Below are 57,671 nucleotides of genomic sequence, written 5' to 3'. Positions count from 1 at the left end.
AAATTCACTTTATTCTTAAACCGATAATCGGGAGTATTTGTAGCAAAATGTTCTGCACAAAACTGTCCGCATTTCTTTATAAGCGTAAGTAGCAGTAGTCTATTAGCTTGGTTTAGTTGCACATATTTTGCTTGAAATTTTTCTGCTGCAAATGATGTTAGATTATTAACTTGGAATTCACTTGAACTCCCAGCAATAGTACGGGTATTGCTTAAAATGAGACTAGGCTTAGAACTATTGCAATTCATACTATTGAAGCAATAATTTTGAAATTATCTAATGGTTAGGTGTCTAATCCATACACACAAGAAGTCCTTAGCTATTGTTTTTCAGGTACTCAATATACTCTTCCAAGCAGAATCCCTTTGATTTGATAACTTCTGCATGTTCTTTTCCAACATATCTGAAATGCCATGGTTCATATATAACCTTTGTTATCGATTGCTTGCCTTCAGGGTACCTTAAAATAAACCCATATTTATGGGCATTGTCTGCCAACCATTTGAAGGCCTTCGTGTTTTCAAACTCAACATTCGCATAATTAAAATCTACAGCCAAACCAACCTCGTGCTCGCTTGTCCCGGGTCTGGAAACAGAAGTGCTTGCCAATTTTTCAGCTTCTTCTTTTGACATCCCTGAATTCATATACTGTTTGATCTTATTATTATACAATCTCTCTTGGCTGCTTCTGTCTCTATATGCCGACTGAGCCCATATGGTAGCTCCTCCGGTTTCACGTCTGCAATCCTCAATAAGCATTTTAAGGTCATCTATGGCTCTTGAATCAAATTCTCGAAATTCATCTAAGCTTGACAGTTCAAAGGTATAATCATCGGGAACCGGATTATCCTCATTTATCAACATTATACGCCAATCATCAATGCTTTTTTCTTTTATGTTCTCCCTTTCCTCTTCGTTGTCAACCTCTGCTTCTTTTCCCATGTCATTAGTATTCATGTCTTTGGTGCCAGTATTGTCTTCAATAACGCCCTCGGAATTCCCGCTGTAAAACGAATCCTCTATGCTTATAGCATAAGAGTTGGCAGGTTTTTGCTCATTTTTGCCTCTTCCGTTATTCTGAAAAAAAACAACACTGCATCCAACAATTAACACGAGGATTATAAACGTCCTAATGCGAGCATATCTCAATCTTCTTTTTCTTCTTGATAAACTTTCTCTTTTGTACATTTTTCCCACCCTAAACGCTTTATTAAAATGTATTAGATAATTATAGTCATCTCTAATCCATATAATACAGTATTTTATCACTTATTTGTCGTTTTGGGAAGAAAAGTTTTATTTATTTTATAAAATACTGTAGAAAACCCCCGGGCATACCCTAAAACCAGGTATACACGGGGGTTCATATGTCTTTTACGGCATTCTATTTCACTTTATAAACCGTTTCATCTGAGAAGGCAAGTCTTTGACGAGAGATAGGATCAATTACCTCTATCTTTCCAACAGCCTCATAGCTTCCGCCATCAAGATTTTTTAAGGATATGTTTAACCTGATTTTCTCACTCGGCTTTGTAATTACCGTATCCTCTATAATAACCTTTAGGTACAAAACACCTTTGTTATCTACCAAGTACTTGTAATTGTAGCCTTCCAGTGGAGGCGTATTTCCATCGGTTTTAAGCTGAATGCTGTTTACAACCGTTTCCGGATCAATAAAGCCTCCATCCTTTTTGATCTTTATGTTAAGCTCATAATCCTCGGTCCTAAGGTCATTATCCGGTTCTTCCGGTGCATTAATCGTCACATCAAACGAAGCTTCGCCTCCATTGTTCTGTCGTCCTGAGAATATCGGCTTCTCAACCCTTACGTTATTGAGTCTATATAATGTTTCTACCATATCACGGGTATACTTCACACCGGATTCACTTGCCTTCACTGTAAAGTCATAACAGCGAAGGTCCGATTTCTTGATGTTAAATTTATAGGTCACAACTTCTGTCTGATTGGGTTCAAGCTGAATTTTCTTCGGATAACCGTTTTCATCTACAGCCTTAATCCATGAATGAGCTTCTTTATAATTCTTAAAATCGCTAGTAGGAGCCAGATTCCAGAGTTTAGGATCATATTCATAAGTAACATCGTAAACCTGGGTTTTTGCTCCATTGTTTGTAAATGTAGCTTCTACTGAGAACTCGCTGCCTCCATCCCACTGATTAACAGTTGTTTCATCAAAGCTGACATCTATCTTTGACATCCATCCAAAAAGATTGTAGCAGAATTTATAGTCCTCAACGGCTTTTCCACCCCCGCGGTCCACAAACTTTGATATACCGCATCCAATATCGCTTGTGCTTATTACAATTCTACCTGCAGGCGCATCATCGTTCTCGATATTTCTCACTGCAAGGTTTGGAAGTATCTCTCCGGTGTCCGTATTCTCAATATTGAGGATTACAATGTCATCCGATTGCAGTCCCGCTAAATATCTGTTATCATCGTTAAGCCATTCTTCACCGTCACCCAGCATTGATATTTCACTGTTTTTATTGTATATACCAGGTGCAAATACACGGGATGTTTTATCAGGATTAATTCTATAAATATTATCAAACAGCGCGTGCATTTTTCCTTTGCTATCTAGCACTGGAATCTGAGGATATTTACGGTTATGTCCCGGATTTAGCGATACAAACTCAACTTCTTCCGTAAATCCGTCCCCAGACTCAATTTCAAGACCCCTGCAGTTTTCCCACCACAGTTGGCCGCCTGCATTCAGGAATGCCTTAACCTTATCCTGAACATCTTTTGAATAGGTTATTTCTCCATGGGATGTCTGGAACAAAATGTCATAGTCCTTCGCAATTTTCTCCGGTGTCAAATTCGGATCATCCAGGGAAACCTCCCAATATTTAAAGAACTTAGACTTGTTTATATTCTCGGTATAACCCACTGTACCAAGATAGGTTATATCGGCTTCAAGGTCGGTTTGAGCCTCAGCCACACTCTTGAGGTCTTTAAAATATGAAGAGAAATCGCTGTAACTGCTATTATTAATCCCCGGCACCTTGGATGAGTTAAGGTGCATTATATCTTTGTATTCACTCTTGTTAAATGCAGGTGGATGAGGATTTACCAACACCCAATCCATAGGCTTGTTTATGTTTCTGTTCAAAAGCTCCATAATAGTAAAGTCCGGATTGGAGTCATTAACCGCTATGTTATTTATCGAATCCCACGCCGGTGCCGGCAACACAAGAATCCCCACATTTACATTTCTCTTCCTAGCTGTTATTCTTGGTACCGGCAGTTTTTCACCTTCATTTGGCTTTTCAAAATTGTTTTCATATAGATTTAAGGCATTGTATATAAACGCTGCTGCTTCTCCTCTTGTTACCGGATTTTTCGGATTCAGGTTTCCGAACTGGTCGCCCTTCATCAACCCCTTTTCCAGAGCCAATTCCACAAAATACCTGAAGGAGTCGGTAACCTTATCGGCATCCTTTTCCTTATATCGGTTCAACATTGCTGACGGCTCAAGATAAGGATCCAGTACAAATACCTTGCCATCCTCATTATAGTCAAGACGCCTTGCTCCTATAATGGCCATGGCAAATTCTTCACGTCTTACCTTCTTGCTCTCCTCGTACTGTTTTGCACTGTACGGCACACGGGTATTGACATCATATCTTAGCATTTTTTCTTTAAAGAAATAATTATAATAGGCACTCATATAGGGATAAGCCCAATAATCCGGAGATACATCCGACAGGTTTCTGTACTTCTCGGGGCTGAATTTACTGTCCTTTTCCGAGATAGATACTTTCATTACATTGAACATCATATACGCAACATGCTCGCCAATTATATGGTCCTGAGGCTTAAATACATCATTACCTTTACCGAATATAACTCCTTGGCTTGCAAGCTCCATCACAGGGATATAAAACCAATCTTTGATCTTTACATCCGAAAAAGCTTTGGAATATGTTATCTTGTTAATTTCCAGACCCGCCAGGGATACAATACCCTGTCTGGATTTACACTCAATATTGAGCTTTCCGTCGTCCAGAACCTTCGTAATATATGGTCCCTTTTTCTCCCAATTAAGTCCTGACTCCTCGGTATCGATGGTATCCACCAGCGTACCGTTTATATAGAGATCGAATATCTGTCTGTTTTTCTCACGAAACTCTACAGGATGAATATAAACTTCGTACACATTGTTTTTATCCAACGATGCAACAAGATTTACATTGTATCCTCTTGCACTTGTCTTAGCAAGCTTTAGAAGGTTTCCATCGGATATATCTTCCGATTCTGCTACCGGTTCAAATACAAACCAATCAACTTTAGATATTAAAGTGCCGTTTTTATCATCGGTCAAATATAATTCATGCATTCCTGCAACAGATTGGATAACGCGTCCTTCCACCTCTCCTGTACCACTAGCCCCATCAACCGTTGCTATGGCAGTCCCTGTGGGGCTATCAAGTCTTACGCTTATTGTTCCGTTGATGCTGCTCGAAAGATGTACCTTAAACTTTGTCGGAATGCTTTCCTCACCAAAATCGATGAGCTTGTATTGATAAGCTCCTCCATCTACACCATCACGGTTTTTCGCCATTATCGGCTCATACGGGCTCTTCGTAAACCTAAACCAGTTGACATTAAAAAGGCCGTCCCTTTCACCCACGAAGCCCATATACAAAGTATGTACGCCCTCAATACTTTTGGTTAGTTCACAGTACACTTCTTCATAGTTTTCCCATCCGCCAGTGTTCTCCACAAGGCATCGTCCAACCACTTCTCCTGAGGTCGAGTCAATGCGAAGTTCAATATACCCTCCTTCGGTATCACTTGAAACTCGAGCTATAAACCCCTTTGTTCCCTTTGGAAAATATACATTCTCGTAAGCTGTATAGTCGCCATTGGCTATGTACGCCAGATTTTCTGTGCCTCCCACATCTGGGCAGTCTTCAATTACCAATCCATGGTTCTCACTGTAATCCTCCGCCTGAATAATCGAAAGGGCGTTGACTGTTCCGGTAGGATACACTGAATCAGAAGGCCCCTTGACTTCCACTTTCAGGTTGCTATGGGCTGACTGCTTCTTGAAACTTGTACCGCCATAGGTGATGTCTTCATCGCCTCCAAGGTTCACCGCCATAACTGGGGCCGAAGCTCTGGTGCAGTATGATTTCACGGTCTCCCCCGCAAATGAAGTCACCGCAAAACTGCTAACGATAAAGCCCAAGACCAGTACCAAAGCAATTATTTTTTGTGGTTTTCCCCTTTTCATTTTGATTTCTCCCCCTTGTCTTTGATTGTAATAGATGATTTGCTTTGAAATAGCTTTATTATGTTATGTACTTAATTAATGCTGCCTCTTCATTTTACCAAACAATCTCAGTTTTTTAAAGCATTATATCAATCATGACACAGCAAACACCGAAAATACCGTTGATTTAAGCAAAAAAGAAAGGACACCGCCTTTTATAAAACGGTTGTCCTTTCCTCCCAGTTCAAAAACCCAATTGGACTTTTATCCGAAAACACTGTACATATTAATAGAAGATATATACAATCTGAGCTTCTCCATCCCATTCAACCACAGCATCCATATTTTCGGATACAAATCTCAATGGAACCATTGTACGTCCTTCAATAACCATTGCAGGTGTATCAAGCATTACTAGTTCGCCGTTAACGTATGCTTCCTGAGAACCCAGTGTAAGCTGAATTTCCTTGTCCTCCTTAACAACGAGAACCTGCTTTGTTTCATTGTTATAGGATATTTCTGCACCCATTTCATCAGATATAGTTCTTATTGGAACCAGCACTCTTCCATTGATGTTTTCAGGCTTTACGTCAGGAAAAGCAACTACATTTCCGTTCATGATAACATTAATTCCATCCGATAAAATAGGAGCTTCATATGCAGGGTATTCTTCTTTAGCGATACCTGGTATAAAACCAATACTTGAGGATCCATCCAATATCTGGTTAAAGATATCAAATGAATTTTCTTCGGTTAATTTCGGCAACTCTATAGATACTTCTTTGTTTACGTTGTAAATAGAGCTTTCAGCGTCGATTGTAAAACTGATTACGCCATTTTTATCTTCTTCATCATAAAACTCGCCTATTACTTCTGCAAGATCTGCTACTTTTATCTCCACGTCAATAGATGACTTCGTTCCGACAACATAACCGTCATTATTTATATAGTATTTTACTACCAGACCGTTGTCGCCAAAGAATTTAACATCTTTTATTGACTCATATACTTGAGTTACTTTTTCTCTATATGTAGGAAGCTCGGCTGCAAAATCATCCAGACCTTTCTCTATTTCAGCCAATGCCTCTTGTTTTTCATCTTCAGGCAAATCAATTATATTTAGAGTCGCTTCCATATACTTTTTACCGAACTCCATTGTTTCTTCCTGCAATATGACATCATTTATAAAGGCATATAACAGTTTTTTAGCAGAAGCATCATCCAATTTCAATTCGTACTCTGTAACATTTTCACCCTTTTCAGTAACAGCCGAACCTTTTTTAGTTACTGCTACCATGCCGGGATCAAAGTCTTTAGCAGTTGTTTTGATAAAATCCAATATCATGTCTCGTAATTCAGCACTATCTTTTGTAATATCCTTTAGGTCAAAGGGCATATCGGCATCTTGCTCACCCAAGGCAGCACCGTAATCGATAGTAATATATTTTTTACTTCCCAGGCTGAAAAGTGTAAAAATCGGCTGAGTAATTGCAGGTGGAAGCTCAATGATCTGTATCATCTGAGGCTTTTCACCGGTTAAATCCATATCCATCCAGTAGCCATATTCAACCCCTAGCCCCTTCATATCCATGTTGCCATCCATTGCAATCTTTGCTTTTGTCTGTTCCTCATTAGCTGAATACTTTATATTGGATTCAAGATTAAATCCATCAATATATGCGGCCAACAAATCCAGCGTCTTTTTTGTGTCTTCAGAAAACCCTTTACCGTTAAAACTCAGCTGAACCTTTGAATTACCTTCATAAGATGTAATTTTTGCTGACTTCGACATAGCCTCAATCAACGAAATTTCATCACTGGCACACGCCACCACAGATACTGCCAAAAGTGCAACAACCAATAACAGTGATATCTTTCTTGTAATTCTTCCCATTCATTACTACCTCCTGTTTGTATTTTGTCCTGCTGGTATTTAATACTTGTCACTTGGACAAATATGAAAATACATAAATTATTATAGCATAAATTCCAAAAATGTGTTATTGCAAATTTATTGCTTATTGTTCATATTATTCAATTATCTATTTATTAATCCTTTTATTTCAGCTAGCATACTAATTGCATTTCCAACTTGACTGTTTGTATCCCTTACCCTATTCCTTTATATGCTCATGGTTTTTGAGGTGATCCATACAATACTCGCGATTTCCTTCACAGGTCATGCAGTACCGAAAATCCATATTGGGATTGTCCTTTTCCGTGATACCGCATACTGTACATTTGTGGATATAGGTCTTTTCACTGAAACCGCCCATATACTTCCTCTTCCTGTATATTGAGCCCCCTCTGGTCTTAGACCTAAAAAGAATATCCTTTCCAAAGAATAGGAAGAAATTCATTATAGGTATAATTACATAAAGCTTCATAATTAGAGGCGATGTGAAAAACGTATAAGCGATCGCAATCCATGAAATATAACCTAAATATTTAATTTTGATTGGAATAATAAAAAACAAATAAATTTGATAATTGGGATATAAATATGCAAATGCAAAAAAGATAGATAAATTTATATAGTTTGCTGTGGCCGGTATCGGAATAAAAAATGCTGCAATTGTTGTGCCTATCATACCAAGCAAATAATATACGTTGAATTTGAAGCTACCCCATTCATTCTCCAGACCAGTTGCCATCATATAATAAAAATACACAGCAAAAAACAACCATAAAACGTCTTCCATCGAAGTCATCGGCGGAATAAAAACATATGTTACCAGCCTCCAAATCTCGCCTTTCAAAACGCTAGACGGAATAAGATATAAATAATTTATATATCTGCTGTCAAGCAAGTTCAACATATACACAAACAAATTCAGTATAACAATATACATGGGAAGCCTTTTTATCGCAAACCTCCCAAATTTTCTTTCCAGCTTGTCCAATAAGCTCATAAATTCACTCCCTTTATTGAATCTTATAAAGAACATAATTCTTCATGCAATGATAATCATCCTAATAATTTTATCAGGAAAAGCGAATGAATCCAAGAGCTGTTTTAGTCGGAAGATGTCAGAAAAGGTTTGATATATTCCAATTCTTTTTTAGCCTTATATGAATTCAATAAATATAATGCGGTCCCCTCCTTATAGGCTGTTTCGGCCATTTCGCATGACTTATTAAGATACATATTGGCCGTTCCGTATTGCTTGAGACCTATGTATGCGTTTCCCAAATTCAAATAGATGTTCACAAGATCCTCGTTTTCAACATCGTAGTTTTCTAGGGCATAGTTAGATTCAATTATGCTTTCATGATATTTTCCCGTTTTAATATATGCTTCCGCTTTAAGGATTTTGGCTCTTTTCTGATATTTGAACACCTCTTTAATGGTACTGGCTCCATGCCTGTCAATATATCTTTGTGTGATTTCCAATGCATTGTCGATAGATTCTAGCGCCTCTAAGGGCTTTCCCGATCTTACCTGCGCTTTTGCAAGGATATACCATTGGTAGTAATTATTCCTATATCCTTCCAGACTCTTTTTTAGATCCTCAATAATATCAACATAGTAGTACGCATAAAAATCATCCGCCTCAATAAGTCCGCTTTCCATCCATTCCATATGATTCCACTGCAGCATGCAAAGGTATTCATCCCTTCTTCCATCGTTCTCCGACTCATACATTTCCTCATCAAACAAGTACATTATTAGTACGGGCTTAATTTCACTGTTAACTCCTTTTCGGTCTTCAATACCCACAATTTCAGAATACTTGATGCTGGAAATCAGCTTAGGTTGCAATTCCTCTTTTAGTGAGTATATATCAAGATTGCTTCCCAATCGGTAGCCGATATTCCAGCCTATAAGCAATTCAGGATAGTTGTCGCCGGTGATGTCCCTAATGTCAGCTAAATCAAGAGTCACAATATTTGCGGTATACTGTTGCTCCCAGAAAATTTGCCACTCTTTATTTTTGTCCTGCTTCAATATAAATACTCCAAAAACTTCGACACCGTTGTTTTTAAGATCTCTACCCCTATATAAGGCCACTAACTCTGCTTGGCCATCCCCATCAATGTCAATTTCCCTAACAGCATCAGCATTTTTAGGGTGAACGGGATATGAAAATTGAGTTCCCGGCGCCAAAAATCTCCGTGCTATTGCCTTGGGGTCTTCAACCCCACCCGCTGAGACATTAATATACTGCGGGGGCTTTATAGCACTGGCAGGAGGCGGCAGAATATCACAGCTTGTTGCTGAAATTATTATTGTAAACGCAAATAAAATCATAGTGCCTGCCAATATTAATTTAACAGTAGTATGCATCCTATCCATATTTATCCTCTCGATAACCTATAAAATCACATTTTCATATATAATAATTTTACCTCACAATGAAAAAAAAAGGATTACAAAAAGGTTAAATCTCAAGCTGCACCGGAAGGACTATGTCCACCGCTGTTCCTTTTCCGACAGTGCTTTCAATGTTCATTTCACCGTTGTGTAATTTAATAATCTCATCGCAAATGGCTAAACCCAAACCACTGCCCGAAACAACATTGTTTCCCTTAAAAAACCTTTGGGTCACCTTCAGTATATCCTCTTTTGGAATGCCGCAGCCAGTATCCTCTATTCTTACTAGAACACTGTCTCCCCTCTTTCTTCCTATGATATCAACATATCCACCTTTTTGCGTAAATTTAAACGAATTATCAATAATGTTTATAAACACCTGTTTGAGCCTATTTTCATCTGCATCAATCCATGGCAGCTCCTCATCAATGTCTATTGTTATAGTTATACCCTTTCGCTCGGCCCTAGGCTCCATCTGCCTTTTTATGTATTTCAAAAGCTTCTCTAAATTCACAGTATCTTTTTTTAATGTAATAACTCCCGCATCAAACTTTGAAAAATCCAGAAGTTCTTCCACAAGGGCCGCCAGCCTTTTACTTTCTCTTTCAATTATATCCAGCCCCTCTTTAAGCTCTTCTTTGTCGTCAATATCTTCCGAATTAATTGTAATTATCCATCCCATTATTGATGTCAGGGGAGTACGAAGCTCATGAGAAATCGACGCAATAAAATCATTCTTCATTTTCTGATGATTGGACACTTCCTGGGCCATATAATTTAAAGTGTCTCCGAGCTCTCCGATTTCGTCATCGAACCTTTTGGATACGCGTACATCAAACCTGCCCTGTGCCATAGCTTTTGCAGCAGATGTCATTTCCTTAACCGGACTTATAATAGTATTGGTCAGAGCTAACCCTGTAAGAAAGATCATAAAAACTATGCCAACTCCTAAAGTGACAAGAATGATTATATGATTCTTCAATATTTCCTTTACATCGGAAAGAGTTGTAATGACTCTTACTACTCCAATCACTTTATCGCTGTCGGAAAGAGTCATAGGCCAAGAAACCGAGAAAATCGGTTCACCCGTCAGGGATATTTTACCCCGCCAGATAGCTTGCTTGCCGCTCAATGCCATGTTGATGTCGTAATAATCAAGCTTCTCCCCCTCCATAGAAGGCTCTATGGAGTCGGCAAGCAAAATACCTTTATCATCAATAATTTGAACCTGGGCTACTGTATTCCCGGGCGTGGATTCCAACAATACTTTTGCATCCTTTGATAAGTCATAATTATTGAGATATTGATTATAATTATTGATTATTGATTGTGCAGAACGATTTAACTCAGCCTCTATACTTGAGTAATAAAACTCTATAAGGCCATAAATCAGAATAACCTCAAAAACTATCACCGATAAAAGAGTAATAACCAGATAAGTCCCAACAATTCTGCCCCTTATTCCCCTCAAATCAATCTCCCTTTCTCAATAAATACCCGCGCCCCCAAACTGTCTCTATGTATTTGGGACATGACGGATCATCCTCCATTTTCTCTCTAAGTCGTCGGATGTGGACATCAACAGTCTTGGTATCTCCCACATAGTCTTCACCCCACACCCAGTTTAGAATTTCATCCCTGGTCAAAGCCTTATTCAGGTTATTCGCAAATACCTTCAACAGGCAGAATTCTCTTGGCGTTAATTCCAGGGTCTCTCCATTCTTATACACCTTTTGGGAATTATAGTCAATTTTGAAGGGCCCGATTATAACTTCGTTTGAATTATCTATCTTGCTCGTTCTCCTGATAACTGCTTTTATCCTCGCCACTAGCTCCATAGGATTGAAAGGCTTGATCATATAGTCATCCGCGCCAAGCTCCAAGCCTCTTATCTTGTCTATATCCTCTCCCCTTGCGGTAACCATTATTATTGAAATATCAGGATGCTCCTTAGAAACTTTTTTGCATATCTCAAATCCGTCAATATCCGGAAGCATAATATCCAGTAACATGACTTCGGGTTTTTCGAGTTCCACTAACCTCAATGCCTCTTTTCCCGTTTCAACTTGGATTGCATCGAAACCTTTCCTTTTTAGGGTTCTTACCATAAAGCTCCCTATATCGTTTTCATCTTCAACAATTAATACTTTTGACCCCATAAACAAATCATTCCTTTTCAGATAAAATAATGCAATCGAGTTCTATTATCTTTAACAATTATGATATGTTTCAAATACTACGATACATTGAGTCTTTTATTAATTATTATACATTAACATAATGAAAAAGCAGAGTCCTATATTTATTTTTTAGACTAATTTACTTTATTTGCTTTATTCGCAAGCGTTAAACACATTCTGATGTGATCTATATTAAGTAAAGAATGTAGAAATAAGACAATTTTATATATTTAATAAAACTAGCCGGATAATAAATTAAATAAATAAAATAAGACAACGCAATTTGTGCTTTAAATTTGCAACTGTAAACGTTGTCCATGTATATTTACCGGAGGTAACTTATATGAAAAAAATGTAGCCCCACATGGGGACTAATTCTCTTTTTATAGGAGGATTGGTGCTTTGAAACAGCATATTCAACATCAATATGTTCAGCATTTCCAATCCGGGGTGATCACCCATACTTCTTAAAAAAATTTGCGTAAGCTTTGCTTTTAATACTGTACAATATTAACTCCCATTTTTTGTTAAATCATGTTATACCGCTTATCGTGCGAATCCTTACAGTCCTTTCCGATTCCAATAAGCCTTGCACCGTAAGCAGAATGTTTTTTATCTCTCTAATATCAGTCTGTAGCATCTGACAATTAGACTTTCATAAAGTGCGGACTTTACAATGTCTAAAACTTACATAACCAATGATTCTCTAATTTTTTCCCCCTGAATTAACTCTTCTTATAACATTTATATATATAATAGTTATACGCGCGCGATAAACTTTATTAAAACTTGCTTCAAACTGTATGAGGATAAGTGTAAAAGTAACAAGGATGCAATATTATTCTAATTTCATTAGTGCATATTTAGGATAAAATCAGCTTTGAATAATGCTTCATCAATAGCAAGGTATGATTTGTAATATGTCGGTAGTGATATTTGTTATATAGTTTTCAATATCAATACAAAATCCATTATTTAAATTGCACCGCATTTATTCGGTCAATGTTTTCAATACTATTGTTACCGCTTCTTGTATACAAGAATAGTAGCGCTTTGTTTAACTTCTATTGAAGTACTTCGAGTTTATTATATATTAAAGCTGATATGAAATGGTTACAAAAAGGTTAAAATTTTAAACTTTTTTTCCCCCTACCTTCTTATGTACTTGTAGTTAACTCTGAAAAAGCTAGAGATTACCGGTCCCAATGCGGAAAATCCGCCTACTAAAATCCAGTCATTGAGGGATAACGGTACGGTTTTAAATATTCCTTGGAATAATGGTACATACACAACCCCCAGTATCATTATGAGCGAGCACAAAACCGCCAGTAAAAGGGGTTTATTATTGAAAATCGGTATTTCAAATATATTTTTCCTTTCCGACTTGCACTCAAACACATGTATAAGCTGGGTTATAACCAAGGTTACAAAAGCTGCAGTTCTGGCAATATCAACACTGGACGTAAATTTCAGTATACTTACAAATACCGCCAGAGTGCTAAACCCTATAAGGACACCTCGAAATAGTATAAGCTGCCAAAGTCCGTTGGAGAATATGTTCTCCTTTGCTCCCCTCGGAGGCCTCATCATGATATCCTTCTCTGCCGGTTCAAGCCCCAATGCTATTGCAGGAAGTCCATCTGTAGCCAGATTGACCCATAATATCTGAATAGGTAAAAGAGGAAGCGGAAGTCCAATTAGAGTTCCCACAAACATGGTAAGTACTTCTCCAATGTTACAGGAAAGCATATATCGGATAAATTTGCGGATGTTGTTGTATATAACCCTTCCTTCCTCTACAGCCGCAACAATGGTCGCAAAATTATCGTCACGAAGAATCATTGAAGATGCCTCTTTTGTCACATCTGTACCGGTTATTCCCATGGCTACACCAATATCGGCTTCCTTGATTGCAGGAGCATCATTTACACCGTCTCCCGTCATTGCAACAATATGACCCCGTTTTTTCAGCGCCCTTACTATCCTTAGCTTGTGCTTGGGGGATACCCTAGCATATACCGACACTTCATCCACTATTTCTTCAAGTTTTCTGTCATCCATCTGTTCTAGTTGTGCTCCCGTCAGCACCCTGTCACCTTCCGCTGCTATATTCAGCTCCCTCGCGATAGCAGCAGCAGTTATTTTATGATCCCCGGTAATCATTACCGGCTTGATCCCTGCAAGCTTGCATTTTCGCACTGCATCTAGCGCCTCTTTCCTTGGTGGGTCTATCATGCCTATCAACCCCGCAAACACAAGGTCCTGTTCTACATCATTATGCCTATAGTTTTTGGAGTCAAGCCTTTTAAACGCCACCCCAAGTACTCTTAAGGCTTCATTTGCCATATCGTCATTGGCTTTGAGTACCCTTTTTGCTCCAGCTTCATTCAAATCCGCAATTCCCTTTGAGGTATATATCTTGCTGCACTTTTCAATAATAACATCCGCAGCGCCTTTCGTAAAAACAAAAGTCTCACCTTTGTCATTTTCACATATTACCGACATGCACTTTCTATCCGAATCAAAAGGCAGTTCATCAATCCTAACATAGCTTTCGTTCAGTAGCTCCTGGGTACATCCTCCTTTTGCTCCAACCACAAGAAGAGCAGCTTCCGTAGGATCTCCACTCAATTCCCATTTTTCAGGCTTGTGAATCAAGGAGGTTATTTTGCTAAATGACCTATTTTCCTTTATTCTTACCATTGATGCATTGTTGCACAGTACTCCGATTTCGAGGGCAAGTCTTAGGCTGTCGTTGTTCTTAGGATCTATTTTTCTTTTAACTGAGATAAATTCGCCTTCACTGCTAAGAGCACTTCCCTTGACCTCCACAAATCCCCCATTGGCATAGATTTTCCTAACCGTCATCTTGTTCTCCGTCAAAGTTCCTGTCTTGTCTGAGCATATAACACTGGCACAACCCAAAGTCTCCACGGCCGGAAGCTTTCTTATTAGGGCATTTCTTTTGAGCATTTTCTGAACACCTAGGGCAAGGGCAATGGTTACTATCGCCGGAAGTCCTTCCGGCACTGCTGCCACCGCAAGACTTATACCTGAAAGGAACATTGTAAAGAGTTTTTCTCCCCTTAATATTCCGGTTACCGTAACGATTGCACATATGGCGAGACATCCGTAAACTATGTATTTCCCCAGCGCATCAAGCCTTCTTTGAAGAGGTGTCTGTTCCGTCTCAATATTCTGTATCATATCTGCAATTTTACCCATCTCGGTCATCATTCCGGTAGAACAGACAACAGCCTTACCTCTTCCACTTGTTATAATTGTCCCCATATATACCGAGCTGCTTTTTTCATTGGCATTTGCATTCTTCCCGCCTCCGGTTTCAGCCTGCTTTTCCACCGGCACGGACTCACCGGTCAGCAAAGACTCATCCACACATAGCCCGTGGGCTTCTATCAGAACAGCATCTGCGGGAATCCTGTCTCCGGTCTCAAGTATCACCAGATCTCCCGGCACAATCTTCTCCGCAGGTATTTCCACCGTTTTCCCGTCTCTAATCACCTTGGCTATTGGCGCAGACAGCCCCTTAAGCGCCTCCATGGTCCTTTCAGTTCGATACTCCTGGATAAATCCCATAAGTGCATTAATAATAACAATCGACACAATGGTAACAGCCTCCAGCAACTCCCCCATAAAAGCCGAAATCAAGGTAGATGCCAGAAGAATCAATACCATAAAGTCACTGAATTGTGCAATAAGGATTTTGAAAGGAGATATCTTTTTCTTTTCCTCCAAGGTGTTGGGTCCATATGTTTTATACCTTTTTTCCGCCTCTTTTTCACTTAGACCGTATTTTACTCTGTTATCCTTATTGATGTTTTGTAGAGCCGACTCCAGAATACTCAAAACCAATCACTCCTTTTCTTGCCTTATCCTCATGTGCTTATGCCATGTACTTTTTCCTGTCATAGTCCTATTTCTATTCAGGAAAAAAAATAATTAGACCAAAAAGTGATTGGTTTGGTAATTAAGTTGGAGTGGAGATGATGTGATTTATCAGTCCATACCAAGAACCATTATGGAATTAATGTATGGGTCCGCCGTCCCTTGAAGCTGGGTTCTTTGCTCTTTTAATATCTTTATATAATCCACTATGTCCTGAGTGATTCTCTCACCCATACATATGACCGGTATACCCGGAGGGTAAGCCATAACCATTTCTCCCGCTATCTCCCCTACAGACTTGTCCAACGGAACTATCTTCTTGTGACTGTAAAAGGCATCCCGGGGTGATACTATCATTTTTGGATTTTGCGGAATAAACGGTGTTTTGAGATATTCCCTTTTCTCAGTCTTTGATGAAATATCCTTTAACGCATTTATAAGCGCAGTAAGATTCTCTTCGTTATCTCCCAGGCTTACTATTGCCAATATATTTGAAAGATCCGACATCTCAATCTGTATATTGTATTCCTTTCTCAGCTTTGCTTCCATCTCATAGCCGGTATAACCCAAGCCTGATACGCATATCCCCAGCTTCGTTTCATCAAAATCAAAGCACCCGGGTGTCCCTATAAGCTCTTTTCCAAAAGCATATAAGCCTTCAATTTTATTTATCTCATCTCTTGCCATTCTTGCAAGTCTCAAGGCTTCTTCCAACATATCGCTTCCCTTAGTCGCAAGCTGCTTTCTTGCAATATCAAGGGAGCACATCAAAAGATATGACGCACTGGAGGTATATGTCAGGTTCAAGACCTGTTTTACTCTCTCCGGACTGATCATATTTCCCCTCAGAAGCAACACAGAGCTTTGTGTCATTGAGCCCGCTGTTTTGTGGGTGCTTGCTGCACTCATATCGGCACCAACCTCCATTGCTGTCAGAGGAAAGTCGTCATGGAAGGACATATGTGCACCATGAGCCTCATCCACAAGAACGGCCATCTCGTGCCTGTGAGCTATTCTTACAAGGGATTTTAAATCTGAAGCTGCTCCATAATAAGTAGGATTAATAATGAACACAGCTTTTGCATGGGGATTCTCCTTTATTGCCTTCTTAAGGCTCTCTTCTGTAATTCCCATAGCAATACCCAATTTTTCATTTACTTCGGGCTGCACATACACCGGCATCGCACCGCTCAATATAATTCCACCTATTGTGGACTTGTGCGCATTTCTCGGAATTATTATCTTGTCCCCCGGTTCACAAGCGCTCATAATCATTGCCTGAACACCAGACGTAGTTCCATTCACCAGAAAATAGGCATGTTGAGCCCCAAACGCCTGGGCTGCCAGCATCTCCGATTCATAAATAACCCCCGTAGGGTTATTGGCAAAATCCAGATCCTCCATTCCGTTTACATCCATCTGAAGTGCTCTTTCGCCAATATACTCTCTAAGCTCCGCAAGGCCTTCTCCCTGCTTGTGTCCCGGTACATGAAACTGCACTACATTACTCTCAACATATCTCTTTACCGCATCAAAAACCGGTGTTTTAAGCTGGTCCATTCTTGGCACCGTTAATCCCCTCTTTCTTGCTTGGAAAACGCAAAAAAATATAAACAAATGAATTATAGGTGAAAGAATGAAAAAAGTCAAATATTTTGTCAAATATTTTTTAGGAAAAGAAATATTCTCTTATGTACTATTGCCCTGTAACCTTTTTGACTCCATATATCCCCTGCAATTCATCCATTATCTTTTCTTTGGAGACATCCATAGGAATTCTCACTAAAAATTTTATCAAAACTTCTTTCCCAATATCATCATTGATAAACTCTATATTTCTTATTGTTACATTATACTTGCCAAATATACCCCCTATTGTACCTATTTGTCCGGGCATATCTTCAGTCTGTATATAGAATACACTCAGCTTTCTTTTCTTCGTGATATGCTTTTCTGTTCTTTTTAATAAAATAAGGGTAATATAAATAATTACAGTGGAAATAATCGCTCCCTCATAAAAGCCGATGCCTGCTGCAATCCCAACACAGGAAACTGCCCATAAGCTTGCTGCTGTGGTAAGACCTCTAACATTTGCCCCCTCACGAATTATAGTTCCTGCTCCCAAAAAGCCTATGCCACTGATTACCTGAGCTCCAAGGCGGGCAGGATCAATATTTGCAACCCCCTTGTAGCGCTCAAAAATGTACTGGGAGGTTATCATGACAAGAGCCGACCCAACGCATACCAGAATGTGGGTTCTAAAGCCGGCAGGCCTGTTGGTACTCTCTCTTTCATACCCTATCACTCCTCCTAGGACACATGCTAAAAGCAGCCTTATAACAACAATCAAATAGAAGCTCCCGTTCTCTAAAAAAAATCTCATCATTTAGCTCACCTCATTTTTGGGGATATAAAAGCTCTCTTACAATTGCTTTGCTTGAGAAAGAAATGTTTCACAATAACAGTATATATTAAAAGTATATATCAAATGCATATATATCTTCAATATGCTACCCCTTATTTTTTAATGATAAATACGAAAATTCCCCGACGGAAATTATCTAACTCCAACAGGGAATTTATATATTATGGGTTTAACTTATATCTATTCATTAAATTATATCCTTAGTCTAATTATTGAAACATTCTATTCATTGCACTTGCAATTTTTATCTTTGAGTTCTGAAACATCTCAACAATCTTGAACTTTATCTCAATAGGAATATCCTCATCTTCATCCTGCGTTGTAATAAGATAATACTCCTCTTCACTGAGAACCTCTTTCAAATCATTCTTCACAGAATCCGGCACAGTTCCGTGAGTAGCATCCACAAAGCATAACGGCGGAAAAAGCACACACCACCAATTCTGTCCCTCTCCATTACCTATAACAACTCTTAACGCCTGATAATTTCCAGCCGGAAGACTTATATCCCCATAAACCTTAGTGGGAAAAGGATATATTCCAAGCATAACCTCCACATCATATTCTTTATTCTGCCTCTTAATTTCGTCTAACGCAATCTGCTTTATTGCTTCAGAGTTTTCTTCTATTATCTTCTTTGTAGTTTCCACATCCTTGACGTTTTTAAGCCTGTCCTTCATGAAGCTGATTACAACATCCCTAACATCCCTTTTTAGCTGCTGATCCTCTGGAGAATCACTGTTTGCCAAAACATGCAATCGAATAATATTATCCGCCAGCCCATCACTCACATTCTCCGAATAGGATATTAGCGCAACACCCGATATAATTGTTACCAAAAGGATGGCTGCTGTAAGTACTTTTGCGCATATATTTTTTTTATAGACGTTTTTAAAAGAATTAAACATGATAAAATCCCCCCGTATCCGGTAATCTCACCAGTTTTGGATTGATTTGCAATTCCAAAATGGTTCCATACCCTAATTTTTTTTACAATATAAACTTTTATTGCTTAGTATAATTGTTTACAAATTCAAAGGGAATTATACTATACATTAAATTATTTGTATCAAAATCTATAAATAGGTCGCATGAACATTATTTTGTATAAAAATACTCAAAATTTAACTTTTTTATAAAAACTACTTTACCTGTCGTAGTAGTTGTGTTACAATATTACTACGACAGGTAAAGTATGTCAGACGTAGTAATATTAGAGGAGGAATTCTGGTGATTAGCAGTGATGTAATACGGGGTTATAACGACACCATTATCCTAAGCCTCCTTATAGAGGGTGATTCTTATGGGTATGAGATTTCAAGAAACATCCGCTCAATAACAAACGAGCAATATATCATGAAAGAGACGACACTTTATTCTGCCTTCACGCGTCTCGAAAAAAACGGATATATTGAATCCTACTATGGAGAAGAAACTCAAGGAAAAAGGAGGACTTACTACCGTATAACCCCCGAGGGAATCAAATACTACAGGGAAAAGTGCGAAGAATGGGAGTTGACCAAAAAAGTGATTAATAAATTTGTAAAGGAGATGGTACACTATGGAAACAATTAAAAGTTATCTAGATAACATTTTTAGGAATTTGCCAAAATCAAAAGAAATGGAGCGACTAAAAAGCGAGATTCTTTACAACATGGAAGAAAGGTATAATGAACTAAAAGATAATGGAAAACTGGAGAATGAAGCAATCGGTATTGTTATTTCCGAATTCGGCAACATTGATGAGCTGTTGGATGAAATGGGTATTTCCCCCTCAAAGAATAATGAAAATTACCCCGTAGTGGATAACGAGGAAGCAATGGAATTTGTCTCTCTGAAGAAAAAAGCCTCCTACCTGATAGCAACAGGAGTTGGGCTGATTCTTCTGGGAGTTTCCCTCTTAATATTCCTGTCGCAGATGGCAGAACGCAATCTAATTTTTCAATCCTTGCCTGAGGATGCCAAAGGAACGCTGCCTGTTATAGCATTATTTTTATTAATAGTTCCAGCTGTAGCTCTCTTCATATATTCCGGAACCAAACTTGAAAGATTCAAATTCATTGAGGAAGGGAAATTTGAAATTTCATCGGATTTAAGAAACATTTTAAATTCAGAATTACCCTCTATTACCCAAAAGCAGAGTATCCATACCATCATTGGTGTCAGCCTTTGCATATTCTCTGTCGTTGTCCTGCTTGCCATCGTCTCCTTTGAGCCTTTCGCCGACTTTGGGGTATGTGTTATGCTTTTAATGATAGCTGTCGCAGTATCTATTTTTATAACCAGCGGAAGTGTACCCGATTCCTATAAAGAGTTGTTAAAAATAGACGATTATAAGCCAAAAACCCAAAAGCAGGATAAGGTCATAGGAGCTGTTGCGGGAATTGTCTGGCCAATTGCGGTTTGCATCTTTTTGTTCTGCGGCTTTGTTTTTAACCTCTGGCATATTTGCTGGGTTGTATTTCCGATAACCGGAATCCTTTTCGGAGGCTTTACAGCACTCTATAAAGCAATTAAGGCCGATTAAAAGTTCTAGAGTCTTTTATATCATTAAAACGGCTGCCCGCTCATCGGACAGCCGTTTCTTTATATCTTTGCATTACTTTCATGTCATTATCGGTTATAGCGTTTTTCCACCGCTGCCCTTATAAAGTCCCTGAACAAAGGATGGGGCCTATTCGGTCTTGATTTAAACTCAGGATGGAATTGAACTCCGATAAACCACGGATGATCCTTCAATTCAATAATTTCTACAAGCTTTTCACTTGGAGAAAGTCCTGCAAATACCAGTCCCTTTGATACCAAAAGCTCCCTGTATTCGTTATTGAACTCATACCTGTGTCTGTGCCTTTCATATATAAGCTCGTCCCCATATACGCTATAAGTAATGGAGTCTTTTTTTATCTTGCAGGGATACAGCCCCAATCTCATTGTGCCACCCTTTTCATCTATATCTTTTTGATCCGGCATGATGTCAATCACAGGGTAAGGGCTGTCTGTATCGAATTCCGAACTGTTGGCCATCTTAAGTCCGGCAACATTTCTTGCAAATTCCACAACCGCCATTTGCATTCCGAGACAAATACCAAAGTATGGCACTTTGTTTTCACGAGCATATTTTGCAGCGAGGATCTTTCCTTCTATACCTCTGTCTCCAAATCCTCCAGGCACCAGTATGCCATCTACGTCGCTAAGGCTGCTTTCAAAATTATCCTCATTCAGTTCCTCGGAATTTATCCACTTTATATTTATCTCAGCGTCATTTGATATTCCACCGTGATTGAGAGACTCTACAACACTAAGATATGCATCATGGAGCTCAACATATTTACCTACAAGGGCTATGGTCAGCGACTTGCTCAAGTTTTTCTGCTTATTTACCATTTGGCACCATTCGGTCATGTCCGGTTCCACGCAATTAAGACTTAAGCGCTTGCAAACAATATTAGCCAGTCCCTCCTCCTCAAGCATTAAAGGAACCTCATAGAGGGTCTCTGCGTCAAGATTCTGAATTACCCATTCTCCGGGTATATTGCAAAACAGTCCTATCTTATCCTTCATTTCTTTTGAAAGTCTTTTTTCTGTACGACAGACAATTATATCCGGCTGTATACCAAGGCTTCTTAACTCCTTTACACTGTGTTGTGTAGGCTTTGTCTTAAGTTCCCCAGACTTGCCCAGATATGGAACAAGGGTAACGTGTATGTAAACTACGTTCTCTCGACCGACGTCACTTGCGACCTGACGAATAGCTTCCAAAAAAGGCAGGCTCTCAATATCCCCTACGGTACCACCAATCTCAGTAATTACCACATCGGTGCTGCTATTTTTACCTACTAGATAAATTCTATTCTTAATCTCGTTGGTTACATGGGGTATAACCTGAACCGTACCGCCGAGAAAGTCACCTTTTCTTTCTTTGTTGATAATAGACCAGTATATCTTACCGGTGGTTATATTACTGTTTTTGTTCAAATTCTCATCTATAAATCTTTCATAATGGCCCAGATCCAGATCCGTCTCAGCTCCGTCATCGGTTACGAATACTTCTCCATGCTGATACGGACTCATAGTACCCGGATCCACATTAATATATGGGTCAAACTTCTGAATAGTAACTCGAAGACCTCTGGCTTTTAAAAGTCTCCCCAGTGAAGCGGCAGTTATTCCCTTTCCAAGCCCTGAAACAACACCGCCGGTTACAAAAATGTACTTAACAGACATGATTCCAATCCTCCATGAAAAAACAACTTCAGCCGGGAAAGCTCTTCACGGCTGATTTGATTATAGTAAATTTTTTTATTTGATTATTATAAATAAACACACGATTATATTTTATATATGACTTTTGAGAGTGTCAATAGAAATTTTTTATGCAACTGTAAAAAAGCTGCTAACCTCGTAGTCCAAAGTTCCATTAATTCACATGGTATACGAACCTGTGTCTCCCCTAAACATTTCGAGAACTTTCCGGTCATTCTAATACATATTTTTTAAATATATATTCTCCCCTAAACCAATTAGACTCTCCATTCCAAATCAAGCGAGCTTAAGTATACACTTTTTACATAAAAACTTGTCTCCCACAAGTAAATCATAATAAATCACAATAATAGAAGGTAAATCAATAAAGCAAAACTCATCACTAATTTGGAACTTTGGACTACCAAGGTTAACAGCTTATCTTCCGGACATAATAATGTGTTTCGATCCACTAATGCCAAAACTATATAATGTATTTTTTGTCAGTTATTAACCACAAAGTAACATAAATAATCTTACAATAATTATACAGTTAATGAAATAATCTGTCAATATACTTACATATCTAATCATACATTATTTTTTTAGACGTCAATCCTCGCAAAATCGCATCCGGTATCTTTGTCTATAAAGCCCTGTAGTCAATTATGATAGCCCAATATCCTATTAGTTTTTAAGCAACTCCACCGCTTTTTCATACTGTCTATCCCTGTTCTTCATAATAATCAATTCGTCCAATTTATCATTCAGAGCCTGTTGCGTCGCAAAGTCAAGGATGCCGTAAGAATACAATCCGCAGTCTTTTTGAAATTGCGCTACGGCTCTGACAGTTTTTTCGTCCATCAGCCTATCCGGGGTATCAACCTCATATCCCATTAGCATTAAAATGCTTTCCGCACTCAATACATCCTCACTTTCAGTATTTAGGCAAGGCTTTGTCACCTTTTGAAGCTTTTTTACGCCTTCAAAAACTATAGCATTATCGGCCAGGCTGTCTTCTATATAAATATCAGGCTCAAGACCGACTCCATCTATCATCCTGCCACCGGGAGTGTAGTATTCCCCGGTAGTTATTTTCAGCCACCCCATTATTTCATCATCGGAAGGGTAAATACCATGTTCCGATAGCAAGTCGTATCCATTTACAAATATTTCTCCGGTTTCCTTCTCATACTTCTGTGCAGCTTCAGGTGTCAATATGGGATAAAGGTTCTGAACCTTACCTTTCCCAAAAGTTGTTGTGCCCACCAGAACACCCGAATCTGTATCCTGTATCGCTCCTGCCAATATCTCCGAGGCGCTTGCGCTATATTCATTCACTAACACCACAAGCTTATATTTGAGCTCTTTCAAATTGGAGTAATATTCCTCATCTTTTTGTGATTCCGACTTGAAATCCAGCTTTGTAATCAGCCCTTTCTTCACAAATCTCCTGGCAATTGCTACTGCCTGGCTTACGTCTCCCCCAGGATTGTCTCTAAGATCAAGAATTATTTTTGTTATTTTACTCTTATCCATTTTCTTAAGGGCTTCATCCATAGCCTGACTCGCATTGGAATTGAAAATTTCAAGCTTTATATAACCTATATCACCTTCTATTTTATAGGTGACAGGATTTAGGACTATTTGTCTTCTAGTCACTATCAACCTTACTATTTTGCCTGTTCCGCCTCTCAAAACACCTATTACAACCTTCGTACCCTCCGGACCCTTTATAAGCCCGGATACTTCTTCTAAAGTAGCCTTCTGAGTACTTTTACCATCCACTTCAACTATCGTATCACCTTTTTGTATACCTGCTTCCTCTGCCGGAGAAGAGGAATACACCTGGTCTATCACTATTTTGCCGTCAAGTTCTGACATCACCACTCCTATTCCTGTGTAGGAACCATTAATATCGGTAAAAAAGCTTTCCGCCTCTTCCATCGTATAATAGACTGTGTAGGGATCCATGGTGTCGAACATCCCTTTCAAAGCGCCTTCCATCATTTGCTTCCTGGTTACTTCCCCTTTGTACTTATCCTCTGCCATATCTATAATCCCTTTGAAATAGTCCGCTGAGGAAATCCCCTTCTCTTGTATTATAATCTCCTCGGCACAGACAATTCCTGTACCAGATATCAAAATACAGCAGATAACTAAAGACAACAGTGCCTTTTTTAATGATTTACCTGTCACATTTATTCCCCTTTTCTTTGATGCTATTTATCAGCACTTAATAATTTACTATTCTTTCCCTATAATCCTTTTTTAAATCATTTCTCATATAATCTATAAAATTATTGATAATTACCGCTGCCCTGGCTTTTGAAATATACTCATTGGGCTTTAGATAACCCTTATCATCTCCCATCACAAGACCAATTCTTTGGGCAACATAGACTGAATTTTTTGCATACCTTGGAATATCGTCACTATCCCTAAATACCGTCACTGCTCCGCTTGAAGGAGCAAGCCCCTCAAGTCCGAGAGTCTTTATTAATATGGTAATGGCATCCGCTGTAGTAAGATAATCCTCCGGAGCAAAAGTTTTGTCCCCTCTTCCGCTTATCATGCCCCTTTTATATGCACTGTTTATACTTTCAAAATATTTGCTTTGTGTTGATACATCGGTAAAGGGAGAGAGTATCTCCTCTTTGGTATTAACAGACTTTTTGGTGGTTTTTGATTCAACAAGCAATGAGTCTTTCGGGACTTGACTGGCAGCGAGTACTATGGCATCGGCAAACTCAGCTCTCGTCATAATCTCCTGAGGGTCAAAATCCGCCGGGTTCTCCTTGAATATTTCCAAGCTGTACAGTGCCTTAATATCATTTTCAGCCCAGTGACCTCTCAAATGGTTTAGCTCCGGTACCAAAAGCCTCCTGCTCATCGGAAAGCTTTCAATCATAAGGCTGTCCCTAGTCTCAATCATTCTGTCGGTAGACACTCCCTGATGATCAAACTCCGGAAGCTTTGCCGTATACTGCAGTATGCTGTTATTGTACTGGCTCTCAACAAAGCCGCCCTCGAAGCTTATGATATCCGGTTTGTTCTCAACATAATCAATCTTCTTTGTTGTTGAGGACGAAATACTTACACTCGCAGTTCCTCCCCATCGGTCTATTAATCCGTCACTTTTTTTCTGACTTTCTATTACATAATTTATTACTTGGGTTTCAACTGTTCCCCAGAACTGGTTATATCCATAATAATCACCGGATATCTCAACGGTAACTTCTCCGCTGTTTGTTCCGGTACCGGTCCGGTATGTCTTCCTTCCCCACAAATTCCCGGCAAAATAATCCACCGCCGGCTTCGTATCCTTTATGTTGGTCTTTGTAAAATCATAATTTTCCAGAGTATAAGTGGTGGAACCGATTTTCACCACTTCGGTGCATCTGCCTCCAAACCCCGTCTCTTCAATAATCTGACCGTTTTCCTTTTCTGTAAGAGTCGTGTTATATGACAGAAATCTTGTCAGAGTCGCATTTTTTTCAAGACTCTTAAGGTTGTATGTATAATTTGATGTGATTACATTCTTCCCGGTTGTTTTATCCTGCTTCAATGTCTTTTTTATGGTCAGAGTTCCCTCAAACACCACGGGTTCACCGGTTATAAAGCACACCTCTTTATACTCAAACGAGGTCTTGCCTGCTGCTTCTCCGCTGGAGATACCTCCTTCGTATCCACTGTCTCCTTCTCTTGCAGATACCTGCACTCCACCGATTATAAACACAATTATAAGTATAGCTGTAATAAATGCCAATCCCCTTTTCATCATACTGCTTCGCCTCCGAAAGCTAAAAAATATTATTCAACAAATATAATGTAGGCATCTGCTGTCTCATTACTATCCTTCTTGATAATTCTTATGTTGTCACCCTTTCTAAGCTCGGACGGTTTCAAAATGCTATTGTTTTTCAGTATAATGCTGTTTTTCAGAAGGGTAATCTCCAAGTCTTTAATGTCTTTCCACGTATGAGATTGGACATCATAAACCTTAGCCTTTCGGAGTATAAAGCCATCGGGCTCCTTCTGACCTTCTTCGGCCGTAGAATCATCGGCATTTTCTCCCATGATTTCATAAATTTCTCCCTTTGCATTGATATTACCATAAGGTGCGGTACTAATCAATACAGCATCGGCACCGTTGGATAATATATATACCGTCCTGTTCTTATAGCTTGAATCTCCGTAGCCGGTAAAGTTCCTTTGTCCTACGACCCCTTCATCATCTATAATTTGCGTGTCGTATGTAATCCTGAAGGTCCGAGGAGTGTTGTAGTATTTCCAATTGACTCCCTCAAGCTCCGAATAGGATTCTACTGTAAAGTCCTTGTTTTCATTTATATTTGATATCCTTCCGCGATATATCGTAAAGAAGTTCGAATCCACTCTTTCGTTTATCTGGACTACGCTAGCATAGTATTTTCCGTCATCATAGCTCCTGTTTGCAACAATATACGCTTTATCCTCCAGATTTATGCTACTACCGGTAACCAGTCGGTTGTCCTTTATAATGATTGTCCCATTTCCATAGGAGATGTTTCTGTACTCTTTGCCCAGTGTGAACTCTCCTTTATTCCCGGCGCTACTTGTAATTATACTATCGCTAAATACAGGGGCCTCGGTGTCTTTGGAATTTTTTACAGATACCAATACTGCTTTTTCACTGCCGCCATATTCTTTCTCAACGGCAATATAGGCAGAACTGCCTGTGAAAAGCTCCTTCACCTGACGTACATCCACCATATTGTCATTGTAAACAAATTTATTATCCTCAGACATTTTCAATGTAGTAACGCCTTTTTGCTCGGTTCTCTCCCATTTTCCATTATTAAACACTTCCAGGTTCTGAAGCACCATCTTTTTGGAGATATCATCCACCGCCGATACCACACCTCGGTAGATGTTTGCAATGAAATGCTCATCCCCTTCTATTGTAAGCTTTTTGAGGGTTGTACTTTTGTCCGTAATGTTCAAAAGCAGTTTTACCCTGTCCCCATCCTTTAAAGCATCAAGATCCACAAGTTTTTTATCCCGTACAATCGGAATGTTTTCGTCCACATTAAGAATTTGCTGTGTGCCATCATCATAGGATACGTTTATAATGCCTGACCTTATAGATAAAATCTTTCCATATTTTACTATATAATTATCTACAGCGCTTATAATCTCTATTGCTCCATTCTGGTCAAGCTTCATGTACACCGAATCACCACCTTCGATATCTTCAAGCTTTGCTGCATTATGATTTTTATATACCGTTACGTCCATCGGATTGGAATAGTTGTATGTTTTTATTTTATTGAGGGACCCATCTATACGCAAACCGTCTTCATTATATAGAGTTATATAGCCCAAGTGAGGATTGTTGTCCTCTACAACACCACTTACCACACCCTGCTCTTTTAGCCTTAGATCTAAGGTATTTATTACAGTTATGATATCGTCCTTTATGGTAAGAATCGCATCCATCCCCGGTGCAATATCCGTCATATCTGCTGCTTTACCATCAATAAACACCTTTGCAATATTGCTGTATACAAAGGTTGTGTCAACTCCACCATCACCATTTCTGAAATCAAAGCTAATACTGTCTATATCAATGTCCGGGTACTCAATATAAAACCCTATTGCTACCTTCATTGTAGAGACTTCAGAATTTACTTCCTTTATTTTTGCAATAACATACTCCGTATCCGATGTGCCGAATATCACCCGGACATACCTCACCGTGCCGTCCGCCGCAGTTATATACTCTATTCTGTCTCCCTCTTTTAATAGAGAGCTCGTACCTACCCATCCATCCTTATAAACAACAATGTCGGTGTCAGACCTTCTGATTGCAGCCCCACCCTGTTCATTTTTATATCCGCTCCGGCTACTATCGACAGACTCGGTAATGATCTTATGAAGCTTTCCATTGCTGTTCCTTATATTGAAGGTATTAATATATACATAGGCGTTTCCTGTAAAATCGTATTCCTTGCGAATATCTTCAATGGTACCCATTCTCTTTTCATAGCCTAAAAGCGGAAGAATTCTATTATCTGCATTTTTTATTATCTGCGCGATTTGCTCTCTCGTTACAAAACCAGTAGGCCTAAAATAGCCGTTCCCTTCGCCATTCATTATGTTTTCAACAAGAACTGCTTCTATGTACGGAATCTTTAAGGGATCTGCGCCGGACCAATCTCGAAAGCTGTTGAAGATCTTCTTTTGCCCGTAAACAGGCTCAAGGCCAAATACCCTCGATATCCAATAAGCCACTTCCTGCCTTTGAGCAGGCGCTCCTCTCAAAAATGCCCCCGTTCCAAGTCCACTTTGTTCTGCATTGAACGCATCGGCAAGATCCTCATTGCTAATTAATCCTTCACTGGCTGCAAGCTGCAAATATCCATCTGACCACATACTTGGGGCATAAGTCTTTTTTTCCTCAGCATTTCTGGCTGTATCCAGAGCCTCAGCTGCCAACTGCGCATCCCTTTCCCTGCCGGCCGCCCTGTAAATAATGGCGATTGCCTCTTCCTTTGTCACGCTGTTTGTACGGCCAAATACCCTATTGCCATAGCCTTTTACAATATCTAGCGCCGCCACCTCACAAATGGCTTCCTTTGCCCATGTCCCCGAATTCCTGACATCAGTGAAATTAATATTGTCAAGAACTGACAAAGCATTTTTAAGCCCGTAATATATCTTTTCCGGCTCTTCCTCAGCGTGTAGGGGGATACTAAGGATAAAAGGCAAAACAAATGAAAGTATTACCACTAAGGAAATTCTAATTTTTAGTTTATTGAAAAACTTCATCTCCATATTCACCACTCCACCATCTTCGAATTCAAAAATAGCTATTAACCACAAAACCGATTTTTCTATTCTATATCACTTCAACTTGAAAGCTAAAAAAAATTAGCCGTACTTTATATCGGCTAATTTTAGCATATTTATTATTAATAAATTATTACAAGATAATATCCAACTTACTCATAATCCAAGGCAATAACCTTAGGCCAGTTTCCAATTTCATCTTTTTTCAACTCTATCTCCTGCTTTGAAATATGTTTACCACCTGTCGCAGAAAGGAAGGGTTCTACACCGTCTATCTCGAAGGTAAGAGCCGGTGTCTTATAATGAATGGGAATGGTTATTGACGGCTTTATAAGGTTCATCACCTCGATGGCGCCTTTATAATCAATTGTATAGACCCCACCCACCGGTATCATTAGCACATCCACATTTCCGATTTGCCTAAGCTGGTCATTGTTTAAGGTTTGCCCCAAATCTCCCAGATGGCAAACACTGATTCCATCTATTGTAAATTTGAAAATATCATTTTTCCCGCGTTTGGCCCCTTCGCATTCATCATGAAAAGACTCCACACCAGTTATATCAATCCCGTCTATATTTATTTTTCCTGCTCCCATAACGTGCTTTGCATTACCTACAACCATGCCAATATTATTATGGTCATAGTGATCATGGCTTGTAGAGACTATTTCGGCTTCAATTTCCTCAACCTTATATCCCACAGTTTCATCAAACGGGTCGGTAACCACCCTAGTCCCCTTTTCCGATGTCAAGAGAAAGCATGCGTGGCCCAGCCATTTAATCTTCATAATTGTTCCTCCTTGCAGCATATGTGTATTTTAATTCTTGCCATTTTATAAGCTGCGCAGTCTAATGGCATAGAATTTCTTTGAACATTGTACCAAAATTTATGCTCCTAATGCAAACATTGCAAAATTATTGGCAGAATGAATAAGTATACATGTCAATAAAGAGTCTGTTTTCTTTAATAACACCGCCATAAGGATGCTGAAAAGAAAAATAAAAGCTATGGAATTCACCATGAATCCCGGTATAAATAAATTACCATTTACGTACCACTTGGGAAAGTGAATCAACAGAAATAATAAGGCGGTTACTGCATTGGCATATTTTGACCCCATTGCCTCTTCAAACTTCTGCAACAAAAATCCGCGGAATACGATTTCCTCAGTAAATCCTACGAGCAAGACTCCGCCTATCCACGAATCCAGCTCGAAAAAGGGGTTAAATTGCAGTGTACCATTTGTCAGCAATCTGCTGACAGTAACATATATAATAATTACAACTCCGTACAAAGACCCGTACACAAGACCACGCAATTTATTTTTTCTAAGCTTTATATAGTCCCAGGGATCTTCCTTGAAAAGGTATTTTAGCAGAACCAAAACAGGTACTGTCCATGCTCCAAGCTTTATGAGATTACCTCCAACCAGATTGATAAGATACGGGCCCTTTTCAATAATCGGTTCGATGAATATAGAATACACAGCCCAAAAAAGATAGAATGCAATCAGGTATGGTATTAAAGCTTTGATTATGTAGCTTTTTTGCTTTGAATCAACCATAAAAACTTCTCCATTACAACGCATAGTTTTTTATAGGAATTATATCATATCACTATTGAATTAGGCAAACATAATAAAACCCGGCCAAATTATATCATTTGAACCGGGTTTTGCAGACTTGTCCATCCGTATAAAGACTTACGCAATCCCTCAATACTCTACATTTTGTCGGGTGCTGTTATGCTCAATAACTCAAGTACATTCTTAATAACAATTCTTGTACTGTCCACAAGTATCATTCTTGCATACATTAAGTCCTCACCTTCACCCTTTACCCTGCAGGCATTGTAGAAGCTATGGAAGCTCGATGCAACATCATGAACATATCTTGTAAGCCTGCTCGGTTCTAAAGTCTGGGCGGAAATTCTAATCTCCTCAGGATATTCGGAAAGCTTTTTCATTAGCTCAATTTCTTCAGGAGCTTTCAACAGTGTCAGGTCAGCAGAACTAACCTCCGGCAATTTAAAGCCTTCACTTTCCAAAAGCTTTAGCATATTACAGCTTCTTGCGTGAGCATACTGAACATAATAAACCGGATTTTCGTTGGATTTTTTTACTGCAAGGTCCAAATCAAAGTCTAAGTGATTACCCGATGCTTTCGTATTAAAGAAAAACCTAGCAGCATCCCTTCCAACTTCCTCCAAAAGGTCGGTTAAAGATATTGCTCTTCCTGTCCTCTTGGACATTCTAGCTATCTCACCGTTCCTGTAAAGGCGTACCAACTGAAATATCACAATATCAAGCTTGTCCGGATTAATTCCAAGGGACTTTACGGCACATTTCATTCTCCCGGCATGTCCATGGTGGTCTGCTCCCAACAAGTTTATTACCCTGTCAAACTTACGCTTTAAAAATTTGTTGCGGTGATAAGCTATGTCCGCTGCAAAATATGTAGGAATCCCGTTATTTCTGACAATTACCTCATCCTTCTCCGCACCTAAAGCAGAAGCCTCAAACCAGATGGCTCCTTCCTTTTCAATTGTATAGCCGTTTTCCTTAAGAATATCCAATGTTTCCTGCACTTCACCGTTGTCATACAAGGACTGCTCCGAAAACCAAACATCGAACTTAACGCCGTAGCTTTCAAGGCCATTTTTTATGCGTTCAATATTTTTAGGTAAAGCATATTCTACAAGGGCTTTGCGCCTTTCTTCACAGTCAACATGAAGGAGCTTGTCCCCATTTTCCTCAATATATGCCTTCATATGGTCAATGATATCCTCGCCATGGTAGCCGTCCTCCGGAAACTCTATGGCATCTTCACCCTGCAAAAGCTGGATATACCGAGCTTCAAGAGAAATACCGAATTTCTCAATCTGATTTCCGGCATCGTTAACATAGAATTCCCTAGTTACATCATATCCGGCTTTCTCAAGAACACTGGCAATACAATCTCCCAATGCTCCGCCTCTGGCATTGCCCATATGGAGAGGGCCGGTAGGATTGGCACTGACAAACTCAACCATAACCTTCTGTCCCCGGCCTATATCCAACCTTCCATAGTTCTCCTTCTCCTTTTGAATGACTTTTAAAACGTCATACAGCCATGTATTCGTAAGAAAAAAATTGATAAACCCGGGACCTGCCATCTCAACTCGCTCAATATATGTCTTACTAATGTCCATATTTTTAATTATTATTTCTGCCACCTGTCTGGGGGCTTTTCTTACCGTTTTTGCCGCCTGCATGGCAATATTGGTTGAAAAATCGCCATGTCCCTTCTCCTTTGGAATCTCTATAATCAGCTCTTCTACCGTAAATTCGGGAAGTTCTCCATTTTGAACCGCCTTTAATATTGAGTTTTTAACTGTTTCATCAATTTGCTTCTTTATAGTCTCCACTACATTCGTCATTTAACTGTCCTACCTCTCTAATAAACATATGAAAATCGTTTTCTCCGCTTTTATTATCATCTATTTCAAGTTTATAATCAACCTTAACTTCTCCACCCTTGTCATCAACATTTACAGTAACCGCACGGGCAGTAACCTTCATGGTAAACGTACCGTACTGCGTATCATAATAGGATACGTGTTTTTGTCCTTGTTCGAAAATAAACTGAGTATTGACCGTACCAAACCTCATCAATGTCACAATGCCGTCGGAAATTTTGAGGGTAGTAGTTGTACCCTCCATACCCGTCACTTCACTTTCCTTATATGTCACATAATAAGCATTGCCCTTTTTATAGTATTTACCTTCCGTAACAAGCTCCAGTACATTTTTATCCTTATTGTCGGAAGTCTGAATCCCTTTTACTGAAATAATAACATTTTTATTCATAGTTTACCGCCTCCATTTTCGTCGGGGAACATTTTTGTCCCTCCAGAAATATTTAAATACTTTCCTGCTTCTAATACATAAAATATTCTCAATTGTTAAGCTACTTTTTAGCAAATCTAATATCTCTCAATATCAATCTTTTCAGCAGAATGTATTTCATGATTCAAAATGGAATTGCCCAGAGATTCAAACTTATAAACACTGTCACTGGTATAATACCTGTATACAGGTGCTATTTTTTCGTCTCTCATAAGATTATTTTCATTTATCATCTCCTTTACTACCTTTGCTACTTCTAATGCTGAACTGACCAATTTAACATCATCCCCCATTACCTTTGAAATGGTATTGTGCAAAAGGGGATAGTGGGTACATCCCAAAACTAATGTATCAATATTTTTTTCCTTCAACGGCAGAAGATATTCCTCTACAATCCTTAGGGCTATATCATTATCCCACCAGCCCTCTTCAACCAGAGGTACAAACAATGGGCATGCCTTCTGATAGATTTCGACTTCGGGATCGAGCCTTAAAATAGCCTTCTCATAAACCCCGCTAGATACCGTTGCTACAGTACCGATTACCCCAATCTTCTTGTTTACTGTCTCCCTGACAGCAGTCATCGCTCCGGGTCCGACAACCTCTACTATCGGAATATCAAAACTATGCTTAACCTGATCCAGGCTACATGCGCTTGCAGTGTTACATGCAATTACAATCATCTTTATATCCTGGTTCAGCAGAAACCGGATGTCCTGAAATGTATATTTTACTACAGTTTCTTTTGACTTAGAACCATAGGGTGCTCTCCCGCTATCTCCGAAATATACTACACTTTCCTGAGGCAATAAAGTTTTTATCTCCTTTAATACAGTAAGACCACCTAAACCCGAATCAAAAACGCCTATTGGTCTGTTATCCATAGTATTTTCCCCCAACTATAATACGATTAAACCACATAGTTCTTTATCTACTCATCATATTCTCTCGAATTGTCCTTGTATCTTTCAATAGCCAGTTCAATAAGCCTTTCAATAAGCTCCGAATAGGGAATACCGGATGCTTCCCAAAGCATGGGATACATACTTATACTTGTAAACCCGGGCATGGTATTAATTTCGTTTATATATACTCTGCCGGTTTCCTTATGCACAAAGAAGTCAACCCTTGATAGTCCCGCACAGTCCAAAGCCTTAAAGGCCTTTACTGCATAATCTCTTATCTCTTCAATAGTTTCTTCCGGAAGATCCGCAGGTATCTTTATCTTGGAACTGTTATCAATGTATTTTGCCTTATAGTCATAAAACTCGTTGCCTGGAATAATTTCTCCCACCGTTGATGCTATAGGATCATCATTACCCAGCACAGCACATTCAACTTCTCTTCCGTTGATAAATTCTTCAATTAGTACTTTTCTATCATATTTTGCTGCATAAATCAATGCTTCTTTCAGCTCATTTTTATCATGTGCCTTTGTGACACCCACAGAAGAACCGGCATTGGACGGCTTTACAAATATTGGGTATCTGAACTTTTCCTCTATTCTGTCGGCCACACTGTCTATATTCGCAGCAATCTCTTTTCTTGTAAAATACAGATAGTCCGCTTGTGGTATTCCTGCTTTTTCAAAAATTATCTTTGCATAAATCTTATCCATTCCCACTGCCGAACCCAACACTCCACAACCCACATAGGGTATGCCTGCCAGTTCAAAAAATCCCTGTATGGTCCCATCTTCACCGTTGCAACCGTGCAGAACAGGAAAAACCACATCTATCTTTTTACCTTTTTCATCGTTCATTGAGGCTGTATCAAGCTCACCTGCGTGATCTACCCGACTTACTATGTTATCTATCAAGCTTATCTTATCGGTAATACTTCTTGTCCTATCCTTTAGTGAAATTTGCTCCCACTCTCCGGAAGGAATTTTATCAATAGGCCCGCTGTATGGAAGCCATTTGCCGTCTTTCGTAATTCCCATCATTGAAACATCGAATTTATCTGAATCAATGTTCTTTAGTATGGATGTTACAGATATTCTTGAAACTTCGTGCTCGGATGACTGTCCACCAAAAACAATCAGCACTCTCTTTTTGTCGCCCATATATTTTCTCCCCTTATTTTTTGGATGCAAAGTACTAGTAAATATATATTTCTCATTTTACTATTTAAGTACACCAACTTCAAGATTTACGACAAAATACTGTACGCTATTAGAATATTCTAAAAAAAGCACAATATAAATAGCAGCTAGGCCTACCATTAATGAGGCTATTTATTACTTTAGACACCGTTTATGGTCGCAAAATGAATGCAAGATGCCTAATGCGTTGCCAATAATTGCACTTTCAAACTTGAGAAAAACAAAATAAAAGAATTAACCGAAAATTCAAACTACTTTAAAACATGATTTAAGGCAAATAAAAAAATATGCAATATTCGAGATGAGTATACATAACAAGTGCCATAGTTTTATTATACCATAGCACTTATCCCATGTCTATACACTAAATAACAAGGTAAAAAAATCATTTATTGCTAATACTGCGCTAGTAAGAATAAAAGCTCGGGACATCGAGTCCCTTCACTTTTGCCTCTTCCATTTCATTCCAAAAGGCCAAATATAGGGTCTTCCTATCAAATAGAATTGAGGAAGACCCTTTAGTATGATTAATTATTATAGTTATAAAATCTATATACCCAACAACCACGTTGCAGTTGTGAAATATATAATAAGAGCTACAGCATCAACTACAGTTGTTATTAGCGGACCTGCCATAATTGCAGGGTCTAACCTGAGTTTTTTTGCCATGATAGGAAGAATCCCTCCAATAACTTTGGCTAGCACAACTGTAAAAAATAAAGTTATGCATACCGTTACGGATACCAGCAAATCGGCTTTTTCAAAAAAATATATCCTTATAAAATTCACAGCAGTTAGCGCTATTGCTACAAGGCAACTTACCCGCAGTTCTTTCCACAGAACCTTTAAAGCATCTCTAGCCCTTATTTCTCCTAAAGCCAATCCCCTTATTATAAGTGCCGATGATTGGGAACCAGCATTTCCACCAGTGTCCATGAGCATTGGAATAAAGGAAGCAAGAACTACAACCGTCTGCAACACTTCATCAAATTTCCTTATAATATTTCCTGTAAAGGTTGCAGAAATCATTAACACCAAGAGCCAAGTTATTCTATTTTTCGCCAGTATCAATACACTTGTCTTTAAGTATTCTTTCTCAGAAGGCTGCATAGCCGCCATTTTCTGAAAGTCTTCAGTATTCTCTCGGTCAATAACGTCTATAATATCATCTATTGTCACTATTCCAACCAGTCTACGCTCATTATCAACTACGGGCATTGAAAGAAAATCGTATTTTTTAAATAATGATGCAATTTCTTCCTGGTTTTCATTGGTATTCACATATATAACATCTGTTTGCATAATGTCTTTAATTACTACCGACTCTTCACTTAATATTAGCTTTCTAATTGATATTACGCCTTCGAGTATTCTATAATCATCTAAAATATAGCATGTATCAATTGTCTCCTTGTCTATCCCTGTTTCTTTGATGTGCTGTAAAGCCTGCTTTACTGTCATTTCCTTCTTCAAATCAACATACTCTATAGTCATTATGCTTCCGGCCGAATCTTCAGGATAGTTCAAGAATTGATTTATAAGTGTTCTCGTTGTTTCATCGGTATTTTTAAGAACCTTTTTTACAATGTTTGACGGCATTTCTTCTAAAAAGTCAATTGCATCGTCAAAGAACAATTCATCTAGAATATTTTTGATTTCGCTGTCGGTAATGGATTCAATAATATACTTTTGAATTTCATATGGTATATATGAAAAAACACCCGCTGCCACATCTTTTGGCAGTATTCTGAATATCACCAATAGCTTCTGTTTGTCCATTTCCTCAAAAAGCTGGGCAATATCAACCACATTCATATCCACAATTTTGCTTCTTACTTCGGCATAATTGCCTTGCTCAATAAGGTTTAGAATCATTTCTTTCATTGTGTAGCCTCCTTTAATAGAGCCACGCTATCTGATTGGTAGTTATGGCTCTAAATATATTATGATATTTTCTTTTGATACAATAGGGTAAAGATTCAGGATCCATAACTACCACCTCCTTAAAAATATCCTACTTTCTTAATGTTGATATATGAACTACCCCAACTTATCGAATAGCTATCTAAGCTACTGTTTTAAAATCAGACTTTCGAATATCGAAATATAATTTGCACTGCAAATACCAAATAGAATCAATGCTATGACTAGAAACACCAAGCCTATCCATCTATAGGAGCGGTATTTTTTAGATTTCTTCTTGCCTGTGCCATACAACTCTTCAGCTAATGCCTGCTGTTCACTGTAAGTTCTAAGTCCTCTTCTCTTCATTTCTTCAAACAACTCTGTAGTGTTTATTCTTTTTGAAGAATTGTTGTTCGTCTTCTTGTAAACCACATATGTGCCCGCAACCTTATCATGCAATGACTGTCTCTTTCTACTAGCTAACACCATAATAATGGAAATAATCGAAACAGGAGTTATCACATCCACAAGCTTAACCAGTGCCCTTAAAATCACTTTGAGAATACTACCCTTGCTATCACTGACTACTTCAATGCCGAGGATCAACTTTCCAGGCGTGGCAGATAAACTAGAAGCCACGAAAGCGATTTCATATATCAGGAACAATATCCCATATATAAGCCAGTTCTCCAAAATAAAATCATAAATTAAACCAAATGAATCTTCAGTTCCACTAACTATTGCTTCAAGAAATTCATTAAAAGATACCCCTATGCCCAATAAATTCAAAACCAATATCATTCCATAATTAAATGCAGCAAGTATAAATAAGTCAAGAAACCAAGCAAAACATCTCCTAAATGATCCACTAACACTCATCTTTTCTTCCCCCTACCTCAACTAAATATAAAATTGTTCAAACCCTTTAAATTAAAGCATCACCTTTTATTTTTTGACTTCACTATTATAACAAAAGACTAAAAGAAATGCTATACTTTGTTAATTGCATATAATATATAGTATAATATACTTGTCAGTAATGTATTGCGGTGTCTAACCCATACATGATATAAATAGAATAAGCAAATGGAGGAGAATATAATGCCTTTTTATGATTTGAAATGCTCAAAATGCGGACACGAGTTCAATGTAATGGCAAAAATGAGCGAACGATCGGAAAAACTTATTAAATGTCCCGAATGCGGCAGCAACGAGCTTGAGGCTGTGTTCAAAAACGTGAATATTGTACAATCCAGAAAATCTGAAGGCGGAGAATGTCCTAATATTCACAGATGCGGAGGATGCTGCAATCACTAATGCAGCCCCTCCGCATTGGACTCTATATAAATTTCGATTATTCAAGGTATTCTATGTATGTTTCTTCAAATTCATCACTAAAGGCCTCTTGAGATTCTGTTCCATCGGAAGTCTCATCGTAAGTTTCCTGCCATTTTTCGTCGTCCGAGATTTCTCCTGAGGTCTCTTGCGTCTCACTACCCTCTGGCGCCTCAATAAACACTTCTTCCTCATCCACTATCTGTGCATCTGTTTCGATGCCTTCATCTTCCATTTCACTGCTGGCACCGGCGGCATCCTTACTACCGGAAGAAGTATTATCCTTTTTGTCCGAAGTATTCTCATTGCTGTTTACAGTCCCTGCCGGTTCCACCTTGTTACTAATCAGCTGTGCACTTCTTGGAAACTCAGTATTAAATTTGAAATTCCCTTTATACTCAGAAGAGGACTTTCCTTCTATCAAAAATTTTACTTTACTTATCTCCTTAAGCTCTGTCAATGAGTTTACTATGGAATATATTGTCATTCGTTCTTCAGCTTTCCCACCCGGGTGATTATCTCTGAACTCCTTTGAAAAATCAACAATAGCAACATCTCCATCAATCTTTATTTGTGAGCGAAGTTTACTCCCCTCCGGTATGGTGGCCTTCATTCCTGCAACCTTCGGTCCTTTAATCAATTCGTTGACAATTATCTCGGCAAGATGATTCACGCTTTTTGTGGTTTCGCTAACCGGTATATATCTTATCTCCAGCTTTAGTTTGGAATTATCATCATTAGCAAAATAAAGACGTATTGGCGCTTTATTCGAGATCTGCTCCGCATCAGCTTCACTCAATACAATACTGCTGGCAACATACGCATCTTCGTTATCTCCTAGCCCAAATTTGTTAGTATCTGAACAACCTGAACCAAAGGATAATATTATGATGCATACAGAAATAATACATAAAAGTCTTCGCATTTAACCGGACACCTCACTATAAATTCTTTATAGGATATTTTTATGCCGGTGAGACTTCCAGTATTCTTATCCAAATAAAATCTTATCCAACTTCCTCTGCAATGGAGACTGTAGAACTTGTCCCAAGTCTTTCACATCCTGCATTTATAAACTGTACTGCCTGTTCAAAGGTTTTTATTCCTCCTGATGCCTTTATCTTCATGTCAGGTCCCACAGCTCCCCTCATAATACATATGTCTTCAAGAGCTGCTCCTCTGCCATTAAATCCAGTAGAGGTCTTCACAAAATCCGCCCCCACCTCCTCTGCAAGTTTGCACGCCTGCACTTTGTGATTGAGGTCAAGGAGGGCTGCCTCGATAATTACCTTTACAATGGCACCTTTCTCATGGGCAACAGATACAACCCCTTTGATATCATCTCTTACATAGTCATAGTCCTCCGCCAAGAGCTTACCGATATTTATTACCATGTCCAGCTCTTCTGCTCCATTTTCTATAGCTTCCACCGCCTCATATACCTTGCAGGCAGTCGTTGTTGATCCGTGGGGAAAACCAATGACAGTACTAACCTTTACATCTGATCCCTTTAATACCTCTCGGGCTAATGCCACATGGCATGGCTTAACACATACTGAAGCAACCCCGTATTTGACTGAAATCTCACACTCTCTCAAAACGTCAGCATCTGTGGCGTCCGGTTTCAAAACTGCATGATCAATCATTGAAACTACTGTTTTTATATCCAAAAGACCTTCATCCTCTCTAAGAATATTGAATTAACAAAGAATTCTACAAGTTTCATTCTTCATTATTTTGTCATACTCGTACAAATTCTCGTTATCCTGTTTATTTACCCATTTTAGCAAACAAAGTACCTATTTTAAATCTTTATCTTCTTTGCATGCCCCAAAGTTTTTTCAAATTCAGCTTTTGTACCTCTATCCTTTTCAATTATAGATTTTATAACCTTTCTATATTCTTTTAGAGTTAATTTCTCCTTTAGCCCTAATTCTAAATAGTGAGGATTTATTGTACCTTCCCTCATAAATACTTTCTCGTTTTTATTTTTATTATCCTCTACTAATTTATAAACATAATCTTTGCTAGTATCAACAAGATAAGTATTTTCTCCATTATCTATAATTGTGTTTTATCTAGAATATATTCTATTTATTGACATTATATATGCATACTATATATTTTGCAATAAACATTTTCATTACTTACAGATATTGCAATAGAAACGTGCATTAAACCGGATTTGACTAATACCTATGAAACAATAACATAGGTTTTAAGTAACATAGAAATGGTAAAAAGCCCAACTATAAAAGTAGAGCTTTAGTACTTTATTTGTATATAAGTTGCCAAAAAGGAGTCTTGTCATTCTAAATTAACATTATAATCATATTGCTTTAGTATACCTGTCTGCAAAGGAACTGGCACAATAGCTGTCCGGCTTTATTTTGGGTATAAAATTAAGTCCGCTTACCATACCTACCATTTCATTTATGAGTGCTTTTGTCTCTCCTTTGGCCCCAATATCTATATGAAATTCAAAAGTTATGCCTTTAGCGCCGGATTGGCCATCTTTTCCTAAAGCCTTATATATATGATCAATCTTTTCTTCATCAAACAAGTACGCCAATTGAAGACTTATGCATGTCTCCATATAGATTTTTTCCCGCAGGTTCTTTATAGGTCTTGCCATCAGACTTTTGTGAAGAAACCCAATAGCCCCTTTTCCAACCCTGTGAACATGAATGCATGTAACAAAAAGAGTGCTATTCCCGACCTGAGAGTCAGTCCCTATAGAAATTTTATATGAGCTATTGGTGTCTGCCTTGACAAACTTAATAATTTCATCAAAAGCCTCTTTGAAAGTAACATCACCTTTTCCAAGGCTGCGGAAAATGCTATTTTCGTTCAATTCTACAGTATTGCCTGACAGCATTTTTCTCCCTCCATCCCTATAAAGCTTCAACAGTAAGCTTTTTGATAATTAAAAGTTCGGGACATCGAGTCCCTTCGCTTTGGCCTCTTTCATTTCATTCCAAGAGGCCAAATAAAAAAACCCAGTGACAAAGTCACAGGGTCATAGACATAGTATTAACGAAGGTACCATGTTCGAGGAAATCGACATACAGGTGCCGCTTAAAAATATGCTTTTGAATACTTTTTACACCCATAGCTTTCATCATCCTTTCACACAAATACCTTAATAATTATATTATCACACATAAAACTCAAATTCAATCATCCACATTATACCATATAAGTGTCATAAGCAAACGCTGCTATTTAAGATTTATAGGCTTTTCACATATTCAATCATTTTCTTTCCTGCAAGAGCTCCCTGGCCCACAGCCGTTGCTATCTGCTTAAAACCACCGGTACAGTCTCCTGCCGCAAACAGCCCTTCAAGATTTGTCTGCTGATTCTTATCAACCACAACGGCGTTCCCTTCAACAATTATCCCAAGCTTTCTGGCAAAATCAACGCTAGAAGGGCTTTCATACGCGATAAACAAGCCATCAATATCCTCGCTGGTGCCGTCCTTAAAGAAAATCTTCTGGAGGAATTCGCCTCCATCAATCCTATATATATCCTTTGTGTTAATCTCAAATCTTTCTGCAGCCTCAATAAACTTTTCGGACACTTGGAGCTCTTTACCGTTGGTATATATTGTTATATTCTTTGTAAAAGAAAGAAGCTCCATAGCTTCATGCACCACATAATCCCCGGCACCTACAACTCCCACCTTAAGATTGTTGTAGAAAAAGCCGTCACAGGTAGTGCAATAGCTTATTCCCCTTCCTTCAAAGGCTTCCAGATTCTCAATTCTCAGCTTTTTTTGCGGTTGTCCGGTAGCTATAAGTACAGCTTTCGCAGTATAGCGATTGTCAGAGGTCAAAATTTCGAAAAACTCATTTTTTTCAATACTGATTACTTCACTGTCAATTATCTCAGCTCCCAACCTTGCTGCCTGTTTTTCGCCTTCTTTCAAAAGCTGTTCTCCGCTTACAACCTCTGAAAAGCCATAGTAATTCTCTATTTTCTCCGCTTTTATAAGAGCACTGTCGCCCTTGCCTATAACCAATGTTTTAAGATTTGCCCTTACGGTATACAGCGAAGCGGAAATCCCTGCCGGACCTTTTCCTATTATTATCACGTCGTACATAAGTATTTGTCCCCCACTTTTTTATCTAACATTATTGCGATTTATCGATTTTTACTTTTATTGTACTACTTTTCATTAATATACCTTTCCGCCATAATGCCTGCTATCGCACCATCTCCAACAGCAGTAACAATTTGCCGGATTTTTTTCTCCCGAACATCTCCTGCAGCAAAAACTCCGGGAATATTCGTCGCCATATCCTCATTCGTTGTAATATATCCCTGCTCGTTCATCCCGACCTTGCCCATAAAAAGCTCCGTCTTAGGCTGCATCCCAATATAGACAAACAGCCCATCCATGTCTAGCTCCTCAACCTTCCCGGTCTTAATATTTTCAATTATAACACTTTTTACGAAATTATCACCGTTAACTTTTCGCACCTCAGAGTCCCACATAACACTAATATTCGGATTCTTGAGTACTTCGTCCCGGGCAGTCTTTGACGCCCTAAAATAATCATGTTTGTTAACTATTGTAACATGCTTTGCATATCGAGTCAAAAAGACAGCCTCTTCCGTGGCGGATTCTCCTCCTCCGACCACAAGAACATTTGCATCATGGTACAGGGCACCATCACATGTCGCACAATAATGCACTCCTCTGCCTCTAAACTCCCTTTCTCCATCCGCCTGAAGTCTCCTTGGAGTTGCACCGGTTGCTATTAACACAGCCTTTGCATAATAGTCGGTATTCTCAGTTATTATAATCTTTTCTTTTCCTTCCAGATTTATATCGGATATTTCCTTGAGATCGTCAATATGGGCGCCGAAATCCACAGCCTGCTTTTTCATGTTTTCCATAAGGTCAACACCTCTTACAACACCGTTGGTGCCAGGGTAATTTGCGACATGGAAGGTTGTAGCCACCTGTCCTCCAATAAGTCCTTCATCCACAACCACTGTATGAAGCTTTGCCCTAGCCGCATAAATTGCTGCAGACAACCCCGCAGGGCCACCGCCCATTATCAGAAAATCACAATATACCTTTTCCCTCTTCGCCTTTTTACAAACATTCCCGACAACCTTCTCTATAGATCCGGTAAACTCCGGCTTACTTATGTAGCCGTTCAATCGGTCGCATACCTCGTTACCTTCTTTGTAAAAAAGAACTGTGGGACTACTCTTTACCCGCAAGCTTTCTGCCAACTGTCTGTTCTGCTGGCGATAAATTTTAACAAACTTTATGTGTTTGCTATATCTTTCAGCTGTTCTCTCAAATATCGGAACAAAAGAATCGCAGGCAGGGCAATTTTCGGTATAGAATAGAACAGCTACAGGAATGTCACTTTTCAATACATCCTTATCAAAACTCTCCAACGTGGATTTAAATATTATGTCATCCATAATATAGCCTCCCGGTCATTTTTTTAGCTCTTCAAGTATATCCAGAAGCACCTTTCCCCTTCTTGCTCCTTCCATATACGTGACTATGCTTCCATCCCTATTTATAACATATGTTGTGGGAATGCTGTATATATTATAGTTTTGTGCAACGCTTCCCGTTGTATCCAGCAATACCTTCATGGTATAGCCATTATCGTCGATGAATTTCCTTGCCTTTTCCTCAGTTTCTCTGAAGCCATCGGTGAGATTTACTGCTAAAATTACAGCATCATCTCCTTTCAAAAATTCTTTGTGCACCTGTTCGAATTCAGGCATTTCCGATGTGCAGGGTCCGCACCAAGATGCCCAGAAATTCAAAAACACAATCTTTCCTTTATAATCTGACAACTTCACCGTATTGCCATCAAGGTCTGTTAGGGTAAAATCCGGTGCCATTATCTTGTTTTCCTGTTCCGTCCCGTCCTCCTCATCATCGGCAACTCTATCCTTGTTTATATCTCCTGCAATTTTATCTTCTATATATTCTTCCGAATCGCCCCTGTTATATACAACATATGCGCCGATTATCAGAAGTGCCAGTACGGCCACCCAAATTATAATATTTCCTGTTTTCTTCAAATTCATCTCCATCTTCCTCTCTAAAAATTTACACAAATAATTGAATCTATATTATATTAAAAAGCATTGCTGCTCCCAACAGTATCAACAAAATCCCAGAAATAATATTAATTATCCTCATGTTTGATTTTATGAAATTAAAAGCCTCTCTGATGCTTTCAAAAATCATTGCCGAAATAACAAAAGGTATGCCAAGACCAAGAGAATACACAACAAGCAGCATCAATCCCTCTGCCATTGTAGCGGAATTGGCGGCCAAAGCCAGAATTGAAGCCAGAAAATAGCTTATGCAGGGCGACCATCCAAAAGCAAAGCAAAATCCAAAGATGATAGAGCCGATAAATCTTAACCTGTCAAACTTATACTCAAACCGCTTTTCCCTATTTAGAAAGCCTATATTAAGTACGCCGATGAAATTAAGTCCGAAAAAGATTATCAAAATGCCACTTATTATTTTTAAAATATCCCTGTGGCCTTTAAGAAATGCTCCCAATGAAGTAGCTGCAGCCCCCAATAGCGTAAAGACAATTGTAAAACCCAGCACAAATCCAAGGGAATTTACCAAGAGCCTTCTTTTACTCTTAATATCTCCATCCTCTTTATCGGAGAAACCGGCAAGATATGAAAAGTATGCAGGGAGCATTGGAAATATACAAGGTGAAACAAAGGTTAGTATTCCCTCTGCAAAAGCCGTCATATAAACAGAATTACCCAACTATATACACCTCTCTTATAAATAAACTAAAGTCCCTTATTATTTACCACTCAAACAACGAAGTTAATACATTAAATTTAATTTTTACAAACATCATTCTTATATATATCTTAAAGTAATACTATCTAAAACACAACATACCAATTAACACTTCCTATCTCCGTTACATATAATATAGTAACCTGCAATTTTTAAAATACTGTTATGATTTATGTAAACATTGGCAGGAATAATAAGTCAGGAGGTATGAAATCATGTCAAATGTGAAAAAGCGGACAAATAATTCTGAGCTCTTGTTTTTTATATTGATATTCCTTCTGCTTTTTTATGACAGCAGTGCAATAGGCGGCATTAAAAATGCCTGCAAGGATGATGATTCAATATTATTCTTTATTCTAATATTCCTCAAGCTCTTTTATTGCTAAATAGAATCTCCATTCCCTCCTTTGGTTAACTCACAATAAACAATATTCTTTCTTCACAGCATAGTTTCTAAGAAAACTGAATGGAGGGATTCTTTTTTTGAAAAAAATGTTCTATTCTTACCCTTTGCAAAATATAGATTATTAGATAATAATTTATTCAGCCTTATATTTATTCTGATATCGGGTTCGCAAAATAATATTGAAAGGATTGGGTTCTAATGGTTGATATCAACAAGAAGCTGTCTGAACTGTTTGGAAAAATGGATGAAAAAGTGCTTCAGAAGAAAATAAATACAGCAATAGAAATGCTGAAAAACGGAGACCTGGACGATCTTTCCAAAAAACTTAACAAGATGGATAAAAACGAGCTCCTCGAAAAAATAAATGAATTTGATGAGTCAAAGCTAAAAGAGTTTAACATTGACAAAAACGAAATACGTCAAAAAGTCACCGATGCCGACCTTAGCAAGCTTTCACAGATGCTCGGGGAAAATGGTGACGAAATTGTCGACAAATTGAAAGGACTCCTGGAAAAAGCCTGAAAGCCCAAGCAACAAGTATTATACAGAGTCTAAATACCGGGAGTATAACCAGGATATCCATGGGGGTGATACGGTAATGAATGATGATCTTAACAATAAACTAAAGCAACTTGCAGAAATGTTAGGCGGAAATGAAAAAATGTCCGACAATCTTTCCGGTCTGCTTTCTATGCTTGCCAACTCTTCAGGCAATGAGAAGTCTACCCAAGCCGCACCCGAAGAAGAACCTCCTAAAGATGGACCTCCGATAAAAATGAAAGCCTATGAATCGCCATTGACGCTCAACACTAAGGAAGATGACAGCAACAAAAATGAACTTCAGGATAATGTGGAAATGATGCGTAAAGTAAAAGATATCATGGACACCATGAGAAACAATAACGACCCGAGAATCAATCTGCTTACTGCCATAAAGCCGTTTTTAAGCAATAACAGGCAACAAAAGATTTCCAACTGTATAAGATTGTTTCAAGTAACGCAGATAACAAAGCTTATGAGCGATCCTGAAAAAACCATATGAAAGGGGCACAATAATGATATATAAGAGGGATCCAAGATTCAGAAGATATGGTACAGTTGCGGCGCAAAATATTCCTTATATGCAGGACAATAATCTTGACCCCAAAAATACAGTTGATCTGCCGTCAAATACCGCAAAGGAAGTTGAAAAGATTCCTCTTCCAAATGAAAAGGATGAACCTGTTTTTGATAGGAAACCAACACAAGTAAGAAAATCACCTTTGTCAATGCTGTTTTCTCGACGACTGCATTCTGATGAGATAATCCTTCTTTTTTTGATATTTATACTAATAGAAGAGGGTATTGACGATGACTTCCTACTTATAGTACTTATCTATCTTTTGGTGTCAGAAATATTTGAAGAGTATTTTCGTTTGCCGGACAAATCCGTCTAGAACTATTATACAGTAATTTCACTAACCCAAAACCAAGTTTTTGGTCAATAATGTAATTAGAGTAATTAAGGCATAAACAATATAGCGAGGTTACAATAAGTTCCCTCGCTTTTGCCACATTTTCACTTCGCAAAGTTTTTCCTTTTATTATATTTTCCCACATATAATAATTTAAATCAAAAATAGACAAAATAACAACATATGATAATTTAATTCACCGATTAACAATACTTATTTATGTGAACAAAAATATTCTTTATTAAAGGAGAATTGCTTTGCGAAAAAGGATATTATTAGTCATCATAACAATAACAATTACATCAATTTTAAGTGCATCTATTATCTTTCGGGACGAAATATCCCATTTATATGGCTACAGCAGAGCTGCCTTGTCATATTACGGTTCAACAGGGCAGGAGGTAAAAAATATTCAGTACAAGCTGTCAATTTGGAAGTATTACAAAGGTAAGATAGATGGCGTGTATGGTTATAAAACTTATACCGCAGTCCGCCAATTTCAGGCAAAAAACGGATTGAAGGTAGACGGAATAGCAGGTCCCCAAACACTGGCAGCCTTAGGACTTCCCACCGGACAAGCTACCAAAGCCACATCTGCCCAGCCGTCAAGCAATAGGAATCTGGATCTTCTTGCTCACTTGGTTTACGGTGAAGCCCGGGGTGAACCCTATACCGGACAGGTAGCAGTTGCGGCAGTGGTCCTCAACAGGACAAGGGACAGCAGATTTCCCAATACAATAGCCGGTGTAATTTATCAACCGGGAGCCTTTGATGCTGTAGCCGACGGACAGATAAATCTTGCCCCCAATGAAACTGCGTACAAAGCTGCAAAAGATGCTTTAAACGGATGGGATCCTTCCGGAGGAGCAGTATACTACTACAACCCCAGTACTGCCACCAGTAAGTGGATATGGTCAAGGACAATCGTAAAAGTAATTGGAAAACACAACTTTGCGAAATAACAATCTTGGAGAGGGTGAAGAGGCAAATCCTTTCCCTCTCCCCACCTAATCCTTATTGTGTTATTTTTTTCTTAAACTTGAGAAATACCGAGAAAATAAACATTGTAATCACAATGAAAAACAGAGTCTTTACTACCCAGTTGACAAAAAACAAAAGCAAAACACGCAAAAATACCGCAGCTCCGCTTACCGGCAATACGGAATTAAGATATATCATAAGAAATTCAAAGAGAATAAAAGCTATATCAAACTTCAAAAACATCACGACATTTTTCCAAAAATATGTATCTGCAGCATATTTGCCTATTGAGAAAAAACTGTCTTTAAAATTAAATACTGCCGGATACCAGAAAGTCATATAAATCCTAAAAAACATAAATCCAAAGAATAGCACCAGCAATGTAATTACATCAAATAAAATAGTTAGGGCCAAAAGCTCTGTCTTTCCCCCTAAAAACGATCTTGTAACTGCTATAGCCGGTACCGCTACTATCATCATAAATATGATGAACAATATCGAAAAAAGTATTACTTCAAAGGATATCAAAGACAGTCTAAAAAAATGCTTTTGAACACCTTTTAGAAACTCTGCCTTCATTTTTTTCCTATTTGACAAAAAGTTATTCATCTTATAAAAGCATCCCGACAAAACAAATCCGCACAATAGGGCAACAACTAATATTGCCAAACCTCCGTAGAGCATATACTTTATGTTCGATATGAGGCCTAAAATAAGTTGAATAATATGCATTATGTTATCCAAAACATTCCCTCCGGATATAGATGTAACACCTAAAATCACCGGAAAGATGAAATTATATTCTATAAAACAATAGAGAAATACAACAATACCAAAGGCAATAATTATATCGCCCCTGTTTACAAGCTTTTTTATACTTACAGCCATGCTATTCATGCTAAAACCTTCTTCCGAAACTTTTCTATTTATCATTGATAACCCATCTTAATTAACATCTTTCATGCTCATGGATATTCTTTTTCTTTCAACATCAACATCCAATATCTTGACCTTTACTATATCCCCTACCGATACAACGTCCATAGGGTTTCTCACATATTTATCGCTAAGCTCCGATATGTGAACCAATCCGTCTTGGTGAACTCCTATATCCACAAAAGCGCCAAAGTCAGCAACATTCCTTACCGTGCCCGTCAATACCATACCCGGCCTTAAATCTTCCAAATGCAGTACATCAGTAAGAAGTATCGGTTTTGGAAGCTCATCTCTGGGGTCACGTCCCGGCTTCAAAAGCTCTTTTATGATGTCTATGAGAGTTGGTGTCCCAACACCAATCTCCTCTGCAATTTTTGATATGCCCTTTTTCTCGACCTCAGCCTTGAGCCCGGCAAGTCTCCTCTCCTTCACATCTTCAACACTGTATCCCATGATATCAAGTAGCTTTCGGGCCGCCTCATAGGACTCGGGATGTACGGAAGTATTGTCAAGAACATTATCTCCATCGGGTATCCTAAGAAAGCCGGCGCACTGTTCAAAAGTTTTGTCCCCAAGCTTTTTCACTTTTTTCAGTTCATTTCTCTTTTTAAACTTACCGTTGGCTTCCCTGTATTCTACAATATTTTTGGCAATTACGGAGTTTACTCCCGATATATATGATAAAAGAGACGGCGATGCGGTATTAAGGTCAACACCCACGCTATTTACGCAATCTTCCACCACGCCTCCCAAAGTCTCGCCCAGTCGCTTCTGATTCATGTCGTGCTGGTACTGCCCCACACCTATAGCCTTGGGATCTATCTTAACAAGCTCCGCCAGAGGATCCTGCAGCCTTCTTGCGATGGATACAGCGCTCCTTAGAGCTACATCAAAGTCGGGGAACTCTTCTGCTCCAAGCTTCGAAGCAGAATAAACCGAAGCCCCCGCCTCACTGACCACCATATAGTAGACTTTTCTATCAATCTCTTTTAGGAGCTCTGCAACAAATATCTCAGACTCTTTAGAAGCAGTTCCGTTGCCTATTGATACTATATCTACGCTGTGCTTTTCAATAAGATACTTCATCACCTTTTTAGCTTCCTCAATCTTATTCTGAGGTGGTGTGGGATATATTACGGTAGTATCAAGCACCTTTCCGGTATCATCCACCACCGCAATCTTGCAGCCTGTTCTGTATGCGGGGTCGAGCCCTAAAACAGTCCTTCCCTTTACGGGAGGCTGGAGCAAAAGGTTCTTTAGATTGGCCGCAAAAACCTTCATTGCCTGCTCCTGGGCTGTCTCTGTAAGCTCGTTTCTTATTTCTCTCTCAACAGAGGGAAATATCAGGCGCTCATAGGAGTCCGTCAATGCTTTTTCAACATACTCCGATGTTATCGAAAGAGGCTTTTTTATAAGTTTGGACTTAAGATGCTCAATTATCCTTTCTTCGGGAACTTCAATCTTAACTTGCAAAAACTCCTCCTTCTCACCCCTGTTTATTGCAAGAACTCTATGGCTGGCTATTTTGGCTACCGGTTCGGAGAAATCATAATACATTCTATATACCGAGTCTTCCTCCTTCTTTTGCTTGGATACAACCACTCCATGCCTCATAAACACGTCTCTTACCGCACTTCTAATCTGTGCATTGTCCGAAATGTCCTCAGCTATTATATCCATGGCTCCATTTATAGCCTCCTCAGCTGTATTAACTTCCTTCTCGGGATTTATAAAGGGTCTGGCTATATCTTCAACACTACCGGTTTTCAACTCTTGGGCCATAAGGACTTCAGCCAAAGGCTCGAGTCCCTTTTCCTTTGCAATAGTTGCCCTAGTTCTTCTTTTGGGCCTGTAAGGCCTGTATATATCCTCAATCTCCCGAAGCGAAGCCGCTTTCTCAAGAGATGCCGTAATTTCCTCCGTCAGCTTGCCCTGTTCTTCAATCAGGCGCCGAACTTCTTCCCTTCTTGCCTCCAGATTCCTTAAATAAACCAGCCTTTCGTGCAGCTCCCTCAAAACCTGGTCGTTTAACTCTCCTGTCATTTCCTTCCTGTATCTTGCAATAAAGGGAATGGTATTGCCGCTATCAATAAGTTTTACAGTGTTTTCAACCTGGAAAGGCTTGAGATTAAATTCTTTTATAAGCGTGGAAATAATATCTGACATTTCTATCCTCCAAGTACTATTTTATAGAATACAAATACATTAGTGCTTTTTCATATACTTTATTATCAAAATCCATAAGTATATTTATATAAAAAACATTTCTTTATTCCCTCATTTATTATATAGGTAAAGCAATAATGTTATCAAGCCTGATAATAAATTTAAAATCAGCCTATATATTTTGCAATAAACATATATAGCTATAATAGTATACTATAGAGAATTTCCATAAGATTCGAAATTTATTTTAGGAAGGAGGATATATTAGATATGTTGAAAAGTGAAATCAAAATATTCTCTCGATCTCCACTCTGCCTTTTTGTGTCTCAACTTCATTTTTATCCACAACACCAATCTCTAAAAAACGTGCATTGCTCATACCGCAGGCCGCCGCAAGTCTCAAGCACTCTTCCAGCGTCTCACTTCTTGCAAGCCCTGTTGCAAAACCTGCCACCATGGCATCTCCGGAACCTATAGTATTTACTACAGCCACAGACGGCACTTTTACTCTAATACACGAGTCCTTTGTACTAAGAATTGCACCTTGCTCGCCCATTGAAACCATTGCAATATCTACTCCATCGGCATTAATTCTTCTGAGCACCTCAAGGATTTCTCCCATATCCTTTAATTCTTTTTGAACAAGATTGCTCAATTCCCTTAAATTCGGTTTTATGACATGGGGCTTTGCCTTAATACCCTCACTCAAAGCCTCCCCGCCAGTGTCAAGTATAACAGGAACACCAAATGGCTTTGCTGCCTCGATAAGGGTCTCATAATAATTTGCAGGCACTCCTTGAGGAAGCCCGCCTGATAGGACAACAACTTTAGAATCCGCCAATGCCTCTTTATAAACTGTCATAAACCTTTCCATATCCTCACCGGATATAAAAGGTCCCAGCTCCAGCACCTCAGTTTCATTGTCCCTTTCCCGATCAATAATATTGTTGTTTGTCCTTGTTTCACCACAAACTTCAACAAATCCCGTACAGACACCGAGCTTTTTAAGCTGTAATTCCAGCCAATTCCCGGCTTCTCCGCCCTTAAAGCCTATCAGCCGGATACTCTCTCCCATCATACGGGAGACTCGGGCAACATTTACACCTTTCCCGCCAGCCGACTTCACCATTTCCCGTACCCTGTACATTTTTCCCGGCTCAAAATTATCAACAAAATAGATCTTATCCAACGCGGGGTTAAGAGCCACTGATGTTATCATAGCGTCCTTCTCCTTGCTCTTTATGTCTTGATATGTTTATTTTACCCGCTATTTACCCTTAAGTAAAGCTTCCCGTTCCTTTTTTAGCGTGCTTTCAATTTTATTTGAAATATCCTTTATGGCTTTGTGTGAATCAACCTTACTGCCAATGGCCATATCTATTTCCTTATTGAATATCTCTAAGGCCCTTTCATCTATAGGAGTCTGTTTGTACTGAACCATTTCTTCAGCCAAATCCTCAATTAGAGGCTGAATAAGTTGATTGCCGTAAAATTCGTTTTCCCTCAACATAACTTTAAGGTTTCTTCTTGCCGGATAGTAGCCGGAAATCATATCAATGTTCTCTCCGCCCTCCTGCTGGGTTGCTACATATTCAACAAACAACCATGCCCATTTTTTATTATTGCTTTGGGCATTGATTGCAAGCTTTGTATCCGAATACCACGCCTTCAACCCCAAGGGCGGTACAGTCACTCTCCACTTACCTGCCTGTTCAGGTGCATAGTTCTTTATAGTATTAGTACCCCATGACCCAATTCCCAACACCATAACCAGTTCTTCGTTTCTTACAGCCTCTTTTCCCGCTTCTTCCACTATATTTACACCAATTGCCAGATCTAGCCTTTTTATTTCTCTTGCCATATCCAGTGCTTTTACAAACAAGTCGGAATCTCTTACAAATTTTAATTTTTCATCAAATATTCCCGAATAAGAACCGGAGAGACTTATAATATCTGTGGGCATCTGGAAAATATACTGACCCTTGGATTTTAATTTTTTTGATATACCCAGAAGATTTTCACTTTCTTCGATAAACTTCCCAAACTCTTCGGGTTCTGAGGGAAAGCCGTTTTCCTGCATTACATCCGAACGATAATAAGTTACAACAGGTGATGTCAGAAAGGTCATTGCCAAAAGACGTTTTCCGTCAATTGATTTATTGCTTTCCCACATGTCCTTCGGAAAATCCTTCTCATATCTCCCCGCATAATACGGCTCCTTCAGCAAATCCTCAAGATATTCCCCAGTAGTAAACTGACTGTAGTAAGCGCTGTCAAAAAACAGTATGTCAGGACCTTCTCCCGCTGCCAACGCCTTCTGATATTCACCGGCTATACTGTCAAAGTCAATTTTTACATGGTTTATCTTTATTTTTGGATGAATCGATTCAAAATGGCTTATGGGGGCTCTCCAGCCATCACTATATGTCCAAAATTCTATCGTTACATCCTCGGTAGGTTCTTCTATTTCAGCAGCCTGCACACGATTGTATTCATTGGAGTTTTTTCCCTTTCCGCCCAAACCGCAGCTGGTCAGGATAAATAAAACGCAAAACAATACCGCTAAAAAAGAATACTTTGCTACTTTCATACAATATACCTCCACTTCTTGATATACTACTAATCGTTTATCTTTATCTATTTTAATTATTATGTAAAATGCGAAATGTATATTGCGGTCTATATTTACTTTTAAATTATCAGAAAACCTATACGAATATGTCTATTTCATAAATTCAATAGATATTTTTAGGATAAGTCTTTTGAATAACTTAATCTAGTAATAATAATTCGACAAATATTGCTATAATCCTTTTTCTTTCATAATTTTTATAATATATTAAAATTTTGATAATATATTAAAATAAAAGCTCCCGGATATCAACCGGAAGCTTTACGGCTTAACAGTCAGTTTTTGAGAGACAATCTATCCCAGGTCTCCTTATCCACCTCTTCAATCTGTCCGCTCAGTATTCCAAAAATAAATTCCTTCTCAAGACCTGTGGCCTTTGCATACTCATCAAAACTCATTGTTCTGCTGGCCTTTCTAATTGTCTCAATAAGCATGTCCGAGTGCTTTATTTTCACAGTATCGGCTCGATCCATTCTTTCTCACCTCCGCAGACTCTTTATCATCTCGAATAATTGCCAGTACCACAATAATTATTAGATTTCAAAATGACCTTCATCCATCCATCTGATGTCGTCAAATTCTTTTAACTCTTGGGAAAGGCTTAACAAGGCAGCATCCTTATTCTTTGCCTCAATCATAACATCAAAATCCTTTCCAATCCCCTTTGCCATCTGCAAAAACCGATAAAATTCATTTACATCTATATCATCGGCATGACTCCTAAAGCTTTCAAAACTCTTCGGTGTTGAAAAGTGTATTTTGGGAGGAAAGTACTCATTTTTCCATGTGTCAAATATCTCCTCCAACATATCCTCAAGCCTTTGGCCATTGTTTACACAGTTATGATGATGGACATCCAGCACCATGGGAGCATTTATTTCCCTGCAGATACCAAGTACGTCCATGGCAGTATATGTCTTGTCATCATTCTCAAGGATAAGTCTTTTCCTGATTCTATCAGGAAGAGCGGCATAGTTTTCCTTAAACCGCTCTATAGATGCCTGCTTGTTCTTGTAAAACCCACCTATATGCATCACCAGTTTATACCTATAATCCTCAAGCCCCATCGCCTCAAACAGTTTCACATGGTAATCCAAGTCTCGCACTGAAGCTTCCAGAACCTCCTTTGAAGGTGAATTTAACAGCGTATAGTGGTCAGGATGTGCACTTACACGGAAATTGTTCTCCTTTACAAAGTCCCCCAGACTTCGAAGCTCTTTCTCAAACTCTTCGACATAGTCCCAATGTGATAGCATAGGATGTGTAGCCAGAGGTACAAGCTTTGACGTGAAACGATATACATTGATATTATAAGCCTTATTATATCTAAGTATTCTCAATGTGTTGTGAAGATTCGCCTCGGTAACCTTCCGTAATTTGTAAAGCCTCGCCTCATCATCTGGCATTCCCGTAAGGGTTTTGACGGTAACGGTACCTGAAGGCGAACAGTCCTTTAAGTTCATTGTCATTGCAACATAACCAAGTCTTACCAGCATATCTTCTCCTGTAAATACTTTCTTAAAATTAAGACCCATTTATTCTTTGCATTCTATCGGGCTTTTACAACCAGAGAAGGCGAATCTTCCGTATAATTCGAGTACTTAAAATCTCCATAAAAATCAAAGGTCGTAAAACCTGCCTCTTTAAGGGCCCAAGCAAGCTCACTGCTCCTTAGGGGCAATAGCTCCACAGAATTATTATACTCAGCTTTAGAATCTCCCTTTTTTATTATCAAAGTAGTATTAAAGTCTATGGTGTTGCTTTCTTTTTTGAATTTGTATTTTCTTACAAATTCCACCCCAAATTCATCATTTGTTATTGTCGGCAGCCCATCCAAATTGAACTTGATTATTCTGTCATAGTTTACTGTCTGAAGCACCAGACAACCATCATCTGCCAGTATATGCTTCATTTGCGTAAGGGCGTCGGCTATTTCCTTCAGATTTGCCAAGTGCACCAAGGAATTGCCTATGCAGAATATGGCGTTAAATCGTTCCCTGACCTTTTCTTCAAGCTCCCTCATATCGCACTTAAAGGCATTTATGGAAAGACCGTTTTCTGCCGCCTTTGTTTTTACTTTTTCCACCATCCCATCTTCAATATCAACAGCCGTCATCAAATAGCCTGCCTTTGCCAGTTCAATCGAATACCCTCCCGAACCACAGGCCACATCAAGTATTCTGCCGCCGGGACTTCCTGCACAATCCTTAATAAAATTCAATTGATTTTCCCCAACGGGAAAAATATAGTCGTAGTATTTGCTTATTTCACCATAAAAACTCATAAAATCACCACTCCATAATAAATATATTAATTTTTTTATACCCTTTCTCCTAAAGCTTCTACCAATAAACCGGTCTCAAACCTTATTATCTTTTTATAATGCCTTTTTATATGCATCGGTTCCTATGTAATAATTCTCCATACCAAATAGAGTCGGCCTCAAATTAAATGGCACGAAAAAAGAGATACCCTCTGGTGGTATCTCTTGCTTTCTCAATTTAAACACACACGAGCTTAAAAACTATTTTTCTCAGCCCACTCTGCCGCTTCCTTCAATGCATTCTGGTGATTTTTATCCACCTTGCTGGTGCCGTGGGTCTTGCTGTTTAAAAAGTGAACATCGAACACTCCGTTCATCTTGTTGTTTTTAACAGCATCAAGGTTATCTCCTCCGCCATAGCCTCCGCTCCTCGAGCTAACATATGTATTTGCCGGTGCGCTGTCAACTCCAGCATGGGGCATTCCTGCCATTGAAGCCGCCATTTTTCTCCCATTGACGGTGATAATTATCGGCCTTCTTTCCCAGCTCCAACTGCCGCCATAAATATCAAGCATTATTTCTGTATCTTTGGCGGTCAAAGTCTCACAATCTGCGTGGTTATAGCCATAAGTCCTTTTTATATCGAATGTGCGCCCCGTCTTAATGTCATATACCTGCGCTGTATCACCTATCTTAAAAATATTTTCTGCATTACCGAACCAGGAATAAATATAATTGGTTTTTTCAATACCTCCCCTGGTTGCCGTAGTTGTGAGTTGTGAAGCAGAACTACCGCTTCTTCCCATAAGCTTGTCAATCAACGCCAGAGTACTGCGCCCTGCAATTCCGTCCTGCTCAAGACCGTGCTTCGCCTGAATCTTTACTACTGCTTCCTTTGTAAGGCTTCCAAAATATCCTGTTGGATCTACATTAAGATAACCCAAAGCCTTTAAGTCCCTCTGCAAAGCTGTTACACTGCTTCCACTCATTCCCTCTTTTAACGCCATGCTGCTCGAAGATCTTGTAGCAGTCCTTTCGTTTATAAGCCTTTTGATAAGTGAGAAAGTGTCCGTACCCGCGATGCCGTCCTGTTTCAGTCCGTAACTTCCCTGTAACTTCTTAACCGCTGCTGTTGTAAGGCTCCCATAATATCCCGTAGGACTTGCGTCAAGATATCCCAGTGTGTTAAGATCCTTCTGCAGTTCTGTAACCTGACTTCCGCTCATTCCTTCCTTCAAAATCCCTGAAGATGCAAATACCAATGAAGAGTTCATCACAAGACAGATTATAAGGAAGGATAGAATGACCGCAAATAAAGCAGGTTTCTTCTTTTGCATTAAATTCCCTCCTACTTTCAATTGACACTCCTAATTGTAACACTTAATGTCTCAATTATAAAGTCAAAATAAATGCCTGAACAAATTAACTTATGTTCAATGCATGTATAAAAGGTGTCCTTCCACATTGGCAATTATATAAAAAAAAGTGGTACAAGTAAACCCTTTTGAGTAATATACTTAAACTTCGCAGATTAATAATCTCTATGCACCTTGAAAATTCAATATTTGGCTTTAAGTAAGTATCATGATTCTTGCTCTTATGCACACAGTAAAAGCCTACCCTTAAGTTCCTTTGGAAGTG

Annotated in this window: 48 protein-coding genes and 1 pseudogene (1 of these 49 running past the window's edge); 8 read left to right on the top strand and 41 right to left on the bottom strand. The window is 38.8% G+C overall.

The annotated features are described in order from the left end of the window. The 12 genes from EFD62_RS09780 to spoIIR all read right to left on the bottom strand — a co-directional run. Positions 1–122 carry the 5' portion of a hypothetical protein gene (locus EFD62_RS09780; protein ID WP_128706044.1) on the bottom strand. Its footprint begins 211 nt before the window's first position, so only the first 122 of its 333 coding nucleotides appear in the window; the start codon lies at positions 120–122; its stop codon lies off the left edge, out of view. 193 nt (positions 123–315) lie between these two features. Next, positions 316–1,188, bottom strand: coding sequence for a M15 family metallopeptidase (locus tag EFD62_RS09775; protein ID WP_128706043.1), 873 nt, complete (start codon positions 1,186–1,188; stop codon positions 316–318). A gap of 196 nt (positions 1,189–1,384) precedes the next feature. After that, a complete protein-coding gene (locus EFD62_RS09770) occupies positions 1,385–5,260 on the bottom strand; it encodes a carbohydrate-binding protein (RefSeq protein WP_069194912.1) in 3,876 nt (1,291 codons plus the stop codon). Between the two features lie 265 nt (positions 5,261–5,525). After that, positions 5,526–7,133, bottom strand: a complete 1,608-nt coding sequence (locus EFD62_RS09765) for a copper amine oxidase N-terminal domain-containing protein (protein WP_128706042.1) — start codon at positions 7,131–7,133, stop codon at positions 5,526–5,528. Positions 7,134–7,353: 220 nt separating this feature from the next. Continuing rightward, entirely contained in the window at positions 7,354–8,151 is a 798-nt protein-coding gene (locus EFD62_RS09760; RefSeq protein WP_069194914.1) for a rhomboid family intramembrane serine protease, read from the bottom strand. Positions 8,152–8,255: 104 nt separating this feature from the next. Continuing rightward, positions 8,256–9,536: a VCBS repeat-containing protein gene (locus EFD62_RS09755; protein ID WP_069194915.1), complete on the bottom strand. Its 1,281-nt coding sequence runs from the start codon at positions 9,534–9,536 to the stop codon at positions 8,256–8,258. Positions 9,537–9,621: 85 nt separating this feature from the next. Beyond that, positions 9,622–11,025, bottom strand: coding sequence for a sensor histidine kinase (locus EFD62_RS09750; RefSeq protein WP_128706041.1), 1,404 nt, complete (start codon positions 11,023–11,025; stop codon positions 9,622–9,624). 1 nt (position 11,026) lies between these two features. Then, positions 11,027–11,713 carry a response regulator transcription factor gene (locus tag EFD62_RS09745; RefSeq protein WP_069194917.1) on the bottom strand — a complete coding sequence of 229 codons (687 nt, stop codon included), beginning with the start codon at positions 11,711–11,713 and terminating at the stop codon, positions 11,027–11,029. 1,170 nt (positions 11,714–12,883) lie between these two features. Continuing rightward, on the bottom strand, positions 12,884–15,601 hold the full coding sequence (locus EFD62_RS09740) for a calcium-translocating P-type ATPase, SERCA-type (RefSeq protein WP_069194918.1): 2,718 nt from the start codon (positions 15,599–15,601) through the stop codon (positions 12,884–12,886). Between the two features lie 150 nt (positions 15,602–15,751). Beyond that, positions 15,752–17,200 carry an aminotransferase class I/II-fold pyridoxal phosphate-dependent enzyme gene (locus EFD62_RS09735; protein ID WP_069196340.1) on the bottom strand — a complete coding sequence of 483 codons (1,449 nt, stop codon included), beginning with the start codon at positions 17,198–17,200 and terminating at the stop codon, positions 15,752–15,754. Between the two features lie 136 nt (positions 17,201–17,336). Continuing rightward, positions 17,337–18,026: an MgtC/SapB family protein gene (locus EFD62_RS09730; RefSeq protein ID WP_069194919.1), complete on the bottom strand. Its 690-nt coding sequence runs from the start codon at positions 18,024–18,026 to the stop codon at positions 17,337–17,339. A gap of 248 nt (positions 18,027–18,274) precedes the next feature. Beyond that, positions 18,275–18,973, bottom strand: coding sequence for a stage II sporulation protein R (gene spoIIR, locus EFD62_RS09725; RefSeq protein WP_069194920.1), 699 nt, complete (start codon positions 18,971–18,973; stop codon positions 18,275–18,277). A 322-nt stretch (positions 18,974–19,295) separates the two neighbouring features. Here spoIIR and EFD62_RS09720 point away from each other — a divergent pair, with 322 nt between their 5' ends. Further along, positions 19,296–19,640 carry a PadR family transcriptional regulator gene (locus EFD62_RS09720; protein WP_069194921.1) on the top strand — a complete coding sequence of 115 codons (345 nt, stop codon included), beginning with the start codon at positions 19,296–19,298 and terminating at the stop codon, positions 19,638–19,640. Further along, positions 19,627–20,592 (top strand): permease prefix domain 1-containing protein, encoded by a 966-nt coding sequence (locus EFD62_RS09715; protein ID WP_069194922.1) that lies wholly within the window; start codon positions 19,627–19,629, stop codon positions 20,590–20,592. The genes EFD62_RS09720 and EFD62_RS09715 overlap by 14 nt, the downstream gene beginning before the upstream one ends. Before the next feature lie 86 nt (positions 20,593–20,678). Here EFD62_RS09715 and EFD62_RS09710 read toward each other — a convergent pair whose 3' ends face one another. The 12 genes from EFD62_RS09710 to EFD62_RS09655 all read right to left on the bottom strand — a co-directional run bounded on the left by EFD62_RS09710 (position 20,679) and on the right by EFD62_RS09655 (position 37,916). Then, on the bottom strand, positions 20,679–22,289 hold the full coding sequence (locus tag EFD62_RS09710) for a CTP synthase (protein ID WP_128706040.1): 1,611 nt from the start codon (positions 22,287–22,289) through the stop codon (positions 20,679–20,681). Between the two features lie 705 nt (positions 22,290–22,994). Further along, positions 22,995–24,506, bottom strand: coding sequence for a S41 family peptidase (locus EFD62_RS09705; RefSeq protein ID WP_235832623.1), 1,512 nt, complete (start codon positions 24,504–24,506; stop codon positions 22,995–22,997). A 37-nt stretch (positions 24,507–24,543) separates the two neighbouring features. Continuing rightward, entirely contained in the window at positions 24,544–26,091 is a 1,548-nt protein-coding gene (locus tag EFD62_RS09700) for an S-layer homology domain-containing protein (protein ID WP_235832622.1), read from the bottom strand. A 29-nt stretch (positions 26,092–26,120) separates the two neighbouring features. Next, positions 26,121–29,126 carry an S-layer homology domain-containing protein gene (locus EFD62_RS09695; protein ID WP_128706039.1) on the bottom strand — a complete coding sequence of 1,002 codons (3,006 nt, stop codon included), beginning with the start codon at positions 29,124–29,126 and terminating at the stop codon, positions 26,121–26,123. A gap of 167 nt (positions 29,127–29,293) precedes the next feature. Next, complete coding sequence (locus EFD62_RS09690) at positions 29,294–29,929, bottom strand: MBL fold metallo-hydrolase (protein WP_069194926.1); 636 nt, start codon at positions 29,927–29,929, stop codon at positions 29,294–29,296. Positions 29,930–30,028: 99 nt separating this feature from the next. Then, entirely contained in the window at positions 30,029–30,706 is a 678-nt protein-coding gene (locus EFD62_RS09685) for a CPBP family intramembrane glutamic endopeptidase (protein ID WP_069194927.1), read from the bottom strand. A 158-nt stretch (positions 30,707–30,864) separates the two neighbouring features. Next, positions 30,865–32,559 (bottom strand): arginine--tRNA ligase, encoded by a 1,695-nt coding sequence (gene argS / locus EFD62_RS09680; protein WP_069194928.1) that lies wholly within the window; start codon positions 32,557–32,559, stop codon positions 30,865–30,867. Continuing rightward, a complete protein-coding gene (locus EFD62_RS09675) occupies positions 32,522–32,989 on the bottom strand; it encodes a DUF1934 domain-containing protein (RefSeq protein ID WP_069194929.1) in 468 nt (155 codons plus the stop codon). The genes argS and EFD62_RS09675 overlap by 38 nt, the downstream gene beginning before the upstream one ends. 116 nt (positions 32,990–33,105) lie before the next feature. After that, positions 33,106–33,912, bottom strand: a complete 807-nt coding sequence (gene murI / locus EFD62_RS09670; protein ID WP_069194930.1) for a glutamate racemase — start codon at positions 33,910–33,912, stop codon at positions 33,106–33,108. 47 nt (positions 33,913–33,959) lie between these two features. Further along, positions 33,960–35,093: a D-alanine--D-alanine ligase gene (locus EFD62_RS09665; RefSeq protein ID WP_069194931.1), complete on the bottom strand. Its 1,134-nt coding sequence runs from the start codon at positions 35,091–35,093 to the stop codon at positions 33,960–33,962. Positions 35,094–35,681: 588 nt separating this feature from the next. After that, positions 35,682–37,016 (bottom strand): magnesium transporter, encoded by a 1,335-nt coding sequence (gene mgtE / locus EFD62_RS09660; protein WP_069194932.1) that lies wholly within the window; start codon positions 37,014–37,016, stop codon positions 35,682–35,684. A 186-nt stretch (positions 37,017–37,202) separates the two neighbouring features. Further along, a complete protein-coding gene (locus EFD62_RS09655; protein ID WP_128706038.1) occupies positions 37,203–37,916 on the bottom strand; it encodes an RDD family protein in 714 nt (237 codons plus the stop codon). 222 nt (positions 37,917–38,138) lie between these two features. On the opposite strand from EFD62_RS09655, the gene EFD62_RS09650 reads away from it, so the two are divergent. Then, on the top strand, positions 38,139–38,354 hold the full coding sequence (locus tag EFD62_RS09650) for an FmdB family zinc ribbon protein (protein ID WP_069194934.1): 216 nt from the start codon (positions 38,139–38,141) through the stop codon (positions 38,352–38,354). Between the two features lie 37 nt (positions 38,355–38,391). On the opposite strand, the gene EFD62_RS09645 is transcribed toward EFD62_RS09650, so the two are convergent. From EFD62_RS09645 to EFD62_RS09615, 9 genes and pseudogenes are all read right to left on the bottom strand, one after another. After that, positions 38,392–39,297 carry a GerMN domain-containing protein gene (locus EFD62_RS09645; RefSeq protein WP_069194935.1) on the bottom strand — a complete coding sequence of 302 codons (906 nt, stop codon included), beginning with the start codon at positions 39,295–39,297 and terminating at the stop codon, positions 38,392–38,394. 82 nt (positions 39,298–39,379) lie between these two features. After that, positions 39,380–40,042: a deoxyribose-phosphate aldolase gene (gene deoC / locus EFD62_RS09640; RefSeq protein WP_083225175.1), complete on the bottom strand. Its 663-nt coding sequence runs from the start codon at positions 40,040–40,042 to the stop codon at positions 39,380–39,382. Positions 40,043–40,176: 134 nt separating this feature from the next. Then, on the bottom strand, positions 40,177–40,341 hold the full coding sequence (locus EFD62_RS17480; protein ID WP_155522890.1) for a hypothetical protein: 165 nt from the start codon (positions 40,339–40,341) through the stop codon (positions 40,177–40,179). A 360-nt stretch (positions 40,342–40,701) separates the two neighbouring features. Next, on the bottom strand, positions 40,702–41,250 hold the full coding sequence (locus tag EFD62_RS09635; protein WP_069194936.1) for a ribonuclease H-like YkuK family protein: 549 nt from the start codon (positions 41,248–41,250) through the stop codon (positions 40,702–40,704). Positions 41,251–41,604: 354 nt separating this feature from the next. Next, on the bottom strand, positions 41,605–42,477 hold the full coding sequence (locus EFD62_RS09630) for an NAD(P)/FAD-dependent oxidoreductase (protein WP_069194937.1): 873 nt from the start codon (positions 42,475–42,477) through the stop codon (positions 41,605–41,607). Between the two features lie 65 nt (positions 42,478–42,542). Then, on the bottom strand, positions 42,543–43,439 hold the full coding sequence (trxB, locus tag EFD62_RS09625) for a thioredoxin-disulfide reductase (RefSeq protein ID WP_235832627.1): 897 nt from the start codon (positions 43,437–43,439) through the stop codon (positions 42,543–42,545). An 87-nt stretch (positions 43,440–43,526) separates the two neighbouring features. Beyond that, positions 43,527–43,820, bottom strand: a pseudogene (locus tag EFD62_RS18065) (thioredoxin family protein); the annotation flags it as partial. Between the two features lie 15 nt (positions 43,821–43,835). Further along, positions 43,836–44,444: a TlpA family protein disulfide reductase gene (locus EFD62_RS09620; RefSeq protein WP_235832621.1), complete on the bottom strand. Its 609-nt coding sequence runs from the start codon at positions 44,442–44,444 to the stop codon at positions 43,836–43,838. Between the two features lie 40 nt (positions 44,445–44,484). Then, positions 44,485–45,153 carry a cytochrome c biogenesis CcdA family protein gene (locus tag EFD62_RS09615; protein WP_083225176.1) on the bottom strand — a complete coding sequence of 223 codons (669 nt, stop codon included), beginning with the start codon at positions 45,151–45,153 and terminating at the stop codon, positions 44,485–44,487. Between the two features lie 254 nt (positions 45,154–45,407). Between EFD62_RS09615 and EFD62_RS17780 the strand changes: the two genes are divergently transcribed. From EFD62_RS17780 to sleB, 5 genes are all read left to right on the top strand, one after another. Next, positions 45,408–45,578, top strand: a complete 171-nt coding sequence (locus EFD62_RS17780) for a hypothetical protein (RefSeq protein WP_170176854.1) — start codon at positions 45,408–45,410, stop codon at positions 45,576–45,578. A gap of 218 nt (positions 45,579–45,796) precedes the next feature. Beyond that, a complete protein-coding gene (locus EFD62_RS09610) occupies positions 45,797–46,120 on the top strand; it encodes a membrane trafficking protein (protein WP_069194939.1) in 324 nt (107 codons plus the stop codon). A gap of 76 nt (positions 46,121–46,196) precedes the next feature. Beyond that, the gene (locus tag EFD62_RS09605) at positions 46,197–46,640 is read left to right on the top strand and encodes a hypothetical protein (protein ID WP_069194940.1); all 444 of its coding nucleotides are present in this window, start codon (positions 46,197–46,199) and stop codon (positions 46,638–46,640) included. A gap of 13 nt (positions 46,641–46,653) precedes the next feature. After that, positions 46,654–47,034, top strand: coding sequence for a hypothetical protein (locus tag EFD62_RS09600; RefSeq protein WP_069194941.1), 381 nt, complete (start codon positions 46,654–46,656; stop codon positions 47,032–47,034). 275 nt (positions 47,035–47,309) lie between these two features. After that, positions 47,310–48,014 (top strand): spore cortex-lytic enzyme, encoded by a 705-nt coding sequence (sleB, locus tag EFD62_RS09595; RefSeq protein WP_069194942.1) that lies wholly within the window; start codon positions 47,310–47,312, stop codon positions 48,012–48,014. Positions 48,015–48,066: 52 nt separating this feature from the next. Here the strand turns inward: sleB and EFD62_RS09590 are convergent, their stop codons facing one another. From EFD62_RS09590 to EFD62_RS09555, 8 genes are all read right to left on the bottom strand, one after another. Beyond that, positions 48,067–48,966: a hypothetical protein gene (locus tag EFD62_RS09590; RefSeq protein WP_235832620.1), complete on the bottom strand. Its 900-nt coding sequence runs from the start codon at positions 48,964–48,966 to the stop codon at positions 48,067–48,069. 12 nt (positions 48,967–48,978) lie between these two features. Then, positions 48,979–51,135 carry a Tex family protein gene (locus EFD62_RS09585; protein ID WP_069194944.1) on the bottom strand — a complete coding sequence of 719 codons (2,157 nt, stop codon included), beginning with the start codon at positions 51,133–51,135 and terminating at the stop codon, positions 48,979–48,981. Between the two features lie 286 nt (positions 51,136–51,421). Next, positions 51,422–52,354 carry a 1-phosphofructokinase family hexose kinase gene (locus EFD62_RS09580; protein ID WP_128706037.1) on the bottom strand — a complete coding sequence of 311 codons (933 nt, stop codon included), beginning with the start codon at positions 52,352–52,354 and terminating at the stop codon, positions 51,422–51,424. A gap of 48 nt (positions 52,355–52,402) precedes the next feature. Continuing rightward, on the bottom strand, positions 52,403–53,725 hold the full coding sequence (locus EFD62_RS09575) for an ABC transporter substrate-binding protein (protein ID WP_128706036.1): 1,323 nt from the start codon (positions 53,723–53,725) through the stop codon (positions 52,403–52,405). A 317-nt stretch (positions 53,726–54,042) separates the two neighbouring features. After that, a complete protein-coding gene (locus EFD62_RS09570; protein WP_069194947.1) occupies positions 54,043–54,240 on the bottom strand; it encodes a hypothetical protein in 198 nt (65 codons plus the stop codon). Between the two features lie 60 nt (positions 54,241–54,300). After that, entirely contained in the window at positions 54,301–55,263 is a 963-nt protein-coding gene (uvsE, locus tag EFD62_RS09565) for a UV DNA damage repair endonuclease UvsE (RefSeq protein WP_128706057.1), read from the bottom strand. Between the two features lie 53 nt (positions 55,264–55,316). Further along, a complete protein-coding gene (locus EFD62_RS09560; RefSeq protein WP_128706035.1) occupies positions 55,317–56,051 on the bottom strand; it encodes a class I SAM-dependent methyltransferase in 735 nt (244 codons plus the stop codon). A gap of 233 nt (positions 56,052–56,284) precedes the next feature. Then, entirely contained in the window at positions 56,285–57,367 is a 1,083-nt protein-coding gene (locus EFD62_RS09555) for a peptidoglycan-binding domain-containing protein (RefSeq protein WP_128706034.1), read from the bottom strand. Positions 57,368–57,671 lie beyond the last annotated feature (304 nt).

The organism is Acetivibrio mesophilus (assembly GCF_004102745.1).
Lineage (GTDB): Bacteria > Bacillota > Clostridia > Acetivibrionales > Acetivibrionaceae > Hungateiclostridium > Hungateiclostridium mesophilum.
Note: the sequence above shows the minus strand (reverse complement) of the source record. Positions and strands in the feature narration are given on the sequence as shown.

Bases quoted from the DNA above. Each gene is read 5' to 3' on its own strand.
- EFD62_RS09775 (WP_128706043.1), bottom strand. From the start codon at position 1,188: ATGTACAAAAGAGAAAGTTTATCAAGAAGAAAAAGAAGATTGAGATAT.
- EFD62_RS09770 (WP_069194912.1), bottom strand. From the start codon at position 5,260: ATGAAAAGGGGAAAACCACAAAAAATAATTGCTTTGGTACTGGTCTTG.
- EFD62_RS09765 (WP_128706042.1), bottom strand. From the start codon at position 7,133: ATGGGAAGAATTACAAGAAAGATATCACTGTTATTGGTTGTTGCACTT.
- EFD62_RS09760 (WP_069194914.1), bottom strand. From the start codon at position 8,151: ATGAGCTTATTGGACAAGCTGGAAAGAAAATTTGGGAGGTTTGCGATA.
- EFD62_RS09755 (WP_069194915.1), bottom strand. From the start codon at position 9,536: ATGGATAGGATGCATACTACTGTTAAATTAATATTGGCAGGCACTATG.
- EFD62_RS09745 (WP_069194917.1), bottom strand. From the start codon at position 11,713: ATGGGGTCAAAAGTATTAATTGTTGAAGATGAAAACGATATAGGGAGC.
- EFD62_RS09735 (WP_069196340.1), bottom strand. From the start codon at position 17,200: ATGGACCAGCTTAAAACACCGGTTTTTGATGCGGTAAAGAGATATGTT.
- EFD62_RS09730 (WP_069194919.1), bottom strand. From the start codon at position 18,026: ATGATGAGATTTTTTTTAGAGAACGGGAGCTTCTATTTGATTGTTGTT.
- spoIIR (WP_069194920.1), bottom strand. From the start codon at position 18,973: ATGTTTAATTCTTTTAAAAACGTCTATAAAAAAAATATATGCGCAAAA.
- EFD62_RS09715 (WP_069194922.1), top strand. From the start codon at position 19,627: ATGGAAACAATTAAAAGTTATCTAGATAACATTTTTAGGAATTTGCCA.
- EFD62_RS09710 (WP_128706040.1), bottom strand. From the start codon at position 22,289: ATGTCTGTTAAGTACATTTTTGTAACCGGCGGTGTTGTTTCAGGGCTT.
- EFD62_RS09700 (WP_235832622.1), bottom strand. From the start codon at position 26,091: ATGATGAAAAGGGGATTGGCATTTATTACAGCTATACTTATAATTGTG.
- EFD62_RS09695 (WP_128706039.1), bottom strand. From the start codon at position 29,126: ATGGAGATGAAGTTTTTCAATAAACTAAAAATTAGAATTTCCTTAGTG.
- EFD62_RS09690 (WP_069194926.1), bottom strand. From the start codon at position 29,929: ATGAAGATTAAATGGCTGGGCCACGCATGCTTTCTCTTGACATCGGAA.
- EFD62_RS09685 (WP_069194927.1), bottom strand. From the start codon at position 30,706: ATGGTTGATTCAAAGCAAAAAAGCTACATAATCAAAGCTTTAATACCA.
- argS (WP_069194928.1), bottom strand. From the start codon at position 32,559: ATGACGAATGTAGTGGAGACTATAAAGAAGCAAATTGATGAAACAGTT.
- EFD62_RS09675 (WP_069194929.1), bottom strand. From the start codon at position 32,989: ATGAATAAAAATGTTATTATTTCAGTAAAAGGGATTCAGACTTCCGAC.
- murI (WP_069194930.1), bottom strand. From the start codon at position 33,912: ATGGATAACAGACCAATAGGCGTTTTTGATTCGGGTTTAGGTGGTCTT.
- EFD62_RS09665 (WP_069194931.1), bottom strand. From the start codon at position 35,093: ATGGGCGACAAAAAGAGAGTGCTGATTGTTTTTGGTGGACAGTCATCC.
- mgtE (WP_069194932.1), bottom strand. From the start codon at position 37,016: ATGAAAGAAATGATTCTAAACCTTATTGAGCAAGGCAATTATGCCGAA.
- EFD62_RS09655 (WP_128706038.1), bottom strand. From the start codon at position 37,916: ATGAGTGTTAGTGGATCATTTAGGAGATGTTTTGCTTGGTTTCTTGAC.
- EFD62_RS09650 (WP_069194934.1), top strand. From the start codon at position 38,139: ATGCCTTTTTATGATTTGAAATGCTCAAAATGCGGACACGAGTTCAAT.
- EFD62_RS09645 (WP_069194935.1), bottom strand. From the start codon at position 39,297: ATGCGAAGACTTTTATGTATTATTTCTGTATGCATCATAATATTATCC.
- EFD62_RS17480 (WP_155522890.1), bottom strand. From the start codon at position 40,341: ATGAGGGAAGGTACAATAAATCCTCACTATTTAGAATTAGGGCTAAAG.
- EFD62_RS09635 (WP_069194936.1), bottom strand. From the start codon at position 41,250: ATGCTGTCAGGCAATACTGTAGAATTGAACGAAAATAGCATTTTCCGC.
- EFD62_RS09630 (WP_069194937.1), bottom strand. From the start codon at position 42,477: ATGTACGACGTGATAATAATAGGAAAAGGTCCGGCAGGGATTTCCGCT.
- trxB (WP_235832627.1), bottom strand. From the start codon at position 43,439: ATGGGCGGTGGCCCTGCGGGGTTGTCTGCAGCAATTTATGCGGCTAGG.
- EFD62_RS09620 (WP_235832621.1), bottom strand. From the start codon at position 44,444: ATGAATTTGAAGAAAACAGGAAATATTATAATTTGGGTGGCCGTACTG.
- EFD62_RS17780 (WP_170176854.1), top strand. From the start codon at position 45,408: ATGTCAAATGTGAAAAAGCGGACAAATAATTCTGAGCTCTTGTTTTTT.
- EFD62_RS09610 (WP_069194939.1), top strand. From the start codon at position 45,797: ATGGTTGATATCAACAAGAAGCTGTCTGAACTGTTTGGAAAAATGGAT.
- EFD62_RS09605 (WP_069194940.1), top strand. From the start codon at position 46,197: ATGAATGATGATCTTAACAATAAACTAAAGCAACTTGCAGAAATGTTA.
- EFD62_RS09600 (WP_069194941.1), top strand. From the start codon at position 46,654: ATGATATATAAGAGGGATCCAAGATTCAGAAGATATGGTACAGTTGCG.
- EFD62_RS09590 (WP_235832620.1), bottom strand. From the start codon at position 48,966: ATGATAAATAGAAAAGTTTCGGAAGAAGGTTTTAGCATGAATAGCATG.
- EFD62_RS09585 (WP_069194944.1), bottom strand. From the start codon at position 51,135: ATGTCAGATATTATTTCCACGCTTATAAAAGAATTTAATCTCAAGCCT.
- EFD62_RS09580 (WP_128706037.1), bottom strand. From the start codon at position 52,354: ATGATAACATCAGTGGCTCTTAACCCCGCGTTGGATAAGATCTATTTT.
- EFD62_RS09575 (WP_128706036.1), bottom strand. From the start codon at position 53,725: ATGAAAGTAGCAAAGTATTCTTTTTTAGCGGTATTGTTTTGCGTTTTA.
- EFD62_RS09570 (WP_069194947.1), bottom strand. From the start codon at position 54,240: ATGGATCGAGCCGATACTGTGAAAATAAAGCACTCGGACATGCTTATT.
- uvsE (WP_128706057.1), bottom strand. From the start codon at position 55,263: ATGCTGGTAAGACTTGGTTATGTTGCAATGACAATGAACTTAAAGGAC.
- EFD62_RS09560 (WP_128706035.1), bottom strand. From the start codon at position 56,051: ATGAGTTTTTATGGTGAAATAAGCAAATACTACGACTATATTTTTCCC.
- EFD62_RS09555 (WP_128706034.1), bottom strand. From the start codon at position 57,367: ATGCAAAAGAAGAAACCTGCTTTATTTGCGGTCATTCTATCCTTCCTT.